The organism is Thiocapsa sp. C2-2m, assembly GCF_041903745.1.
Taxonomy (GTDB): Bacteria; Pseudomonadota; Gammaproteobacteria; order Chromatiales; family Chromatiaceae; genus Thiocapsa; species Thiocapsa roseilacustris.
In genome coordinates, this window is the sequence record NZ_JBBWVD010000019.1 from 57,672 (window position 1) to 115,342 (window position 57,671).

44 protein-coding genes and 1 pseudogene (2 of these 45 cut by a window edge) are annotated in these 57,671 nt (G+C 65.1%); 28 read left to right on the forward strand and 17 right to left on the reverse strand.

Annotated features, from left to right (window positions below; genetic code table 11):
- From AADX97_RS15950 to oadA, 5 genes are all read left to right on the forward strand, one after another.
- Positions 1 to 1,438, forward strand: the 3' portion of a protein-coding gene (locus tag AADX97_RS15950; protein ID WP_374231724.1) for a phosphoketolase. 812 nt of this gene lie to the left of the window's left edge; only the last 1,438 of its 2,250 coding nucleotides appear in the window; its start codon lies beyond the left edge, outside the window; the stop codon is at positions 1,436 to 1,438.
- A 136-nt stretch (positions 1,439 to 1,574) separates the two neighbouring features.
- Complete coding sequence (locus AADX97_RS15955; RefSeq protein WP_374231726.1) at positions 1,575 to 2,918, forward strand: four-carbon acid sugar kinase family protein; 1,344 nt, start codon at positions 1,575 to 1,577, stop codon at positions 2,916 to 2,918.
- Positions 2,919 to 3,075: 157 nt separating this feature from the next.
- The gene (locus tag AADX97_RS15960) at positions 3,076 to 3,552 is read left to right on the forward strand and encodes a DUF29 domain-containing protein (protein ID WP_374231727.1); all 477 of its coding nucleotides are present in this window, start codon (positions 3,076 to 3,078) and stop codon (positions 3,550 to 3,552) included.
- Between the two features lie 329 nt (positions 3,553 to 3,881).
- On the forward strand, positions 3,882 to 5,300 hold the full coding sequence (locus tag AADX97_RS15965) for an acetyl-CoA carboxylase biotin carboxylase subunit (protein ID WP_374231728.1): 1,419 nt from the start codon (positions 3,882 to 3,884) through the stop codon (positions 5,298 to 5,300).
- Positions 5,301 to 5,330: 30 nt separating this feature from the next.
- Positions 5,331 to 7,154 (forward strand): sodium-extruding oxaloacetate decarboxylase subunit alpha, encoded by a 1,824-nt coding sequence (gene oadA / locus AADX97_RS15970; protein WP_374231729.1) that lies wholly within the window; start codon positions 5,331 to 5,333, stop codon positions 7,152 to 7,154.
- Between the two features lie 234 nt (positions 7,155 to 7,388).
- On the opposite strand, the gene AADX97_RS15975 is transcribed toward oadA, so the two are convergent.
- From AADX97_RS15975 to AADX97_RS16000, 6 genes are all read right to left on the reverse strand, one after another.
- Positions 7,389 to 8,729, reverse strand: a complete 1,341-nt coding sequence (locus AADX97_RS15975) for an MFS transporter (RefSeq protein ID WP_374231730.1) — start codon at positions 8,727 to 8,729, stop codon at positions 7,389 to 7,391.
- Positions 8,726 to 9,952 carry a YbfB/YjiJ family MFS transporter gene (locus AADX97_RS15980; RefSeq protein WP_374231731.1) on the reverse strand — a complete coding sequence of 409 codons (1,227 nt, stop codon included), beginning with the start codon at positions 9,950 to 9,952 and terminating at the stop codon, positions 8,726 to 8,728. Before AADX97_RS15980 ends, AADX97_RS15975 begins: the two co-directional genes overlap by 4 nt.
- Positions 9,949 to 10,446, reverse strand: coding sequence for a DUF2919 family protein (locus AADX97_RS15985; protein ID WP_374231732.1), 498 nt, complete (start codon positions 10,444 to 10,446; stop codon positions 9,949 to 9,951). The genes AADX97_RS15980 and AADX97_RS15985 overlap by 4 nt, the downstream gene beginning before the upstream one ends.
- A gap of 73 nt (positions 10,447 to 10,519) precedes the next feature.
- The gene (locus AADX97_RS15990) at positions 10,520 to 10,897 is read right to left on the reverse strand and encodes a hypothetical protein (RefSeq protein ID WP_374231734.1); all 378 of its coding nucleotides are present in this window, start codon (positions 10,895 to 10,897) and stop codon (positions 10,520 to 10,522) included.
- Between the two features lie 24 nt (positions 10,898 to 10,921).
- Positions 10,922 to 11,170: a hypothetical protein gene (locus AADX97_RS15995; protein WP_374231736.1), complete on the reverse strand. Its 249-nt coding sequence runs from the start codon at positions 11,168 to 11,170 to the stop codon at positions 10,922 to 10,924.
- A 358-nt stretch (positions 11,171 to 11,528) separates the two neighbouring features.
- Positions 11,529 to 12,578 (reverse strand): thioredoxin family protein, encoded by a 1,050-nt coding sequence (locus AADX97_RS16000; protein WP_374231737.1) that lies wholly within the window; start codon positions 12,576 to 12,578, stop codon positions 11,529 to 11,531.
- Positions 12,579 to 12,755: 177 nt separating this feature from the next.
- On the opposite strand from AADX97_RS16000, the gene AADX97_RS16005 reads away from it, so the two are divergent.
- Entirely contained in the window at positions 12,756 to 13,352 is a 597-nt protein-coding gene (locus AADX97_RS16005) for a TMEM165/GDT1 family protein (protein ID WP_374231738.1), read from the forward strand.
- On the opposite strand, the gene AADX97_RS16010 is transcribed toward AADX97_RS16005, so the two are convergent.
- Entirely contained in the window at positions 13,353 to 14,045 is a 693-nt protein-coding gene (locus tag AADX97_RS16010) for a hypothetical protein (RefSeq protein ID WP_374231739.1), read from the reverse strand. It lies immediately after the preceding gene.
- Positions 14,046 to 14,196: 151 nt separating this feature from the next.
- On the opposite strand from AADX97_RS16010, the gene AADX97_RS16015 reads away from it, so the two are divergent.
- The 6 genes from AADX97_RS16015 (at position 14,197) to AADX97_RS16040 (ending at position 18,838) form a co-directional block, all read left to right on the forward strand.
- Positions 14,197 to 15,063, forward strand: a complete 867-nt coding sequence (locus AADX97_RS16015) for a metal ABC transporter solute-binding protein, Zn/Mn family (protein WP_374231740.1) — start codon at positions 14,197 to 14,199, stop codon at positions 15,061 to 15,063.
- Complete coding sequence (locus tag AADX97_RS16020; RefSeq protein ID WP_374231741.1) at positions 15,060 to 15,854, forward strand: metal ABC transporter ATP-binding protein; 795 nt, start codon at positions 15,060 to 15,062, stop codon at positions 15,852 to 15,854. Before AADX97_RS16015 ends, AADX97_RS16020 begins: the two co-directional genes overlap by 4 nt.
- Before the next feature lie 4 nt (positions 15,855 to 15,858).
- Entirely contained in the window at positions 15,859 to 16,719 is an 861-nt protein-coding gene (locus tag AADX97_RS16025; RefSeq protein WP_374231742.1) for a metal ABC transporter permease, read from the forward strand.
- Between the two features lie 4 nt (positions 16,720 to 16,723).
- On the forward strand, positions 16,724 to 17,176 hold the full coding sequence (locus AADX97_RS16030; RefSeq protein ID WP_374231743.1) for a transcriptional repressor: 453 nt from the start codon (positions 16,724 to 16,726) through the stop codon (positions 17,174 to 17,176).
- 194 nt (positions 17,177 to 17,370) lie between these two features.
- Entirely contained in the window at positions 17,371 to 17,976 is a 606-nt protein-coding gene (locus AADX97_RS16035; protein ID WP_374231745.1) for a DUF2796 domain-containing protein, read from the forward strand.
- 220 nt (positions 17,977 to 18,196) lie between these two features.
- On the forward strand, positions 18,197 to 18,838 hold the full coding sequence (locus tag AADX97_RS16040) for a DUF599 domain-containing protein (RefSeq protein WP_374231746.1): 642 nt from the start codon (positions 18,197 to 18,199) through the stop codon (positions 18,836 to 18,838).
- 124 nt (positions 18,839 to 18,962) lie between these two features.
- Here AADX97_RS16040 and AADX97_RS16045 read toward each other — a convergent pair whose 3' ends face one another.
- Positions 18,963 to 19,667 (reverse strand): transposase, encoded by a 705-nt coding sequence (locus tag AADX97_RS16045; RefSeq protein WP_374231747.1) that lies wholly within the window; start codon positions 19,665 to 19,667, stop codon positions 18,963 to 18,965.
- Positions 19,668 to 19,790: 123 nt separating this feature from the next.
- On the opposite strand from AADX97_RS16045, the pseudogene AADX97_RS16050 reads away from it, so the two are divergent.
- A pseudogene (locus tag AADX97_RS16050) lies at positions 19,791 to 19,937 on the forward strand (DUF29 family protein); the annotation flags it as partial.
- An 82-nt stretch (positions 19,938 to 20,019) separates the two neighbouring features.
- The gene (locus AADX97_RS16055) at positions 20,020 to 20,796 is read left to right on the forward strand and encodes an ABC transporter ATP-binding protein (RefSeq protein ID WP_374231748.1); all 777 of its coding nucleotides are present in this window, start codon (positions 20,020 to 20,022) and stop codon (positions 20,794 to 20,796) included.
- Between the two features lie 188 nt (positions 20,797 to 20,984).
- On the opposite strand, the gene AADX97_RS16060 is transcribed toward AADX97_RS16055, so the two are convergent.
- Positions 20,985 to 21,419 (reverse strand): FUN14 domain-containing protein, encoded by a 435-nt coding sequence (locus AADX97_RS16060; protein ID WP_374231749.1) that lies wholly within the window; start codon positions 21,417 to 21,419, stop codon positions 20,985 to 20,987.
- 340 nt (positions 21,420 to 21,759) lie between these two features.
- Here AADX97_RS16060 and recC point away from each other — a divergent pair, with 340 nt between their 5' ends.
- The 4 genes from recC to AADX97_RS16080 all read left to right on the forward strand — a co-directional run bounded on the left by recC (position 21,760) and on the right by AADX97_RS16080 (position 33,053).
- The gene (gene recC / locus AADX97_RS16065; protein ID WP_374231783.1) at positions 21,760 to 25,416 is read left to right on the forward strand and encodes an exodeoxyribonuclease V subunit gamma; all 3,657 of its coding nucleotides are present in this window, start codon (positions 21,760 to 21,762) and stop codon (positions 25,414 to 25,416) included.
- Positions 25,413 to 29,330, forward strand: a complete 3,918-nt coding sequence (recB, locus tag AADX97_RS16070) for an exodeoxyribonuclease V subunit beta (protein ID WP_374231750.1) — start codon at positions 25,413 to 25,415, stop codon at positions 29,328 to 29,330. The genes recC and recB overlap by 4 nt, the downstream gene beginning before the upstream one ends.
- A 62-nt stretch (positions 29,331 to 29,392) precedes the next feature.
- A complete protein-coding gene (gene recD / locus AADX97_RS16075; RefSeq protein ID WP_374231751.1) occupies positions 29,393 to 31,474 on the forward strand; it encodes an exodeoxyribonuclease V subunit alpha in 2,082 nt (693 codons plus the stop codon).
- 1,387 nt (positions 31,475 to 32,861) lie between these two features.
- Positions 32,862 to 33,053: a hypothetical protein gene (locus AADX97_RS16080; protein ID WP_374231752.1), complete on the forward strand. Its 192-nt coding sequence runs from the start codon at positions 32,862 to 32,864 to the stop codon at positions 33,051 to 33,053.
- Between the two features lie 53 nt (positions 33,054 to 33,106).
- Here AADX97_RS16080 and AADX97_RS16085 read toward each other — a convergent pair whose 3' ends face one another.
- Positions 33,107 to 36,295 (reverse strand): efflux RND transporter permease subunit, encoded by a 3,189-nt coding sequence (locus AADX97_RS16085; RefSeq protein WP_374231753.1) that lies wholly within the window; start codon positions 36,293 to 36,295, stop codon positions 33,107 to 33,109.
- Positions 36,296 to 36,304: 9 nt separating this feature from the next.
- Positions 36,305 to 38,092, reverse strand: coding sequence for an efflux RND transporter periplasmic adaptor subunit (locus AADX97_RS16090; RefSeq protein ID WP_374231754.1), 1,788 nt, complete (start codon positions 38,090 to 38,092; stop codon positions 36,305 to 36,307).
- Positions 38,093 to 38,684: 592 nt separating this feature from the next.
- On the opposite strand from AADX97_RS16090, the gene AADX97_RS16095 reads away from it, so the two are divergent.
- Positions 38,685 to 38,972: a hypothetical protein gene (locus AADX97_RS16095; protein WP_374231755.1), complete on the forward strand. Its 288-nt coding sequence runs from the start codon at positions 38,685 to 38,687 to the stop codon at positions 38,970 to 38,972.
- 95 nt (positions 38,973 to 39,067) lie between these two features.
- Here AADX97_RS16095 and AADX97_RS16100 read toward each other — a convergent pair whose 3' ends face one another.
- Positions 39,068 to 39,334 (reverse strand): hypothetical protein, encoded by a 267-nt coding sequence (locus AADX97_RS16100; protein WP_374231757.1) that lies wholly within the window; start codon positions 39,332 to 39,334, stop codon positions 39,068 to 39,070.
- Between the two features lie 325 nt (positions 39,335 to 39,659).
- Here AADX97_RS16100 and AADX97_RS16105 point away from each other — a divergent pair, with 325 nt between their 5' ends.
- Positions 39,660 to 39,968 carry a hypothetical protein gene (locus AADX97_RS16105; protein ID WP_374231758.1) on the forward strand — a complete coding sequence of 103 codons (309 nt, stop codon included), beginning with the start codon at positions 39,660 to 39,662 and terminating at the stop codon, positions 39,966 to 39,968.
- A 137-nt stretch (positions 39,969 to 40,105) separates the two neighbouring features.
- Entirely contained in the window at positions 40,106 to 40,540 is a 435-nt protein-coding gene (locus tag AADX97_RS16110) for a hypothetical protein (RefSeq protein WP_374231759.1), read from the forward strand.
- A 254-nt stretch (positions 40,541 to 40,794) separates the two neighbouring features.
- Here the strand turns inward: AADX97_RS16110 and uvrA are convergent, their stop codons facing one another.
- Both uvrA and AADX97_RS16120 read right to left on the reverse strand, forming a co-directional pair.
- Positions 40,795 to 46,458, reverse strand: a complete 5,664-nt coding sequence (gene uvrA / locus AADX97_RS16115) for an excinuclease ABC subunit UvrA (protein ID WP_374231760.1) — start codon at positions 46,456 to 46,458, stop codon at positions 40,795 to 40,797.
- Positions 46,459 to 46,475: 17 nt separating this feature from the next.
- On the reverse strand, positions 46,476 to 47,537 hold the full coding sequence (locus AADX97_RS16120) for a GGDEF domain-containing protein (RefSeq protein WP_374231761.1): 1,062 nt from the start codon (positions 47,535 to 47,537) through the stop codon (positions 46,476 to 46,478).
- Positions 47,538 to 47,876: 339 nt separating this feature from the next.
- On the opposite strand from AADX97_RS16120, the gene AADX97_RS16125 reads away from it, so the two are divergent.
- Positions 47,877 to 48,038 (forward strand): hypothetical protein, encoded by a 162-nt coding sequence (locus tag AADX97_RS16125; protein ID WP_374231762.1) that lies wholly within the window; start codon positions 47,877 to 47,879, stop codon positions 48,036 to 48,038.
- Between the two features lie 191 nt (positions 48,039 to 48,229).
- Here the strand turns inward: AADX97_RS16125 and AADX97_RS16130 are convergent, their stop codons facing one another.
- A complete protein-coding gene (locus AADX97_RS16130) occupies positions 48,230 to 49,840 on the reverse strand; it encodes a helix-turn-helix domain-containing protein (protein WP_374231763.1) in 1,611 nt (536 codons plus the stop codon).
- Between AADX97_RS16130 and AADX97_RS16135 the strand changes: the two genes are divergently transcribed.
- Both AADX97_RS16135 and AADX97_RS16140 read left to right on the forward strand, forming a co-directional pair.
- Positions 49,839 to 50,102 carry a hypothetical protein gene (locus AADX97_RS16135; protein ID WP_374231764.1) on the forward strand — a complete coding sequence of 88 codons (264 nt, stop codon included), beginning with the start codon at positions 49,839 to 49,841 and terminating at the stop codon, positions 50,100 to 50,102. The genes AADX97_RS16130 and AADX97_RS16135 overlap by 2 nt on opposite strands.
- Positions 50,103 to 50,179: 77 nt before the next feature.
- On the forward strand, positions 50,180 to 50,647 hold the full coding sequence (locus AADX97_RS16140) for a PH domain-containing protein (RefSeq protein WP_374231765.1): 468 nt from the start codon (positions 50,180 to 50,182) through the stop codon (positions 50,645 to 50,647).
- 147 nt (positions 50,648 to 50,794) lie between these two features.
- On the opposite strand, the gene AADX97_RS16145 is transcribed toward AADX97_RS16140, so the two are convergent.
- Positions 50,795 to 52,291, reverse strand: coding sequence for a leucyl aminopeptidase (locus tag AADX97_RS16145; RefSeq protein WP_374231766.1), 1,497 nt, complete (start codon positions 52,289 to 52,291; stop codon positions 50,795 to 50,797).
- Between the two features lie 253 nt (positions 52,292 to 52,544).
- On the opposite strand from AADX97_RS16145, the gene lptG reads away from it, so the two are divergent.
- Positions 52,545 to 53,609 (forward strand): LPS export ABC transporter permease LptG, encoded by a 1,065-nt coding sequence (gene lptG, locus AADX97_RS16150; protein WP_374231784.1) that lies wholly within the window; start codon positions 52,545 to 52,547, stop codon positions 53,607 to 53,609.
- A gap of 12 nt (positions 53,610 to 53,621) precedes the next feature.
- Here the strand turns inward: lptG and AADX97_RS16155 are convergent, their stop codons facing one another.
- The gene (locus tag AADX97_RS16155) at positions 53,622 to 54,086 is read right to left on the reverse strand and encodes an RDD family protein (protein ID WP_374231767.1); all 465 of its coding nucleotides are present in this window, start codon (positions 54,084 to 54,086) and stop codon (positions 53,622 to 53,624) included.
- 201 nt (positions 54,087 to 54,287) lie between these two features.
- On the opposite strand from AADX97_RS16155, the gene AADX97_RS16160 reads away from it, so the two are divergent.
- The 3 genes from AADX97_RS16160 to AADX97_RS16170 all read left to right on the forward strand — a co-directional run.
- A complete protein-coding gene (locus AADX97_RS16160; protein WP_374231769.1) occupies positions 54,288 to 56,888 on the forward strand; it encodes an ATP-binding protein in 2,601 nt (866 codons plus the stop codon).
- Positions 56,885 to 57,511 carry a response regulator FixJ gene (gene fixJ / locus AADX97_RS16165; protein WP_374231770.1) on the forward strand — a complete coding sequence of 209 codons (627 nt, stop codon included), beginning with the start codon at positions 56,885 to 56,887 and terminating at the stop codon, positions 57,509 to 57,511. The genes AADX97_RS16160 and fixJ overlap by 4 nt, the downstream gene beginning before the upstream one ends.
- A 127-nt stretch (positions 57,512 to 57,638) precedes the next feature.
- A protein-coding gene (locus AADX97_RS16170; protein WP_374231771.1) for an aldolase catalytic domain-containing protein crosses the window boundary here: on the forward strand, positions 57,639 to 57,671 show its start. Its footprint extends 951 nt past the window's final position; only the first 33 of its 984 coding nucleotides appear in the window; the start codon lies at positions 57,639 to 57,641; the stop codon falls past the right edge of the window.

Below are 57,671 nucleotides of genomic sequence, written 5' to 3' on the forward strand. Positions count from 1 at the left end.
CGGCGACGCCGCCCGTTCGGCCTTCACCCGTGCGGTGCTCGAAGGCATGCAGGAGGCCGAAACCTCCGCGCTCGGCGGCACCATGACCTGCTTCATCGTCAAGCAGCTCAAGGGCGCGGGTGTGCATGCCACGGGCGCCAAGTCGCACAATCTCTATCCGGGCGACAACGCGACCAAGCCGAACATCGCCGCCGCGCTGGAACGCGGCGCGCTGGCCCCGGAGGCCTGGGCCTTGGTGCGGACCAACATGCAGCGCGCCGGCGGCGGCCCGGCCGGCGAGACCGCGGTGACCGAGTCCGAGCGGGTGCCGAGCGACATCGGGACCTTGCCGACCCGCGCCTTTGCGGTGGGCGAGAAGGCCGTGCCGGCGAGCGCCATGGCCGAGATGGTGGCCGAGCTGGGTCGGCGCGATCCGCTGTTCGTGGTGACCAACGCCGACGGCAACGAGGCGTCGAACATGAAGGCGATCAACGAGGCGCTGAAGATCCGCCATCCGACCGAGGACGGGCTCTACAACCAGTCCCCGACCGGTCAGGTCTACGAGCCGCTGAGCGAGGACGCCTGTGCCGGCTTCGCCGCAGGCTTGGCGCTGTTCGGCGGGCGTTCGCTCTGGCTGTCCTACGAGAGCTTCGCCATCAACGGTTGGCCGATCGTGCAGACCGTCGGCCAGGCGATGGCGGAGCTGCGGCGCAAGACCCCCGCCTTGGTGACCATGTTCACGGCCGGGGCATTGGAGCAGGGCCGAAATGGCTGGACCCATCAGCGCCCGGAGATCGAGAACTACATCGGCGGTCAGATGCGCAACGGCAACGTCTACCTGCTCTATCCGGCGGACGCCAACCAGATGCAGGCCGCCTACGGCTGGGCGACCGAGCAGCTCAACAAGTGCATCAGCATCATCGCATCCAAGTCGGCGCTGCCGGTCTATTCGACCCCGGAGCAGGCGCGCGAGGCGATCGAGCAGGGTGCCGTCTGTTTGGCCGATACCGGACATGGCGCGGCCGGGACGGTGGTCTTCGCGGTCACCGGTGACATGGTGGCGCTGCCGGTGTTCGCGGCCAAGGAGACACTGGAGCTGGCAGGGTACCGAGTGCGCATCGTCGCCGTGGTCAACCCGCGTCGGCTCTATCGTCCGAGTGACGTGGCCTGGCGCCACTCGGCCGAGCCGGACGATCGATTCATGTCTGATGCCGACTTCCAGACGCTCTTCGACGGCGATGCCCTGATCGCTGTGAGCGGCGGCGGGACGGTCGCCTTGGAGCCGGTGCTGCTGCGCAGTCGCGCGGCCGCCCGTGATCTGTTCGGATGGCAGCGTGGGGAGACCACGGCCAGCCCGGCCGAGATCATGGCCTTCAACGGCATCACCGCCGAGGCGCTCGACCGGCGCGCCCGCGAGCTGATCGCGGTGGTTCAACCCGCGCTCGACAACGCTGCCTGACGGGAGACCGGAAGCATGTCGGGGCGAATGAATTCGCCCCTACAGCACCTACGGCTCCTTCTGATACGCTCAGTTGGGGTGCTTGTTCCCGGAAATCGCCAAAAATCCCAATACTCGTCGGGCGGAGATGACCCTCATGACCAGCAACCCAAACACCAAGATCATCGTCATCGACGACGACCCGACAGGGTCCCAGACCGTCCACGGCTGTCTGCTGCTGACGCGCTGGGATCCGCAGACCCTGATCGAGGCGTTCGACGATGCCTCGCCGCTCTTCTTCGTGCTGAGCAACACCCGGGGTATGGATGCCGCGGAGGCTGCACGGGTGACGCGCGAGATCTGCGTGAACCTGCGCACGGCGATGGATCGGCTCGCCGGCGGCGGCCGGACGATCCAACCGCTGATCGTCAGCCGTTCGGACTCCACCCTGCGCGGCCATTATCCGGTGGAGACCGATGTGATCGCCGAGGAGCTCGGCCCCTTCGATGCCCACTTCCTGGTGCCGGCCTTCTTCGAGGGCGGGCGGGTCACGCGCGATGGTGTCCACTATCTGATGGTCGACGGGGTGCCGGTGCCGGTCAACGAGACCGAGTTCGCGCGAGACTCGGTGTTCGGGTTCAGCCACGCTTTTCTGCCCGATTATGTGGAGGAGAAGACCGGCGGGCGCATCGCGGCGCAGGCCGTCGAGCGTTTCGGTCTGGAGGATGTCCGCGGCGACGTGGGCCCGCGGCTGCGTGCCTTGACCGGGAACGTCTGCGGCGTGGTGGACGCCGAGCGCCAGGCGGATCTCGACAGCTTTGCCCGTCAAGTCTTGACGGCGGCGGGCGAGGGCAAGCGCTTCCTGTTTCGCAGCGCGGCGAGCCTGCTCACAGCACTCGCTGCACTGCCGCCACAGCCGGTCGCCCCGTCGGCCATGTCGACCTATGTCCGTGACGGGCGGCCGGGCGTGGTCCTGATGGGATCCCATGTCGAGAAGTCGACCCTGCAGCTTCGCCATCTCATCGATCACACGGACGTGCTACCGGTCGAGATCGACTTGGACCGCCTGCTCGCCGAAGAAGATGATCTGCTCAGGGACCTCCTCGGCCGGCTCGAGATCGCCCAACAGGACGGACGCGGCGTCGTGCTCTTCACCAGCCGAGGCGAGCGACGCTTCCCGAGCGCGGCCCAGCGGCTCGCCTTCGGCGAGCGGGTCTCCGGCTTCCTGGTCAAGATCGTGCGCAATCTGCCGCAGGAGATCGGCTTCCTGATCAGCAAGGGCGGCATCACCTCCAACGACACCCTTAGCCAGGGCTTGGCCTTGCGCACCGCGCGCGTTCTCGGACAGATCCGCGCCGGCTGTTCGGTAGTGCGCTGTCCGGAGGATCATCCGCGGTACCCGGATCTGCCGGTGGTGATCTTCCCGGGCAATGTGGGCGGGGATGAGGCGCTGGCGGAGGCGTACCGGATTCTCGCAGACTCTAAACCGCGTCCGGTGTGACCCACGATCTATTCATAGGGATGCGGGCTCGGAGCGACTTCCAGACCTCGGAGTCGACGCGGTTTAGAGGATTTAAACTGGATTTTCGGTGGTTTGACGGGCTGTATCGGTGCCGACCATACTCGTGGGTGTCACCATGATGATTCGGGACCAGGCGATGTCGAGACCGCAACCCTTTGTGCAGGAGGACGCTCGGGCGCCCTATCCGGCCTACGATGACGACCTCGTCGGGTGGGCTGCAGCGAATGCCGCCTTACTTAGAGCAGGCCGTCTCTCGCAGGTGGACGCCTTGCACCTAGCCGAGGAGTTGGATGACTTGGGAAAAAGTGAGCGTCGGTCCCTGACGAGCCATCTGGGCAATCTGATGCTGCACCTTCTGAAATGGCAGTTTCAGCCCGGGTTGCGGGGCCCGAGTTGGCGGCTCTCGGTCAACAATGCGCGCGCGGCGGCTGCCGAGATCCTCGAAGATAGCCTGAGCCTGCACCCGGCCCTGTCGGTGCTCGTCCACAAGGCTTACCCGCTTGCCCGTCGCAACGCGCTCGCCGAAACAGGGCTTCCCGATACAAGGTTTCCGCTTGACTGTCCCTATGCAATTGACCAACTGCTCGACGATAGCTACTGGCCGAGTTCTTAGGTGATTTCCGGAAAAGGACCTACCGGCAGAGCCGGAACCAGGAAAAGTGGTCGAAGGCTCTACTCGTTGTCGTTGTCGTTGTCGTAATCGGATTCCGGACTCTCACGGAGACACGGAGAATCCGAGATCTTTCCTCCGTGTCTCCGTGTCTCCGTGAGAGATCCCAGAAACTGATCGGTGCTCAGCAGCGGCCCAAGCACGTTTGATCCCGTCATAGAAACCCTTGCAGAATCCCCCGCATTCGTTATATTGCTGCACAGCAGCATAGACGCGAGCCGATCTCGCCCTGTTTCCTTGGCCGCTTTGCCGGCCGCTCCAGAGGCAAACCAATGCTTCGAAAGATCCTGATCGCCAATCGCGGCGAGATCGCGGTGCGTGTGATTCGCGCCTGTGCCGAGATGGGTATCCGCTCGGCGGCCATCTACTCGGACGCCGACCGTCATTCGCTCCACGTCAAGAAGGCCGACGAGGCGTACAGCCTCGGCAGCGATCCGCTGGCTGGCTATCTAAATGTCCACAACATCGTGAATCTCGCGCTCGCCACGGGCTGCGATGCGGTCCATCCCGGCTACGGATTTCTGTCCGAGAATCCCGAATTGGCAAGCGCCTGCGTCCGGCGTGGTCTGACCTTCATCGGTCCGACCGCCGAGGTGATCGCCCGGATGGGCGACAAGACCGAGGCGCGCCTCGCGATGCAGAAGGCGGGTGTCCCGGTCACGCCCGGTAGCCCCGGCAATCTAGAAGACCTGGATGCCGCGCTGCGCTGTGCCGAGGAGATCGGCTATCCGGTGATGCTCAAGGCGACCTCGGGCGGCGGCGGGCGCGGGATCCGCCGCTGCGACGATCCCCAAGCGCTGCGCAACAACTACGAGCGCGTCATCTCCGAGGCCACCAAGGCGTTCGGACGGGCCGAGGTCTTCCTGGAGCGCTGCGTGGTTAATCCGCGGCACATCGAGGTGCAGATCCTCGGGGATCATCACGGCAACTGCGTGCATCTCTTCGAGCGCGACTGCTCCATCCAGCGGCGCAACCAGAAGTTAATCGAGATTGCGCCGTCGCCGCAGCTCGACGAGGCACAGCGCCAGTATGTGAACGGACTGGCGGTGCTTGCGGCGCGAGCCGTGGGCTACACCAATGCGGGCACCGTCGAGTTCCTGCTGGACGATGACGGGCGCTTCTACTTCATGGAGATGAACACCCGCATCCAGGTCGAGCACACCATCACCGAGACCATCACCGGTGTGGATCTCGTCGAGGAGCAGATCCGTATCGCGGCGGGTCTGCCGTTGCGCTTCAAGCAGCATGAGATCGGTCGGCGTGGTTACGCCATTCAGTTTCGCGTCAACGCCGAAGACCCGAAGAACAACTTCTTGCCCAGCTTCGGGCGCATCTCGCGCTATTACGCCCCCGGCGGTCCGGGCGTGCGCACCGATGGAGCCATCTACACCGGCTATACCGTCCCGCCGCACTATGATTCGATGCTGGCCAAGGTCATCGTCTGGGCGCTCAATTGGGACGACGTGGTCAACCGCGGGCACCGGGCGCTGCGCGACATGGGGCTCTACGGGGTCCGGACCACCATCCCCTTTTATCAAGAGATCCTGCGCCATCCGGATTTTCGCTCCGGACACTTCAACACCGGTTTCCTGGATGCGCATCCGGAGCTCTTGAACTACTCGACCAAGCGCCGCCGCGAAGACATCGCCGCCGCCCTCGCCGCCGCTGTTGCGGCGCATGCGGGTCTCTAATACCGAACCGAGCCGAGCCGAGATCGACACATGCCCAAGATCAACATCACCGATGTCATTCTGCGCGATGCCCATCAATCTCTGATCGCCACGCGTATGCGCACCGAGGACATGCTGCCGATCTGTCCGAAGTTGGATGCGATCGGCTACTGGTCCCTGGAATGCTGGGGCGGCGCGACCTTCGACGCCTGCGTGCGTTTCCTCAAGGAAGACCCTTGGGAGCGTCTGCGCAAGCTGCGCGAGGCGCTGCCGAAGACCCGCTTGCAGATGCTGCTGCGGGGTCAGAACCTGCTCGGCTACCGGCATTATTCGGACGACGTGGTGCGCGCCTTCGTCAAGCGCTCGGCCGAGAACGGCATGGACGTCTTCCGCATCTTCGATGCATTGAACGATCTGCGGAATCTTAAAACCGCGATCGAGGCGACCAAAGCCGCCGGCAAGCACGCACAGGGCACCATCTGCTATACGGTCAGTCCGGTCCATGACGTGCCCGGTTTCGTGCGCATGGGTAAGGATCTGGCGGCGATGGGGTGCGACTCCATCGCCATCAAAGACATGGCCGGGTTGCTGACGCCCTTTGTCGCCGCCGATCTGGTCAAGGCCCTGAAGGACAGCGTCGATCTGCCGCTGCACCTGCACTCGCACGCCACCTCGGGCCTGGCGGACATGTGCCATCTCAAGGCGATCGAGAATGGCTGCGACACCATCGATACCGCCATCTCATCCATGGCCGGCGGGACCTCCCATCCGCCCACCGAGAGCATGGTTGCCGCGCTTCGGGGGACCCCCTACGACACCGGCCTGGATCTCGAGGCGATCCAGGAGGTCGGCATGTACTTCTATCAGGTGCGCAAGAAATATCACCAGTTCGAGAGCGACTTCACGGGTGTGGACACCCGGGTGCAGGTCAATCAGGTGCCCGGCGGCATGATCTCCAATCTGGCCAACCAGTTGAAGGAGCAGAACGCACTGGATCGGATGAGCGCGGTGCTCGCGGAGATCCCGCGCGTGCGCGAGGATCTGGGATATCCGCCGCTGGTCACGCCGACCTCCCAGATCGTCGGCACCCAAGCGGTGCTCAATGTCCTGACCGAGAAGCGCTACCAGACCATCACCAACGAGGTGAAACTCTATCTTCAGGGCCGTTACGGGCGTGCCCCGGCGAGTGTCAATCCGACCTTGCAACAGCAGGCAATCGGCAGCGAGGAGCTCGTCGAGTGCCGGCCGGCGGACCTGCTCAAGCCGGAGCTCAAACGGCTCGTGGAGGAGATCGGCGAGGTGGCGACCTCGGAGGAAGACACACTCACCTATGCCATGTTCCCGGAGATCGGTCGCGCCTTCCTCGAGCATCGCGCCGCCGGGACCCTGCATCCGGAGCCGCTCGAGCCGCCGCCGAGTGCCGTCGGCGACAAGGCTGCACCGACGGAGTTCAATATCGCCGTCCACGGAGAGACTTATCATGTCAAGGTGACGGGCGCAGGTCACAAGGGACTCGCCGAGCGCCACTTCTATCTGGACATCGACGGCATCCCCGAAGAGGTGCTCGTCGAGACACTGGACGAGGTCGTCCTGACGGGCGGCGCGGAAGGCGCCGTGAAGAAGGCCATCACGGGCAAACGGCCGAAGCCGACCCAACCTGGTCATGTCACCACCTCGATGCCGGGCAACATTGTCGATGTGCTGGTCAAGGAGGGCGATACGGTGACGGCCGGTCAGTCGGTCTTGGTCACCGAGGCGATGAAGATGGAGACCGAGATCCAGGCGCCGATCGGCGGAACCGTAACCGGGATTTTCGTCAGCAAGGGCGACGCGGTGAATCCGGACGAGGTTCTGGTCGAGATCAGCGGCGCTTAAACCGCGTCCATTGGGGCATGCGGTGTCGATACGGGTCGGTCGGGGTGGCAGCGCCCATGAAGGTTGGAGTCGAGGCGGTTTAAGGTGATTTACGGAACGTTGGAGTCTCGTAGGTTGTGCTGACGATAAGAAGCACAATTTCGGCCCGAGCAACGAATCCAATTGTTGTCGATTACGATTACGACAACGACAACGACAACGACAACGAACCTCAGGGTTTCGAGAGCTTGGGGTCTACCAAACCAGCTCCCCGGCATCATGCGCCTCGGCCACCGCGCGTCCGCGACGCTCGTCGACGCGTAACGCGACAACCAGGGCGACGGCGAACAAGAGTACACAGAAGAGGATCGCAGTCTGCAGGCCCACCAGGACTTGAAGGAGTCCGATCGCAAGCAATCCGAACATCCCGGCCAGCTTCATGGACAGGCCCCAGAAGCCGAACAGCTCGCCCGAGCGCGATAGCGGCGAGAAGAGTCCGACCAGTGTTCGCGTAGCGGACTGACAGGCGCCGAGACTCAGGCCCGCCACGCAGCCGACCACCAGGAAGATGTACTGGGCCGGCCAATCGCGTCCCAGGACGTCGCGCGCCAGCTCGCTCAGGAGCGGCGTGAGGTAGATGAGCGCGATCGCCAGTATCCACATGACCAGGGTGATCACATAGGTCCGCAACGCCCCGAGCCGGTCTTGGATGAATCCGAATCCGAGCGCCCCGACGGCCGCGGTGATCTGCACCAGGACAAACATCAGCGTCCGCACCGACTCGTCCCAGCCGATGACCTGCGCGCCGTAGATGAATGCGTAGGCGATGATGATGTAGATACCGCTCATCGAGAAGAAGACCGAGACGAACAGCACGCCCAGATCGCGATGGGTGCGCAGATGGGTCAGCGTCTGGCGGACCCTTGCGATGCCCATTCGCATGAGGCCGGTGCCGGGGGGCAGGGCGCGTGCCCGACCGCGCTCGCGTACCCAGAAAAAGGTCGGAATGGCCGCAATCAGGAAGAAGGCGGCGGCCCAAGGACCGACCCAACGGATTCGCTCGAAGTTCTCGGCGCTGACATCGCCCAAGACCAGCAGCACGAAGACCGCCGAGACCATTCCGCCGACATAGCCCAGCGCCCAACCGAATCCGGAGATCTTGCCGAGATCCTCGGGCGGGCCCAGTCCGGGCAGGAAGCTGGCGATGAAGGCCTCGCCGATCGAGTAGGCGAAGTTCGAGATGATCAGAAGCAGTACCCCGAGCAGCGCATAGCCTGGCGCGACGAAATAGAGCGCCGCCGTCGCGATGACGGTCAGGAGATAGCTCGCAAAGAGGAAGCGTTTCTTACTCGCCGTGTAATCCATGATGGCGCCGGCGACGGGGGAGCAGACCACCACCAGCAGATAGCTCGTGGAAAGCGCCAGGCTCCAGAGCAGATTGCCGAGGCGATAATCCGGCGCATCGCCGACGATAACCCGCGTGAAGAGGTCGCCGAAGACGACCGTGATGATCAGCAGCGTATAGGCCTGGTTGGCGAAGTCGAACATCGCCCAACCGAAGATTTCGCGTTTCGATGCGCGGATGCGTGTCGTCATATCGGCCCTTGATGGGTTGGCGATCGTGCGGTCGGCGGATTCGGCGCGATCCGGGTCATGATCTGCAAACAGATGAACCCGAGCACCATTAATCCTGCCACGACCAGCAGGGATCCGTCGAAGGTTCCGCTGATCTCGGCGACCTCGCCGGCGAGGACGGGGCCGAGGATCTGGGCGATCCCGTAACCGAGGGTCAAGCGCGCCATGATCTGCGCCGGATGCGCGGGATAGCGCACGCCGACCATGGTCAGGACCAAGGAGACGATGCCGATGAATGTGAATCCGAACAGTGCGGCACTCAGGATCGCGGCGACGAGCGATCCGCTGACGACCGGCAGGACGATCCCGATGATCTGCAGACCGTAGGCGACCTGGAGCGTGCGCAGATAATCAAAGCGCCGGGCGATGCGATCCCAGAGGATCGGCGCCGGGATCGCGGCCACGCCGACGAGGAGCCACATCCAATCGCCCAAGCCCTGCAGAAGCGGCTGCTGCTCGGTGATCAACACCGTGAAGGTCGCATTGATGACATAGCCGAATCCGGCGCAGACATAGGCGCCTTGGAGCAGCCACAACCAAGACGCGCCGGGCTCTGGCGCGGCGCCGAGGTGGCGGGGCGTGAGCGGCTGACCGCGATCGGGCGTGGGCAACCCCAGCCACGCGGGTATCAGCAGCACGGCGCCGACCAACGTCAGGGCGAGCCACTGACCTTGCCAGGACCAGACCAGACCCGCGCCCGCGACCACCAGGACGCCGACCAGGATCCCCAATCCGATCCCGCTGAAGTGCACCCCGAGCTCGCTGCGATGATCATGTCGGATCAGCCAGTTGAGGATCAGACCCGAGCCCAGCATCAGCCCGGCGGCACTGCTCAGTCCGGCAAGATAGCGGCTGACGCCCCAGAGGATCGGCGACTCTCCCATCGCCATCATGAGGGTCGTGATCACGGCCAAGAGCAGACCGCCGCGATAGAGCCGGTCCTTGATCCGAAGATCCCGGAGTCGACTCACGATCAGGACCCCGGACAGGTAGCCGAGATAGTTCCAACCGGCCAGCCAGCCAGCGAGTGCCTCGCCCATGCCCGTTTCGCTTTGCAGAACCGGGATCATGGGCGTATAGGCAAAGCGTGCCACGCCCAAGGTCAGAACCAGGGCGCAGATCCCGGATGCCAGAACGCTCCAGTGGCTCGGTTGATGTTCGTATGGATGGTCGGGATGCTTCACGCGTCGTGGCGCCCCGGACAGTCCCGAACGACATCCGCGACGAGGCGCGAGCGCCAAAGATAGAACGGCACCGCGAGACTCAGTAGCAGCGAGGCCAAGAGAGTCTCGTCGATCGCATCGCGCAGCGGCAGGCTCGAGCCTGCCAAGGTCGCGACCAAGAGACCGAGATATATGAGGATCGACAGCGTGAGGATCTCCCGTGCCCGTCGCCAGATCCGGCGCACCCAGCTCGGACAGGGTCGCCGCCGTCGGAATCCCGCTGCCATGACGAGGGCGGCCGGGAGATCGGCGAAGATGAACTCGGGTCGCACGAGATTGCGTAGTATTTCGATCTCTTCCCCGGTCGTCGGCAGAAAGGTGATCCCCAAGAGCAGCAGATGACGCACCAGGAAGACCAGTACGAGCCAGAGCAGGATCGGTGTCTTCAGGAGCAGGTCGTCGTCGTAGCGATGGCTGGCGTAGCGCGGCCGGCGATCGGGATGCGCTAGGCTCATGACGCCCCCGCACCGGGCGACGATCGGGTACCCGACGGGAGGTTACAGGATGCAGGTAAGCAGGCGGATGCGCTCAAGGCGGCGGCGCTTCGTCGAGCTGCGCATAGATGCAGTTCAACGCAGGGGTGTTCGTGCCCGTCGGGAAGAAGCTGTTGATGTCGGTCGCGTAGGTCGTTCGGTCGATGCGGCCGTAATAGAGCTTGCTGGTCTCGTCGAGGAAATAGTCGTTGTCGTCGCCGTTGCTGATGTTGATGACGTAGTTCAGGGGCTGATTGCCGAGATTAAGATGACCGCAAGCGGCGGCGATCTGATTGTAGAAACCCTCCACACCCGGCTTTTCGATCAGGCTATCCGGTGCGACCAGGTTACCGCCGCAACCGAACAGCGCCAGTATGACGACGCCGGTCATCACCAGAGTGGTCCGCACGCGCAAGTGCTCGAGTGTTTGCATGATTCGTTTTCCTCAGGTTGACACTCATCGAATCCAGCTTGGGTCGAACGGATCGGGCTGAAACGCGCGATATTTGGCGACACCGTACGCCAAGTGATGCACGGACTGAAGGAAATTCAGCTCCGCCCAGGCATCGAGGGGCCAACCGGTCCGGTCTCCGCGTTTGTCGAGCATAAGATCGGAGAACATCGCGTCGAATGCGTCCGGGTCGCCCCAAGCGAGTCGAAGGCGTTCGATGACATGTGGAAACCTCTCCTCCAAAACGGAGACCATGGCCGTCGCTCCTCAATGGTGCGCGTCGCTCGCGGAGATCGACTTCGGTGGATTCGATCCAAGGCCCGGGGTTCGCCCGGCGCCTGGTCCTCCCGGGTTCGAGATACGGTGCCCGAATCTTCTGCGTGCGCCCCGGTCGCCGTATTCTCGCGAGCGGTGGCTCCGGCCGTGATGAAGCATTCCGCGAGCCAAATCAAAATTCGCAGCTAACTTTTTGAACTTAAAAGTAATGTCTTGCCTCTGTCGAATGCTGTCGGTGAGTTGCCGAACATGGATCGTGCCGATGTGACCCGAATGGTCAGCGTCGCGCGTCGCGCCCGAGATCCGACTCGGCCATACCTGCGGTGTGCGGAGCGCCTCACTCGTCGGCGATCGACACGTTCTTGCCCGCTGCCGTGAGCTCGGCGGTCTTCACGTCGATATAGTCGAACGGGCTGCCGGGGTAACGCTCGTAGTGGCGGCCGGCGACATACTCCAAGACGCCGCCGAAGTGGTAGCGGTAGAGCAGGCTCTCGATACGGGTGATCTCGCGTCCCCGGTCGAACAGCACGATGCTCGGGGTGTATTGGATACCCATAGACGCAGCGAGTGCTTTTGGTGTGGTTGCGTTGCCCATGGGGTCGATGATGGGTGCCTCCGAGCGGGTGTCGAGGCGCACGAGGGTCAGACCCTTCAGGATCTCCAGGATCTCGGGGTCGGCCAAATGGCCGTCGTGAAGGGCATCGCAGGCCACGCAGGCGACGTCCTCGAACAAGAGCGCGAGTGGGCGATCGGCGACGCTCGCGAGATCGTCGATCTTCTGGATCTGCGGATGCTCTCGGAAGCTGTACACCTCGCTCGGGCGTTTCGCGGCGGCATAGTCGTTTAAGGTCTGTTGCAGGTAGGCGCGTTCATGCACGTAGTCGAGGACGACCTTGAAGTCATCGCGATTGCGATAGCCGCTGACCCGCGCGACAGGGCGGTTGGATGCGTCCAGAAAGACGACGGTCGGGGTGAAGCGCACCTGATAGAGCTCCGCGAGCTCTTTTTCGGACATCGACATCTCCTCGGTCACGGCGACCTCGCGATCGCCCTTCGTGTTCAGGGCGATGACGTCGAAATGTTCCTGGATGAAATCGCGATAGGGCGCCGTCGCGAAATTCTCTTGTACCAGCTTGTAGCAGTAGGGGCAGCCGTTCATTTCCATGACGAGGATGACGTGCTTGCCGGATTCCGCGGCCTCGCTCACGTCCTCGGGGAGGTCGAGAAAACTCTCTTTGAACCAGCTCGGATGGCTAAGTATCTTGGCGCCCGTGACTTCGCCGGTCGGGGCCTGGTCCTGCGCGGCGGCGGGGACTGCGCAGAGGGCCGCAAGCACCGCGCAAAGCGGCAAAAGCCTTGTCGGGGATTTCGGTGTCGTGACGAGCATCGAGAACGTCTCCTGTAGGGTGCGGTCGATAGTGGATCCTAACCGGGAGGGCGGTTGCCGGGAAAGGCTCGGTCACGGCATGATGGCGATTCGTCTCCTGCAACCGCGCCGAGGCGCCTTGCCTCCCATCAGTTAACGCCGGCAAAGTCAACCCAGCACGAAATGGAGGGCATTGCGGTGAGCGATCTTGTCCTGTCCGAGCTCTCCGGGTGGCTGTGGGCCGCAGTCACGACCTTCGGCGTGATCTTTCTTGCCGAGCTTGGCGATAAATCCCAGTTGGTCTGCATGACCTTGGCGGCCCGTCATCGTCGATGGCCCGTCTTGATCGGGGCGGTGACGGCCTTCGTTGTCTTGAACACCCTTGCCGTCGTTTTCGGCGTAGGCCTCGCGCAGTGGATTCCGGAGCGCGTTCTGGCTGGCGTCGTCGCCATCCTGTTCGCGGTCTTCGGGGTGCTCGCGCTGCGCGCCGAAGAGGCCGACGAGGACGCGCCGCAGCGCAGCTGGAGCCACAACAGCATCGTCTTGGCGACCTTCTCGATGATCTTTCTTGCAGAGATGGGCGATAAGACCCAGCTTGCGGTCGCGGGTTTGGCGGTCACCCTGCCGCCCGTCGCGGTTTGGACCGGTGCAACCCTGGCGTTGGCGCTGACCTCCGCGCTCGGCGTCTGGGTCGGATGCCGCCTGTTGCAGGTCATGCCGCTGCATCGCTTGCATCAACTGAGCGGGGTGTTGTTTCTCGTCCTCGCCGGCCTCGCGCTGACACGCGTGTTTTGATCACACCAAAGGACCCACGTAGGTCCCGAGGAGAAGCACCGCCGATGCGGCGACCGTGATCAGCACGTTGTCGTCGATGGGGCCGAGCTCGTAGCGCTCGATCCAGGTCGCCACGATCGCCGAGATCAGGCCCCAGACCGGGATGGCGGGCTCGGCGAGCCCGCCGATGACCCAGCCCATAGGCGCGCAGACAATCAGCATGAAGACATTGCCGATCGGACTCTTGGAGCGGCGGCGCACCAGTAGGTTGCGCGCGATCCCGGTCACCCCGTCGCCGAAGGCCATGTAGAGTGCCGGGAGGATGGCGAGCCAGGGGTTGTCGAGCAGCCACCACAGGAGCGAAACCGACAGGGCCCACATGAGCGCGAACTTGACGTCGTTGCGGTTCTCTTCGGTCTGAAACCAGTAAAACCGCAGACCGGTGGCATGGGCGCCGTACGTCAGCAGTGTCAGTAAGAGCCCGCAGATCAGCGGATACCATGGGCTGGTGAAGACCAGCGGGACCATCAAGGATCCGACGCCGCCGGCCAGCATGTGTACGATCTTGCGGTTGTAGTAGACCGCGCGGATCGGCTCCATGCCCCGGGCGACCATGGCCCGGTAAGGAGTCCGGGTCACGAAGATGACCGCGAGGACGTAGAGGCTGAGGCCGGCGGCCCAGAGCAATTCGTAAAGCTCGGCAACAGAGCTCATGGCAGGCTTCCTTCCGTCGACCGATCATGACGACAGTGTATCCGAGGTCGGTCTGATCACGGGAGGCGCCGATTCTCTAGTCAGGCAGTACGAGACGTTATATTGTACCCAGCGGCTTGACGATGACCGATCCAACGAGGGCAATCCACCGATGCTGCGTCGCCTCTTCTTGATTCTGCTCTTGACCCCCGGCCTCGCGCACGCGAAGGATCCGCGGACGGTCTTCGTCACGGTGGCCCCGCTGGAGACCTTCGTGTCGCGCATCGGGGGTGACCATGTCCGCGTCGACGCCTTGGTGCGGCCCGGCCAAGACCCGCATGCCTACGAGCCGACCGCGCGCCAGATCGCCGCCTTGGCCAATGCCGATCTCTACGTGCGTGTCGGTGTGGGCTTCGAGGATGCCTGGATGCCGCGCCTGTTGGCTGCAAATCCCGGCATGCGTGTGCTCGATGCTCGAGACGGCCTCGAGGTGCGCCGAAAGGATGCGGGGCACGACCACGACGACCATGGTCATGGCCATGATCACGGCGACTTCGACCCCCATGTCTGGACGAGCCCCGCTCGCGTGAAGATCATGGGCGCCCGAATCCGCGATGCGCTGGCCGATCTGGCCCCGGAGTACGCCGCGGACTTCGCCGCCAACGACGCTCGCTTTGCCGCCGACTTGGACGCACTCGATACCGAGATTCGCGCGCGACTCTCGGGTGTGGAGAACCGCCGATTCATGGTGTACCACCCGGCTTGGGGCTACTTCGCCGAGGACTACGATCTGGAGCAGGTCGCGATCGAGCGCGAGGGCAAGGAGCCGGGTGCGCGTGCCTTGACCGGCATGATCGAGCAGGCTCGGCGGGAAGGCATTCGGGTCATCTTCGTGCAGCCTCAGCTCAACCCGGCGTCGGCCGAGCAGGTCGCGCGATCGATCGGCGGACAGGTTGCCGTTATCGACCCCTTGTCGGGCGATTATTTCGAGAATCTTCGGCAGGTTGCCGAGCTCATTGCGGGGGCCGGCGCGCCATGATCCCCGGCAGCGATGAGCTGCAGGCGGCATTGCCCAAGCAACCGGTCATCGCGATCCGGGGTCTCGGCTTCTCCTATGGCGAGTCGCCTGTCCTCGAGGGTGTCGATCTGGAGATCCTCGACGGCGAGTTCGTCGGTCTGGTCGGGCCCAATGCGGGCGGCAAGAGCACGCTCCTGAAACTTGTGCTCGGACTCCTGGAGCCGCAGCAGGGCAGCATTCGGGTTCTCGGACAGGCGCCGCGCCACGCGGTGCGACGCGTCGGCTATGTGCCCCAGTTTCCGACCTTTCCGCGGGACTTCCCGATCTCCGTCGAGCAGGTGGTCCTGACCGGACGGCTCGGCTTCGGGCCGATGCTCGGTTGGTACCGCTCGAACGACCGCACCGCAGCGCGCCAAGCGCTTGCCGAGGTCGAAGCGCTGGATCTGGCGCGTCGGCGCATCGGGACCCTCTCGGGTGGCCAGCTGCAGCGTGTTCTGCTCGCCCGCGCACTGGTCGCCGAGCCGCTGATCCTGATCCTCGACGAGCCTACGGCCAACATCGACCAACGTATGGAAGGCGATATCTTCGACTTGCTCGCGCGACTCAACGCACGCCTGACCATCCTGGTCGTCTCGCACGACATCGCCTTTATTTCGGGCTTTGTCGATCGTGTCGCCTGCCTCAACCGCACCCTCGTCTGCCATACGACCGAACGCGTCGATGGCGACCTGATCCACCAGCTTTACGGCGACAATATCCGACACGTCGCTCACGCCGGATCCGGGCACGAGCTCGCCCATCATAGGCACTGATCCCATGCAGGATTTCATCCAGGCGCTCGGCCAACACGCCTTCCTGCAAACCGCCCTGCTGGCAGGACTCCTCGCCAGCCTCGGCTGCGGCGTGATCGGTACCTTCGTGGTGGTCAAGCGCATTGCCTTCATGGCCGGCGGAATCGCCCACTCGGTCTTGGGCGGTATGGGTGCTGCGCTCTATTTCGGCTTCGACCCCTTGCTCGGCGCGCTCGCCGCCGCCGTGCTCTCGGCCTTGCTGATCGGCGGGGTACGGCTTGCTTGGAACGCGCAGGAGGACACCCTGATCGGCGCGCTCTGGGCGATCGGCATGGCGATCGGGATCCTCTTTATCGCCAAGACGCCCGGCTATACGACCGATCTCATGAGCTTTCTGTTCGGGAACATCCTGCTGGTTCCGCGCCGCGAGCTTTGGTTCATGGCCGGGCTTGATCTGGTTCTGCTGATCACGGTGATGCTCTTCTACCGGCAGTTACTCGCCGTGACCTTCGACGAGGAGTTCGCCCGCCTGCGCGGCGTGCCCGTCGCCTTCTTCTATCTCCTTCTGCTGTGCTTGGTGGCGGTAACCGTGGTCTTGCTGATCCAGGTCGTCGGCCTGATCCTCGTGATCGCGCTGCTGACCCTTCCGGCGGCGATCGCCGGTCATTACGTCCACTCACTCGGCGGTATGATGCTGATCGCGACCCTGCTCGGCGGGGTCTTCACCTCCGCGGGCTTGGCACTCTCCTACGGGCCGGACCTGCCCGCGGGACCGACCATGATCTTGCTGGCCGGGAGCGTTTATGTCGTCTCCGCCGTGCTCAGCCGCTTTCTTGCGCGGCACCGAGTACGGCGACGTGCGCCGGTGATCGAAGCGGGAGGATGAGCGGATGAAGTCGATATCCGAGAACACAGTGCTCGATCGCGCCGACGCCCTCTGTCGGGCACGCGGTGTGAGACTCACCGCCCAGCGGCGCCGAGTCCTCGCGATTCTCTGCGCCTCGCCCCGTCCGTTGGGTGCCTACGAGATCCTCGATGCTATGCGCGAAGGCTCCCGCACACTGGCCCCGCCGACCGTCTATCGCGCGCTCGACTTTCTTCTCGAGCAGGGTCTGGTGCATAAGCTCGAGAGCCTGCATGCCTTCGTCGGCTGCAACCATCCTGAGCATCCGCATTCGAGTCAGTTTCTCATCTGCAACAGCTGTGGCGAGGTCACCGAGCTCGAGGACGAGGCGATCGCACGCAGCCTCGGCTGCGCGGCCAGCGTGAGCGGTTTTCAACCGCAGCGGCGGGTTGTCGAGGTGATCGGGATCTGTGCAGGGTGTGTGCAGAAAGGGCGCTGAGGCGATTTCCGGAAACGGATCTACCGGCAGAGCCGAAAGCAGGACAAGTGGTGGCAGGCTCTACTCGTTGTCGTTGTCGTTGTCGTTGTCGTGTTCGTCCGGAATCCGATTACGACAACGACAACGACAACGACAACGATTGGATTCGGTGGTCAACCTATTTCTGACACGTCACTCATTCTCAAGGAGTCAGTATGAATCAAATTCGCATCGACGCCGTCTCCTTGACGGCAATCATCATGTGTCTCGCCGTTGCGAGTGCCTCGGCCGAGGACACCGAACAGCGTCGGCAGGGCGCCCATGTCCACGGGATAGCCCACATGACGCTTGCCGCCGATGGCGACAAGGTTCTGATCGAGCTGACGAGCCCCGCGGCGAGTCTGATCGGTTTCGAGCGCGCACCGCGAACCGACGAGGAGCGCGCGACACTCGCGTTGGCCAAGGAGAATCTCATGGCCGGCGATGCCATGATCCGCCTCAACACTGAGGCCGGTTGTCGGCTGGAAACCGCGGAGATCGATGCCGAGCTCGCCGATGCCGGGCAAGGCAGCGGGGCGAAACACGCGCACACGCACGATCACGATCACGACGCCGATCAGGGCGAGGACGGGCACGCGGACTTTGTCGTGCGCTACAGCTTCGCCTGTGATCGACCCGACGCACTGGGCTCGGCCGCGCTCGGCCTCTTCTCCGGTTTCCCGGCCCTCGAGCGCGTCCTGTTTCAGTACGTGACCGCGGAGGGGCAGGGTGGGGCGGAGCTCACCCCGCGTGCGCCCGTCGTGACCTTCGTGCCGCTCTAAACCGCGCCCGGTGTTGGGCCGGACGGTTTCAGGGCTGCGAACGCTGCGCGACAAACGCTGTTGGAGTTGGCGCAGTTTAGGTGAAAAATAGTTTTTCATCATGGGGTTAAGCTTTTTCTTGCTGCGTCGGCTCCTGGGTTTCGGCGTTGTTTCGTCTGTCCTTACGGGCAAAAGGAAAGACCCGTCCCCGACTCCGCGACCCACATAACAGGTATCGTCAATGCCCTTACTCTGGGAGCTCGTCATCGCCAGCGCAGCGCTCGCGCTTCTGCTCGGCTATCACCTGTGGTACGCGCTGGAGCTGAAGCGGCGGCCGCTCGCCACCTCCCTCGGCCGCAACAACCGCATCCGCCGGCTCTGGCTGGAGCACGTCATCGCACGCGGTGCAGACATCCTCGCGGTTCAGACGCTGCGCAACTGGACCATGGCCGCGACTTTTCTCGCCTCCACGGCTATCGTGCTCGCGCTGGGACTCATGAGCGTCGCGCTCACGTCGGACGCGCTCACGCAGCTCAAGTACGGACTCGACCCGCTCGCGAGCCAGCATGAGCACCTGACGACACTCAAGGCGCTGGCCATCGTGCTGCTGTTGCTCGGGGTGTTCATCTGCTTCACGCTGTCCCTGCGCTACTACAACCACGCCGGTTTCCTGATCAACGCCCCGCTGGACCAGGACGCGGACGTGACCATCGACACCGCCTTCCACGCCGTCAGCCGCGGCGCCGGTGCTTACAACCTGGGCATGCGCGGCTGGTACCTGGCGCTGCCGCTGATCCTGTGGCTGCTGGGGCCGCTATGGCTGCTCGGGAGCGCCGTGGTCATGACCGCGATCGTCCATCGGCTCGATCACGAGCCCGGCTAGCGAGGCGAAGCCACCGGCCGACAAGGGCAAGGAGCGCCGTCTTGCGCAACCCGCTCGTTGTCGCAAGGAAACCGAAGGGCGAGGGCCGAGGAGGGCTCCTCTGTGAATTCCGGGGACAGTTTACCTAATCCCGTTCCAGCAGCTCAAAGAGGTCCCGGGTGTGAGGGTCTCGTCGCGGTGGCTTAGGCCCTAGCTTTTGTCGCTTGAGATGGCGCCCGAGGCGTTGCTCCAGAGCTTCGACAAAGGAATCCGGACCGAGCGGGCGGCCGGTGCCGGTGTGTGCGCGCAGCACGTCGGCGATGTCCGGGGCGTCGGGCTCGCCGATGAAGCGAGTCCAATCGGATACCAGCTCCAACAGCGGACGCACGCTGACGAGCTTATCGTCCGCTCCGGCCAGATGGGCCAGGGCGCTCGACCACGGCCAGTCCTCCGTGCGTGCACAGAGCCGCGCACGGACGGGATTAAGCTCCACAGACCTGGCAGCGGCGATGAGATGCCGCTCATCCATCACGAACGAGTGAAAACGCTCCTGCCAAAGGTGCCCTCGCCAGCCTTCCCGGAAATTGATCATGCGCGTGTAGCGACGATGCGCCTCGCCCAGCGCGTCACGCAAACCGAGCTCATCGCCCGGCACCAGGATCAGGTGCACATGATTCGGCATGAGGCAGTAGACCAGAACCTGCGCGCCACACGCCCGACAGGACGTCGACAGCAATCGCCGATACTCGGCGTAGTCCTCATCCCCAAAAAAAGTTCGCTGGCGCCGATTACCGCGCTGGGTCACATGATGTGGAAGCCCTGGGGCAAGCGCCCTTGGAAATCTCGCCATCGGTCGGTCGATCCCTCGTCACACAAACCCAATTCGTGTTCTAACTGATCCGAAGCAGCTCGTCTAGGGAATTAAGTCAACTGTCCCCGGAACTCCCAACTCCGCCCCCGGAACTCCGCCGAGGCCATCACCACAACCTATCCGGATGCGGTCGACCTGGCCAGCAAGCAAACGCGCCGGCCCCCGGAGACCTTCCCGGCGCACTGTCCCTACCAGGCGACGTCGCTGCTCGATGACGATTACTATCCTGGTTCATGGGAGCAGACCTAGCAAATGAGCGAGCCCGGTCGAGGGTATCCTTGACCCGGACCTCTAAGGATCGCTCTGTGAAGTTGACATGAGGAGTTGGCATATGAGTCTCTCGGTGGGATCGGCGGACAGTTCGGGGAACCTCCGGGGGGAACCGAGGGGGAACGCTGCGATCATCGAGATCCGGGATCTGACCTTTCGGTGGAGACCTGGTACGCCAACCATCCTGGCCCTAGATCACCTCGAAATACTCCGCGGCGAGCGTGTCTTCATCGAGGGACCGAGCGGCAGCGGTAAGACCACCTTGTTGAGTCTTCTGGCCGGCGTGGTCAAGGCCGAGCAGGGGAGTCTGCGCATCCTCGGGCAGCCGCTCGAGCGCCTGGGCGGCGTCAAGCGCGACCATTTCAGGGCCGATCACGTCGGCTATGTCTTTCAGATGTTCAATCTGATTCCTTACCTGTCGCTGGTCGAAAACGTGACCTTGCCCTGCCGCTTCTCGCGACTGCGTCGGGCGCGCGTGCTTGAGCGCGTCGGCTGCAGCGGCCGCTCCGCGCGGTGTCTGGAGCAGGAGGCGCTGCGCTTGCTCGATCATCTCGATATGGCCGAGCCCGCACGCTCGAAGCGGTCCGTCACCGAGCTCTCGGTCGGACAGCAGCAGCGCGTCGCCGCAGCGCGCGCGCTCATGGGCTCTCCCGAGATCCTGATCGCCGACGAGCCGACCTCCGCGCTCGATTCGGATCGCCGCGAAGCCTTTATTCGACTGCTGTTTCGGGAATGTGCCGAGACGCGGATGACCTTGATCTTCGTCAGTCACGATTCGGCGCTCGAGCCTTTGTTCGATCGCACCGTGCGTCTCGCCGAGGTCAATCGCGCCCTTTAAACCGCGCCCGGTGCGGTCTGCGATGTTATTGGATGGGATCGGCCGCCGCCGACCTGACGACCGCTGAAGCCGGCGCGGTTTAAGAGATTAAAAAATAAATCATTTTAAACCGCGTCCCCCCGCTAAGGGCCGTGGATGCACCAAACCTCGGACTCACTCGGAAATGTGCATCTTGCTCTGGACTCGGTTTAAAGCCTGAAGCCCATCACCAAGCCGGCCATGAAGGATGCCGCGCTCGTCAGGTTGCCGCCGATGAAGTCGAAGAAGGCGCCTGCATGGACCCCGAGCCAGTCGACCCAGCCGTTGTAGTGGATCTCGAGGCCGGACCAGTTCACGTCCAGAATGCCGGCGTACTGCAAGGCAAAGACCCCGAGCAGGATGAGACCGACGACCAGCAGTACCAGCTTGAAGGCCATCTTCAGCGCAAACCCGAGCGCCAGCCCGACCATGAAGGAGAACCCGAGCTTCAGGAAGAAGGTTTCGTTGAAGAGTCCAGCGGCGTCCGCCGGCGCATTCCCGGTGGCATCGTCCGAGGCCATGGACGCAAGCAGGTCGCTGCCGAGTCTTTCGAGCGAATGCGTCGCCCTTTCGAATAGCGAGGTGTCTTGTGCGAGATGATCCATCGGGTCTGTCGGCAAGGGTGCGGAAGAAGGTCGGATCGCGTCGGCGAGGCGCTAGTGTATACCGAGCACCCGGGATTTTTCGCCGCGTTACACGCCCCCCTGCACGCCGGGATGATTTTGTACATCCTCGCCGTAGGGGCCGCTAAGTGACGTGTCGGAGATAGTTGGAGCATCGTATTGAACCGTTGTCGTTGTCGTTGTCGTAATCGACAACGACAAGGACGACCGTGGCAAAGGGATTTCGAGTTGTTCGACTTATTCTCGAACCGACCGGCCGCCACGCGGGAATCGGGTGCGCTCAGGTTATCCTTCGCGCACAATGAGCACCGCTCACCGCTGCATGGAGCTCGACGTGACCACAAGCGCCCTGACGCCAGGCCTGATGCTTGTCCACGGCAACCGCCCGGAAGATCTGCGCGATCTTCTGGTGGAATGGATGGCGCGCTATCCGTTGGCACCTCTCGAAAACGAGATCATTCTTGCGCAGAGCAACGGTATTGCGCAGTGGCTGAAGCTCGCGCTCGCCGCCGATGCCGCTCCGGACTCGGGTGAGTTTGCCGCCGGCGAGCGGGGCGTCGGGATCGCCGCGGCGCTTGAGATCTCTCTGCCGGCGCGCTTTCTCTGGCGGGTCTACCGGGCGGTCCTTGGTAGCGATGCGGTCCCGGAGGTCTCGCCCTTCGACAAGTCGCGCTTGGTCTGGCGGTTGATGCGGCTCCTGCCCGAGCTGTTGGCTCGGCCTGCATACCTGTCGCTGCGGCGCTTCCTGCAGACGGATGCGGACCTGCGCAAACGCTTCCAGCTCGCCGAGCGTCTGGCCGATCTCTACGACCAGTATCAGGTCTACCGCGCCGACTGGCTGGCCGCCTGGGGCAACGGCGAAGACGTGCTGATCGAGGCGCGTGGCGGTCGCCTTCCCTTGCCGGAGGAGCAGCGTTGGCAGTCGGGACTCTGGCGTGCGCTGCTGGCGGATGTCGAGACGGACGTCGAGGGCAGAGGACAGGAGGCCGGCATCGGTCGCGCGGACGTCCACGAGGCATTCCTGCGCCGTGTGTCCGACTGGCCCGACGATACGCACCCGCGCGGTCTACCCCGTCGGGTGATGGTCTTCGGGATCTCCAGTCTGCCGCGTCAGTCGCTGGAGGTGCTGGCCGGGATGGCGCGCTGGAGCCAGGTCCTCATGTGCGTCCACAACCCTTGCGAACATTACTGGGCCGACATCGTCGCCGACAAGGATCTGTTGCGCGCTGAGCGCAGCCGCCAGCAACGCCGCGACGGCATGCCGACGGACCTGTCCGAGGAGCGGATGCACCTGCACGCCCACCCGCTGCTCGCGGCCTGGGGCAAGCAAGGCCGCGACTTCATCGGCCTGCTCGACGAGCACGACGACGCGACGGCTCGGGCGGGCTATCTCGGGCGTTTCAATGCCATCGGCCAGCGGATCGATCTGTTCGACGCCTCGCGAGAGGCTCGCTCTCTGCTCGAACAGCTCCAGGACGACATCCGCGATCTCCGCCCGCTCGCCGAGACCCGCACACATTGGCCGGAGGTGCCTTCCAGGGGCGATGACTCGATCCGCTTCCATATTGCACACAGTCCGCAGCGCGAGGTCGAGATCCTGCATGACGTCCTGCTCGCGGCCTTCAATGCCGATGCGAGCCTGACCCCGCGCGACATCATCGTCATGGTGCCGGATATCGACACCTATGCGCCGCATATCCAGGCGGTGTTCGGTCTGGTCGACCGTGAGGATCCGCGCTACATCCCCTACAGCGTCGCGGATCAGGGCCGACGTGCGACCGAGCCCTTGATCCAGGCCCTTGCGAAGCTGCTGGAGCTGCCCCGATCGCGTCTCGCGGTCAGCGATGTGCTCGATCTGCTCGAAGCCCCGGCCCTGCGCCGGCGCTTCGGCATCGCCGAGACGGACCTCCCGCGGCTCCACCGCTGGATCCGCGGGGCCAACATCCGTTGGGGCCTGCATGCCGAGCAGCGCGCGAGCCTCGATCTACCGATACAGCCCGACGCGCAGGCCCAACACACCTGGCTGTTCGGTTTGCGCCGGATGCTGCTCGGCTATGCGGTCGGCGCCGCCGGCGAGGAGGGTGCCTGGCAGGGGATCGAGTCGTTCGACGAGATCGGCGGTCTGGACGCGGCCCTGCTCGGTCCGCTCGTGCACCTGATCGAGCGTCTTGATTCCACCTGGCGGACCCTGCGCGAGCCCGCGACCGTCGCCGACTGGTGCAGGCGTTTGCGCGCTCTGATGGCGGATTTCTTCGACGCCGCCGACAACGGCGAGGCCTTCACCCTCATGCAGCTCGACACCGCCCTGCAAGGATGGCAGGACGCCTGCGACGAGGCTGCGCTTGCTGAGAAGCTGCCCCTGTCGGTCGTCGGCGAGTACTGGCTCTCGCAGCTGGACGACGGCGGCCTGTCGCAACGCTTCTTCGCCGGCGCTGTGACCTTCGCGACCCTGATGCCGATGCGGGCCATCCCCTTTCGCCGGGTCTGCCTGCTCGGCATGAACGACGGCGATTACCCGCGCACCAGGATCCCGATGGACTTCGACCTCATGGGTCGCGACTACCGACCCGGCGACCGCTCGCGGCGCGAGGACGACCGCTATCTCTTTCTCGAAGCCCTGCTTTCGGCACGGGACCATCTGCACATCTCCTGGGTTGGACGCAGCATTACCGACAACGGCGTGCGACCGCCCTCGGTGCTGGTCGCCCAATTGCGCGACCACCTCGCCGCCGGTTGGCGGATGGCGCCCGATAAGGCGCTGGCGGAGGAGAGCGGCTCGATCGATCCAGATCAGGCCCTCTTGAATGCACTCACGGTGGAGCATCCGCTGCAGCCCTTCAGCCCCGATTACTTCCCGCCGGAGCCCCACTCGGAGCGGCCGCCGAGCGTCGCCCCGCTCTTCACCTATGCCCGGGAGTGGCGTCCGCTCGATGCGGTGCTACCCCCTCGCCCGGATGCCGCGCCGCAACCGCCGACGACCGTATTGCCGCCGCTGTCCCGCGACGAGCCGCTCGGTCTGCGTGATCTTGTCGACCTTCTCAAGTCGCCGGTGAAGGCATTTTTCCGCCAGCGGCTCGGCGTCCTTTTCGAGACCGACGATCCGACGAGCGAGGATCAAGAGCCCTTCACACTCGAGGGGCTCGGCAGGTGGCAGCTGCAAGACGAGCTGATCCGGGTCCAAGCGCAGGCGCTGTCAGAGGGTGAGCCGATCGCCGCGGCGCGCGCGAGCCGTCTCGATCGAATCCGCCGGCGCGGCGATCTTGCGCCGGGTGGCTTCGGCGAGGCCCTTGCCGCGGACCTGGTCGAACCGATGGATACGCTTTTCGCGAACTATCAAGACGCGCTCTTCCGCTGGCCGCACCCTAGCGACGACGAAGAAGAGATCCGGTTTCAAACCGATCTTCCGACGCCCGTGCCCGAGCTGGCGGATTGGATCGGCGGCATCCGCACCGACGCCGAGGGCCTTCGAGGACGTGTGCTCATCGAGGCGAGCGACCTGGTCAAGAACGGTCAGTACCGCGGCGAGAAGCTCATCCGTCACTGGGTCGCGCATCTGGCCCTGCATCTAACGGGCGGCCCCCTCACCACACTGGTCCTCAGCAAGGCCGGCAATGTCGAGCTCAAGCCACTGCCGGTCGAGCATGCGAAGGCGCACCTGACCGCGCTGCTGGTGGCCTGGCAGGTCGGCATGTGCCGTCCGCTCCCGCTGGCTGCGAAGACCGCGCTCGAGTGGCTCAAGGTCGGCGATGCGCCGAAGGCGCGCACGACCTACGAGGGCGGCTATATGCAAACCGGCGAGGTCGAAACCGACGCCTATCTCGCACGCGCCTACCCGGACTTCGACGCACTTTGCGCGAGCGGTGAGTTCGCAACGCTGGCCGAGAGCCTGCTGCGTCCGCTCTATACCGCGATGCATGCCGGCGACAAGAAGAAGCCGGACCGGCCCGCCGCAGCGCAAGCGACCGGAGCCGCCGCATGAGTCCCGAGAATAGCCGACCCGCAGTGACCCAGATTTCCGATCAGGCGGATATCGCAGCGGTCTCTCGTCGGGCTGAAGCCCGACCCACAGGCTCCGATTCGCTCGATCCGCTGCGCTTTCCGCTTTGGGGCAGCCGACTGATCGAGGCCAGTGCCGGCACCGGCAAGACCTTCACCATTGCGACACTCTATGTCCGCTTAGTGCTCGGCCATGGCGTGCCGAACGACGCCCCCCAAGCTGCACCGGACACCGCACCGCGCGCCTTCACCCCGCCCGAGATCCTGGTCGTCACTTTCACCGATGCCGCCACGCGCGAGCTGCGCGACCGCATCCGCGCGCGTCTGGCTGAGGCGGCGACTGTCTTTCGCGCCGAGCCGGACGGGATCGCCGCACGCCCTCCGGGCGAGGATCCGCTACACGACCTGCGCGCCGAATACCCGCCCGAGCACTGGCCGGCCTGCGCGCGCAAGCTGCAGCTGGCCGCCGAATGGATGGACGAGGCCGCCGTCTCGACCATCCACGGCTGGTGCAATCGGATGCTGCGCGAGCACGCCTTCGACAGCGACAGCCATTTCACCCAGACCCTGGAGACCGATCAGAGCGAGCTGCTCGCCGAGGTGGTGCGGGACTATTGGCGGACCTTCATGATCCCGCTCGACGCCGAGTCGGTCGCCGAGGTGCGTCAATGGTGGTCCGGTCCCGAGGCGCTGCAGGGGGCCATCCGGGCACTCGTCGAGCATGCCGATCGGCTCGACCCCGCGGCGGAGCCGGCCGTCACGCTCAAGGCTGTCCGCACGGAGAAGGCGGACCGTCTCGCCGCGCTCAAGGCCCCTTGGGCGACCTGGGCGGACGAGCTTGAGGCGCTTCTGGATGACGCCGTCGACAGCAAGCGCGCCAAGCTGCAGAAACGTTTCTACAGCAACTGGTTGAAGGCGCTACGGGACTGGGCTGCCGACCCCGCCGCCGAGTCGCTCGACCTGGCGAAAGGCTGGGAGCGTCTCACGCCCGCGGGTCTTGCCGCTGTCTGGAAAGGTGATCCCCCCGCCCATCCCGCCCTACAGGCGATCGCCCACCTCAAAGCCGAGCTGGCCGATTTGCCCACGCCAGGCTCCGCACTCTTGCGTCACGCGGCCCGCTGGGTCGCCGATCGCTTCGCCGCAGAGCAGACCCGCCGCGCCCAGATGGGCTTCAACGACCTGCTGACCCGGCTCGACGCCGCCCTGCAAGGCGACAACAGCGAGCGTCTGGCCGAGATCATCCGCCGCCAGTTCCCCGTCGCCCTGATCGACGAGTTCCAGGACACCGACCCGGTGCAGTACCGCATCTTCGATGCCGTCTACCGGGTCGCCGCGAACCACCCCGCGACCGCGCTCATCCTCATCGGCGACCCGAAGCAGGCGATCTATGCCTTCCGCGGTGCGGACATCTACACCTATCTCGCCGCCCGCCGAGCCTGCGCCGGGCGTCTCTACACCCTGAAGCGAAACTACCGCTCCACGCCCGACATGGTCGCCGCGACCAATCGCTGCTTCGAGGCGGCCGAGAACCGAGCGAGCGGTGCAGGCGCATTCCTCTTCCGCAGCGACAACGACAACGATACGAATACCGGAACCGGGACCGACAATCCGGTGCCCTTCATCGCGGCGGACGCGAAGGGGCGCAAGGACGCGCTGCAGATCGACGGCCAATCGCTGCCGGCGCTTACCGCCTGTTGGCTGCCGCCGAACGTACCGGGCAAGCCGCTGAGCAAGGACGCCTATCGCAGCCGGATCGCTGATGTCTGTGCCGCGGAGATGGTGCGTCTGCTCAATCTCGGGCAGACCGGGCACGCGGCCTTTGTCGGCGAGGGCGCATCCAAGCCGCTGCGCCCGGCGCATCTGGCCGTGTTGGTCAACACCGGCAAGGAGGCGGCGATCATCCGCCGCGCCCTGGCGCAACGCGGTGTGCGTAGCGTCTATCTCTCCGACCGGGACTCGGTCTACCAAAGCCCGCAGGCCGGCGAGCTGCAACACTGGCTGGCCGCCTGCGCCGAGCCCGACGACGCGCGGCTGCTGCGGGCTGCGCTGGCCACCGCCACACTCGGTCTAAGCTGGTCCGAGCTCGATCGTCTGAACCACGACGAGCTCGCCTGGGAGTCGCGCGTGCTGCAGTTCCGCGCCTATCGCGACACCTGGCGCCGCCAAGGCGTGCTGCCCATGCTGCGTCGTCTGCTCAACGACTTCGACGTCCCCGCGCGGTTGCTTGCATCGGAGCCGGGGTTCGACGGGGAGCGCACTCTCACCGACCTGCTCCATCTCGCCGAGCTGCTGCAACAGGCCAGCGTCCAGCTCGACGGCGAGCATGCGCTGATCCGCCATCTCGCCGAGCAGTGCCGGGATGCAGACCGCGGTGCGGGCGGCGATGCCCGCCAGATCCGTCTTGAGAGCGATGCCGATCTGGTGCAGGTGGTGACGGTCCATAAATCCAAGGGACTCGAGTACCCGTTGGTGTTCCTGCCGTTCGCTGCGGATCATCGGCAGATCGCGAAAGCCGACCTGCCGCTCAAATGGCACGATGCGCAGGGCCGGCTGCAGCTCGGGCTCTGCGCCGATGAGGAAATCCTGGAGCGGGCCGACCGCGAGCGTCTGGGCGAGGATCTGCGCAAGCTCTATGTCGCACTGACCCGCGCCCGGCATGCGACTTGGGTCGGTCTCGCACCGCTGGCCGGACTGGAAGGCGGCGCCTTCGGGTATCTGCTGGGCGGCGACGCCGTTCTGGCCCCGGATGGTCTGGCACAGGCGCTCAAGGATCTGCGCGGCGACTGTGCGTCCATCGCGGTGGTCGAGGCGCCCCAGCCTTCGCCCGATGCATTACGGGACCGGTTCGTCCCGGCCGCTCCGCCGCGCCGTCTCGGGCCCGCGCGCACATCGATCCCTGTCGTGCGCGAACCCTGGTGGATCGCCAGCTATTCGGCCCTGCGCACCGTCGCCGGCGACGACCCTGCGCGGTCCGTGACACCCGCCGAGACGCCGGTCCATCCCTCGGCCCGGGCGCCCGCCGATACCCCGACCGAGGATCGGTTCCGGGAGATGCAGGCCGCGCAAACAGCCACGCCGACCACAGATCTGTCTCCCTCGACGTCAAGCCAGGACGCAAGCGATCGGCTACCCGCCGCCGGATCCATCCACGCCTTCCCGCGCGGGCCGGAGGCGGGCACCTTCCTCCACGATCTCCTCGAATGGGCCGCCGATCCGGGATTCGCCGAGGCCGCCGCCGATCCGGTGCGACTGCGCGACACCGTCGCCCGACGCTGTCAGGTGCGCGGCTGGTCCCAATGGATCGATCCGCTCACGGCCTGGCTGGAGTCCTTCCTGACGACGCCCTTGCCCGTCCCCGCGATGGGAGCGCTTCCGGCCACCACCTTCAGCCTTGTCGACCTGACCGGCGCCGTGCCCGAGATGGAGTTCTGGCTCGCTGCCCACCATGCCGACACGCGCGAGGTCGACCGGCTGGTCTGCACCTACACCCTCGACCGTGCGCCCCGCCCGAAGCTCCAAACCAATATTCTCAACGGCATGCTCAAGGGCTTCATGGACCTGGTCTTCGAGCACGAGGGCCGCTACTACGTGGCCGACTACAAATCCAACTGGCTCGGCCCGGACGCTGCCGCCTACACCCCGGAGGCCATGCGCGCCGAGATCCTGCACGCGCGCTACGAGCTTCAATACGTCCTCTATCTCTTCGCACTGCATCGGCTGCTCAAGGCGCGCTTGCCGGACTACGACTACGACCGCCATGTCGGCGGCGCCGTCTATCTTTTCCTGCGCGGCATCGAGGCGCCGAGCCGGGGCATCCATGCCGAGCGTCCGCCGCGTGAGCTGATCGAGGCGTTGGATCGCTGCTTTGCGCGAAAGTCGAACGAGGGAGGCTCATGAGCAGGATTCGGACGATGCAAGCCGCGCAGGGTCATGGCGCTCAAGATGCCCGAGGGCAATCCATGGAAACGCTTCTCGCCGGCTGGGCCGAGCGCGCCTGGCTGCGCGCGCTCGATGTCGCCTTCGCCGATTTCCTCCGCCGAGAGGTACCGGATGCGCCCCCTTTGCTGATCCTCGCCGCGGCGCTGGCGAGTCATCAACTCGGTCGCGGCCACGCCTGTCTCGATCTGGAGGCCACGCTAAAGGATCCAACCTTCGCCCTGTCCTTGCCCCCCGAGGGTACCGACACCGCGGAGACGGACACCCCGCCGCACCCCGCCGAGGTGCTGGAAGGTCTGACCCTGCGCGACTGGCAGGCGGCGCTCGCCCATCCCGAACTGGTCGGCCAGGGCGTCGGCGACACGCCGCTGGTCCTGGTCGGTCCGCGACTCTATCTGCGCCGTTACTGGCGCTACGAGCAGGCCGTGCGCGCCGGTATCGACGCCCGCTCGGCACGTTCCGAGGCCCTGCAGGACGCACTGCCGATCGAGGCCATGCGCCCGGTACTCGAGCGTCTCTTCCCGCCCGCCCGGACTCCCGGCCAAACGGCCGACTGGCAGAAGCTCGCCTGCGCGCTCGCCGCCCGCAGCGCCTTCAGCATCATCACCGGCGGTCCCGGTACGGGGAAGACCACGACCGTCGTCCGACTCCTCGCCTTGCTGCAAGCCCTGGCGCTTGTCGAGCCGCCTGCGGATCAGCCGGCGCGCACACTGCGCCCCCTGCGCATCCGTCTCGCGGCACCCACCGGCAAGGCCGCAGCCCGTCTGAACGAATCCATCGCCGCCGCGGTCGCCAGCTTGCCGCTCGACGACCTTGCACAGGGCGAGGCCGTGCGCGCAGCTATCCCCGTCACCGTGAGCACGCTCCACCGCCTGCTCGGCAGTCGCCCCGACACCCGCCGCCTGCGTCACCATGCCGGCAACCCGCTGGCGCTCGATGTGCTGGTCATCGACGAGGCATCCATGGTCGATCTGGAGATGATGGCCGCCGTCCTCGATGCCCTGCCGGTGAACGCGCGCCTTATTCTGCTCGGCGACAAGGACCAGCTCGCCTCGGTCGAGGCCGGTGCCGTGCTCGGCGAGCTGTGCGGTCGCGCCCGTGAAGGCCACTACACCCCGAGTACCCGGGAGTGGCTCGAGAACGCGACCGGCGAGCACATCCCCTCAGATCTCGTCGATCCTGCCGGCACGGCGCTCGATCAGTCCGTCGTCATGCTTCGCCACAGCCACCGTTTTTCGGCCGACAGCGGCATCGGCCGGCTCGCCGAGGCGGTCAATGCCGGCGACCCGGTCAAGGTCCGCGACATCTGGACGCGCGGCTACGCCGACCTCGCCCTGGTCGCGCTTAACGGCACCGAGGATGCGGCCTTTCGGTCACTGGTCATCGAGGGCGCGGCGAGCTCGCCGCTCGATCCGCGGCACGGAGCCGAAGGGCGGCGAGCGCAGACCGACGCTCGGCCGCCGCGACACGGCTACCGCCATTACCTCGACACCCTGCAAAAAGGCCAACCCGCTCGAGACGCCGATGCGTCGGCCTACGACGCCTGGGCACGCGATGTTCTGCAGGCTCACGGCGCGTTCCAATGTCTCTGCGCCCTGCGCCGCGGACCCTGGGGCGTCGAGGGGCTCAACCAGCGCATTGCCGATCTGCTGCACGACGCGGATCTCATCCCCGCCAGCAGCGGTTGGTATCTCGGGCGACCCGTCCTGATCACCCGCAACGACTACGGCCTAGGGCTCATGAACGGCGACATCGGCATCACCTTGGTCCGCCCCGCACCCGACGATCGGGACCGGACGCTCCGCGTCGCTTTCCCCGCCGGCGATGCCCAAGACGGCATCAAATGGATCCTCCCCAGCCGCCTCCAGGCGGTCGAAACCGTCTATGCGCTAACCGTCCACAAATCCCAAGGCTCGGAGTTCAGCCACGCCGCACTCGTTCTGACCGAGAGCCTCAGCCCGATCCTCACGCGCGAGCTGCTCTACACCGGCATCACCCGCGCACGCGCCCACCTGACCTTGGTGCAGCCGGGCGGCGATCAGGTGCTGGAACAAGCGGTGCAGCGGCGGGTGTTGCGGGCGAGCGGGCTTTTGGGTGAAGGGTGAAGAGTCTCGTGACATCCGCTCCGCGGTGTCACGCATGCCCCTGGCGCTCCGCGCCACGTCCCACGATGGCCGAAATCGTGAGCAAGCCCGATTCACACGGCAGACTTGTCGTCGTCCGACGCGTGGTTGTTTGCCACCTCGATTCGGGACCATCATCCTGGGATCATGGTTCTACGAGGAGGATCTGGTCCGGTTCAGTCCCGAGATTCAGCAGCTCAGCGTCCCGATCGAGCCATGAGGGTCAGGGAAGCTCGTAAGCACCCGATTGGTCGTCGAGTCCCACGCGGTCGAATAGGTCAGGTCCACGCTCGGACTGCACCGGGCCGCGGCAGCGTAGTTATGCCCCGGCCCTTGCCCATGGCGTTGGATACGCTGTTGTAGGCGTGACGGTGACAAGGATGAAGGTTGAACCTAGATCCGGCAGTTTAACTGCCCTTGGAGTGCGTCTCGCTCGGTGCCCTGCAAGGCGCAACGAGGCGGCGTCGTGCTGCCGCCGGGATCACCGCCTTCGCGCCTGGCGGTCAAATCGATCCGAGTGATCCGCACACGAGTGGGCGTAAACTCACGAGCCTCGGAGGAGTTCGTCGACCGCGCTCTGGGGAAGATACAGGCCGTTCCCCACGAACGTGAAAATAGATGATTGGCGTCTTCCTTCGTCAGAAGTCTTTTTTGAACAACGACTTGCAGGCACCCGATCTGGCCGGAGACACGGATTCACCGTTCCCTGCAGGTCTTGCGGACAGCGGCGTCCGACGGCATGGCGCGAGGCGTCGCAGCTTCTGCTGTGCGCAGTGTCGGCGGCGCCTGACGCCGCGCTCGGTACGGTTCCCGGGCCGGCGGGTCTATCTGGGCGTGATCGTCGTGGTGGCCTCGGTGCGCCATACCGGGCATCGCCCCCAAGCGGACGCCTTGGCCGCGACGCTGGCGGTCCCGATCCGCACCCTGCGGCGCTGGCAGACGTGGTGGCGGGAGCAGTTGGGGCAGACCCCGCTGTGGTGCGGCGCGCAGGGGGCTTTGTGCCGCCGGTGGATCTGCAGCAGGCGCCGGGGAGTCTGCTCGTGCGCTTCCTCGGCGATGCCGCGGCCGCCCTGGTGGCGTTGCTGCGCTTTTTGAGCCCCTTGACACGGTCTTCACCCCGCCCGCCACCACCTCCCCGCGGCGGGCCACCCTGCCAGGCTGACCGACTCTGAGTATCCCATGACACACCCGCAACCACCGACCCTGCAACGGATCAACCTGCCGCCGCTGCCCGACGCCGCCGCCCTCGCCCTCATGGACGTTCTCAACGAGATCCTCGTCCAGGTCGAAGGCCACGACATCCACCAACTGCGTCGCGATCCAGACGCGCACGGCGCACACCGTCACCAATCATCTGCACTTCTGCCTGATGGCGACCACGCTGACCTGGATCTATGCCGATCGCTTGCAACAGACGCCCGTGCGTCGACATCAGGTCCGCGGTCGCTCCGCATTCGCCTTCTCCGATGTGCGCAGACTGCTCGCCGAGGCGGCGCTGCATCCGGATCGTCCGGCAAGGTCAGCGCAGACGATTCTGAGAATTCCATGTGAAATGATGTGAGCGACAACAGTCTGCCTCGGTTTCAGGCTGGCCCCGCTTTCCGGTGACCTTGCCTACCGCGCATCGACAAACCGCCGCGCAGGCGCCTGCCCCCAGCGCAGGAACATGACCGGGGTCAGCAGGGTGTCGAGCAGGGTCGAGGAGATGAGTCCGCCGAAGATGACGACGGCGACCGGGTAGAGGATCTCCTTGCCGGGTGCCTCGGGGCTGAGCAGCAGGGGCAGCAGCGCGAGGATAGTGGTCAGCGCCGTCATCAGCACCGGGGTCAATCGGTCCAGGCTTCCCTCGATGACGGTGGCGGGGCCGAAGGGGCGGCCCTCGAGCATCATCAGATCCAGATAGCGGTCGATCTTGAGGATGCCGTTGCGGGTGGCGATGCCGGCGAGGGTGACGAAGCCGACGAGGCTCGCGACCGAGAGTGTCTGACCCGCGAGCTGCAGTGCGATGACGCTGCCGACCAGCGCGAGCGGCACGTTGGCCAGGATCATCAGGGACAGGGCGGTCGAGCGATAGCGGCTGTACAGCACCAGGAAGATCAGCGTGAGCGAGACCAGCGACAGCAGACCGATCAAGCGGGTGGCTTGCTCCTGGGCCTGAAACTGGCCCTCCAGACTCAGGAAATAGCCCTCGGGCAGCGGCAGCTCGGCCATCACCCGGCGCACCTCGGGGATGAGGTTGGCGAGGTTGGTGCCGTCGCTGTTGGCGGAGACGACGATGCGACGCCGGCCGTTGTCGCGACTGACTTGGTTCGGTCCGTCGGTCTCCTCCACATCGGCGACGAGGCGCAGCGGTACGCGGCCGCCGGGGGTCTCGATCAAGAGTGCGCGCAGGCCTTCGGGCGTGCGGTCGGCGTCGGCGACACGCAGCACGACGCCGACGCGGCGGTTGTCCTCGATGATTTGGGCGACCTCCTTGCCCCCGACCAGGGTGGCGAGCGCATCGTTGACCGCGGCCGGGGTGATGCCGTAGGCCGCGGCGCGGGCATAGTCCACCCGGACCTGTGCCTGGGGGATGCGCACCTGCCGCTCGATCTGCAGGTCCACCAATCCAGGGGTGTCGGCAAGCCCCTGGCGCAGGGCCTTGGCGAGCGCGCGCAGGGTGTCCAGATCATCGCCGAAGACCTTGATCGCGATCTGGGCACGGATGCCCGACAGCAGATGATCCAGCCGGTGGGCGATGGGCTGGCCCAGGCTGACCGATGCCGGCAGCGGGGCGAGGCGGGCGCGGATATCGGCGAGGATCTCTTCGCGTCCGCGCTCGCCGCTCGCCCCGGTGGCGGGGACGAGGTCGACATCGATCTCGGAGTAATGCACGCCCTCGGCGTGCTCGTCCAGCTCGGCGCGACCTGTGCGCCGTCCGGTCTTGACCACCTCCGGCACCTGTCGGATCAGCGCCTCGGCCAAGGTGCCGACCCGATTGGACTCGGCCAGCGAGCTGCCCGGGTTGAGCAGGACATTGATCGTCAGGGTGCCCTCGTTGAAGGCCGGCAGAAAGGTCCGGGGGAAAAAAGGCACCGAGGCGACGGCAATCGCGACCGCCAACGCGGCGGTTCCAAACAGCAGCCGGGAATGCCGGAACGACCACCTGAGCAGACGCCGATCCGCCGCCTTGAGCCCGCGCACCAGCGCCCCGTCGCCGCGATCCATCAGCCGTGCGCGCGGCAGCAGCCAGGAGCAGAGCACCGGGGTTAGTGTGATGGAGACCAGCGTGCTGGCGAGGATCGCGACGATGTAAGCGATGCCTAAGGGCACGAACAGCCGGCCCTCGATGCCGGGCAGGGCGAACAGCGGGACGAAGACCAGGACGATGATCAGGGTCGAGTAGAGGATCGCCGAGCGGACCTCGATGGTGGCATCGGCGACGACCTTGAGCATGGCGAGGGTGTCCGTGCCCGTGTGGGCGCGCTGGCCGTCATTCGCCGTCTTCGCCCGCCATTCCCGCAGGCGCCGCAGCACGTTCTCGACCCCGACCACGGCGTCGTCCACCAGCTCGCCGATGGCGATGGCCAGCCCGCCCAGTGTCATGGTGTTGACCGAGAGCCCCATCCAATGGAAGACCAGCGCGGTGACCAGCAGCGACACCGGCAGTGCGGTCAGCGAGATGAAGGTGGTGCGCAGGTTGAGCAGGAACAGCAGCAACACCACCGAGACGATGATCGCGGCATCCCGCAGCGCCTCCTGCACGTTGCCGACGGATGCTGCAATGAAGTCGGCCTGACGGAACAAGACCTCGTGATCCAGTGTCCCGGCGGGCAAGGTCTCCCAGAGCGTTTCCAGGGCGCGCTCCACCTCGCGCGTCAGGGTCAGGGTGTCGGCCTGCGGCTGCTTCTGGACCGAAAGAATCACCGCAGGGCGCCCGTCGAAGCTCGCATCCCCGCGCTTGACCCGCGCACCCCAGCGGACCTCGGCCACCTGGCGCAGCAGCACAGGCGCGCCCTCGCGATGGGCGACGACGAGGTTGCGCAGATCATCGAGCCGCGTGGTGCGGGCGATGTTGCGGATCAGGTATTCCTGCGCCTGGCGTTCCAGAAAGCCGCCGCTGGTGTTGCGGGCGAAGCCCTGCACCGCGGTCTCGAGCTCGGCGAGCCTGATGTCCAGATCCCCGAGCATCCGCACGTCCGGGACCACCTGCGCCTGGCGCACTTCGCCACCGATCGGAATGACCTGGGACACGCCTGGGATCGTCAACAGGCGCGGGCGCAACACCCAATCAGCAAACTCCCGCACCGCCATCGGCGACGTCGCGTCGGCCCCACTGTCGTTGCCGTCGTTGCCGTCGTTGCTGTCTTTGCTTTCGGCCTCCGGCGCAAAGACCGCGACCAGCATGATCTCGCCCATGATCGAGGTCACCGGGCCCATGTGCGGGGTTACCCCCGGTGGCAGTTCCCCGCCGACCGTGGTGAGCCGCTCGGCGATCTGCTGGCGGTTGCGGTAGAGGTCGCTGCCCCAGTCGAACTCGACATAGACGATCGACAGCCCGATGCCCGACACCGAGCGCACCCGGGTCACACCGGGCAGGCCCTTGACCGCGGCCTCGATCGGAAAGGTCACCAGTTGCTCGACCTCTTCCGGCGCCATGCCTTCGGCCTCGGTCATCAGGGTGACCGTCGGCTTGTCCAGCGCCGGGAAGACGTCGATCGGCAGGCCGAGCGCCTGATAGCTGCCGTAACCGATCAGCACCAGGGCGGCGGCCAGGACAAGCAGCCGTTGCCGAAGACTGGTTTGGATGATCTGTCTGAACACGGGCGGGCCTCAGCGCACCTGACCGAGCAGCGCGGCGCCGTCGGAGACCACCCGGTCCCCTGCCGAGAGCCCGGCGCTCACCACGCTGTCGCCGGCGCCGAGCGCCCGGACCTGCACGCGCTGAGAGCGGAAGTGCTCCGGCTGGACATGCACCCAGACCAGCTCGGCGCCGTCCGGGTCGCGCTGGACCGCAGCGCTCGGGATGCGCAGGCCCCTGCTGCCGTGGAACATGGTGGCGACCACCGTCAGGGGTTGGCGCACGACGAGCTGGTCGGGTGGCCGTGGGCTGCCGGGCGTTTCGTCCGGCGGGTCGGGTTCGATCCGAAATTGAATCGGCAGGGCGTGGCCGCGCAACTCGTAGCCGCTGCCGAGCGGAGTCAGGCGCAGGATCCGGCCTTCGGCGGTCGTGGCGCTGGCCGAAGTGAAGTGGGTCGCATGATCGGTGTCGTAGAGCAGGGCCTCGACCAGCAGACGTTGCGGGTCGACGACCGTGAACAGGGTCTCGCCGCCGGCCACGATCTGCCCTGGCGAGGCGTTGCGCAAGGCCAGCACGCCGCCGACCGCGGCGGTCAGCGGCACCCGCGCGCTGAAGCTGTCGGCGATGGCCTGACGACGGGCGGTCAGACTCGCGTGCTCGGTCTCGGTCTCCTCCAGCTCCTGGCGCGGGGCGTTGTCGCCGAGCTGGCGCAGGCGGATCAGGTTGCGGGCCAGGTTCTCGATGCGCCCGTCGAGCTCGGCCACCTCGGCCTGCAGATCGGTGCGGTCCACTGCGTCCAGGATCGGGACGAGATAGGCCAGCACCTGGCCCTCTCGGATCGGCGCTCCGAGCAGCGGCAGACCCTCTTCCGGCAGCTCGATGCGGCCCCGCAGCGGCGCCTGCACCAGCGCACTGGCGTTCGGGTCCGGGATTACGTGCCCGGACAGGGTGAAGGTGTCCGGCCACTCGCCGGGCTCGGCGCGTGCGGTGCGGATGCCGAGCAGCCGTTGGGTCGGCTTCGGCACGAACAGGGTCCCGTCCGGCAGGCGGGCGGCGGCTTGCCCGGCGGCGGATGCGGCCGAAGGGGTCGGATCGCTGGCCGGGTCCGGGGCGCCATGGTCGTGCCCCTCGTGGGCGTGGACGGGTCCGACGGTGTCCAGCGCCAGCAGCGTCGTTGTCAGGAGCGCCAGCGGCACCATCGCTGTCGTGTTCGAGGAGGTTGAACCCTTCGTCGGGGTCTTCGGGCCTGATTGCTTGTTTGTTACGCCGCGGTCACGGTGGTCGCGCCACAACAGCAGGGCCAGACTGCAGAGAGCCAGCAGCACGACCGCCCCTTGCAGCAGCGGAACGGACGCGTACCAGGCCGGCGATCCAGCGTCCGTCTGGGCAGCGATGCCTGGATCGTCCGACACCACCAGGGTTCCCAACAGCAGATCGGCCAGCGTCGGCGACTCGATCGCGAAGATCAGGTCATGTCGGCCCGGCTCGGCCAGCGGACCCGGATCGAGCCTGTAGACGCCGTCGCCCTCGTGAGCCGCGTTGCCCTGCCAGGCCCCGCTCTCGACCTGCAGGACGGCGTCCTCGATCGGGCGGTTGGTCGCAAACTCATCCAGATAGACCGTCAGTGTTCCGTCTTCGAGTACGGCAACCAGCTCCAGATCCGCCGACTCGGCGGTGACCCGCGGCGCCAGGGTCGCGGTCACCGGGGCCGGCAACGGCGGACCGTGGTCATGGCCTTCGTGGGCCGAGAGATCGTTCGTGCCAAGGCCGACCAGCACGGTCGCGAGCAGGATCGGGAAGTAGGCCAGGGTTCTCTGCATGTCGTTGTCTCGATGGGCTCCCGAGTCGATGCTGACGAGCGAATCATGGCCGTCATCCCGACAAAAGGCACGCCTCGTGTCGGAATCCTGCGGAGCAAAGACGATCGCATCCCTCCGAAGAGGTTACCCGCAAGGATGGCGTGTGCTCGACCAGGGCGATAGCGACTCCCCCTCCTCTCGCGGAAGGGGCCGGAGGGAGGGGCAAAAAGGTGACTACCGACCCGGCGCCATCCGCCGGGTTGCCTTCGAGAGGCGGCCGGCGGGGCAAATCAGAAGAAGACAGTGTGGCTGACGTCTCCCGTCAGGACGCTGACGGCAAGATGACAAGGTTGTCATTCAATCGCCCGATCCATGCCATGTATTCATTTTTGTTTTCGACCGAAAATTCCTCGCTGCACGCTCTTTCCGTTCAGGTCTCGTTCAGGCTGTCTTGCGCATTCTGGATCCAACGACGGGATACAGCCGATCTTGTCGCCATTAATCCCTGACATGAGGGCAGGGCCGATTCGCCGGGAGAGGAAGCAGGACTTCAACTATCCCCGAGTCCACTCGATCCATCCAATACGCTGAATCAAACTAAGAGGGTAATCCGATGACCGACGCGACGTCCAAGCTCTTCCCCATCGCTCTTGCAGTCATCCTCGTCACGCTCGGCGGGGCCGCCTCGGCACAGACGAATTTCAATACCACTATCCAGGAAGGTTATATCAATACAAACGATACCTATCAGCGTGGCGGTTACAACGACAACGCGACCTACCAGGAAGGACGGGACAACGCAAATCGCGCCAAGCAGCGTGGGAACGAGAATTGGAATCAGACTGGTCAGTTCGGAAAGAACAATTACAACGAGACCAGTCAAGGTCCCATGGATGATTAGGGATCTGTTCAGTACGATCACTAACCTATAGGGCCGTCCAGCCGACACCCCGATGGGGTGTCGGGGGTGAAGTCCATCTACGCAACGAATGGTTATTAAGTATGAAAATCTCGATATTCTTGTTTGGTATCTTTCTGTTTATATTCGTATCTTTGGCGCAAGCCGATGGGAATCGCGACCGGACGCAGGGTCCCTGTTACAGTGTCAACATCCAGAACGATCAGGTCAATCAATCGGATGTTCAACAGGACTGCGATATGAACTTCAGCCGGACGGTGCAGGCGGGAACGGACAATCGGGCGTCGACGGTTCAGATCGGCGATGTGAACAACAACAAGGTTCGGCAGTATCAGTATGAGCATCCGAGGTACCGGATGTCCGGGGTGCGCGATTAGCCTTGGAGTCGGTCTTTGCTTCAGGTGTTCTGCGGCTTGGTGCAGGAGCACCAAGCATTGCATTAATTCGCGGGGGGTGCTTGCTGATGTTTTCGGCCGCGGGATTACGTGGCGCAGAGCGCCACGGGGCATGCGTGACACCCTGGGGAGCGGTGTCACGAGTCCCTGAAGGTTTGGGTGACCGATCCATTGAGCGTTGTCCTGCGAAGCGGTGTGAGGAGCAGCGTGTTTGCTTGGTCGTGCTTCTTCTTCAGGTCGAGCTTCTTTCGTTTAGCGGAGCAAGGTCAAGAACATGTCGAGCGCCATCTTCAAGCCATTTCCTTTAATTGCCTTTGGGCTGTCGGCTTTTCTGTGCGGTCCGGTCTTGTCGCAGGACACGACCAATACAACGTTTCAGGTGGGTAAGGTTAACATCAATCACACCCGTCAATGCGGGGATACCAACGACAATGCCACCTATCAAGAGGGCAAGGTCAATATCAATATGACTAGGCAGGGCTGCAACGACCGAAGGAGCGGGAATGGGCAAGGGAGCGGGGGCAAAGTCGATGGCGCACGCTTGGGTCACGGGCGCGCGACGCTGGCCGCGCAGGAGCGGTAGCGCGTGGGGCGCGACGGTCTGAAATCATGGCGACCCATGCAGCGCGCCGGATCGCAGGCGCTCGGGACGAACGACCGAGGTCGGGACTTCGGAACGGCGCCTGTCCCTTCTGGTTGACCAGCCCACGGGAGAAACCGATGAAGATCAAACGAATCAGTGCGAGAGCCGTGGGTCCGGGGTTGCTCGGCTTGGCTGTTCTGTCGATGAGCGTCGTGACGGGGTGCGCCGTTGCGCAGACCCACACGTCCGGCGGGTCGACGGCGGTGATCCAACAGAGCGGCGGCAGCCGTCCGGTCGAGTCGCAGGTGACCCGTGACCGAGACGGGCAGACCATCGTCACGCAGGACGGCCGCAACACGGACATCACCATTCAGCGAAACAGTGCGGGTGAGGTTTCCGGCACCGATGTCACCCACGGAATTCCGCAGGCGGAACGATTCCATCCGCCACCGAGCCGGGACGGCATCTGGTCTCCGTTTCCCGGAACCCGGGGAGATGTCGATGAGGCGCGAGGGACGTCTGGGCTGACGCAGGATGGCTTCAAGGCGCTGATGCTGGAGCGGATGCGCTGAATGGCGTTGTGGGTAGGATGGGTAGAGCGCAGCGAAACCCATTATTTCCGCGCCGCCGCTCGGATTGGGCGTCTGAGCGGTGAGGATGGGTTTCGCTGTCGCTCTACCCATCCTACATTTTTTGGTTGTTTTTAATCGTTCCTCAGCCGTCGGCGCATGTTGTGCTGTCTATCGACAGCACAACCTACTGATTTCGTTCTCTTACTCAATCGCCTTGTTCCCGGAAACCGCATTCAGAGGCTCCAAACGGCCGATTAGCTCCGCAGTGCTTGGGCGGTCGGAAGGTCGCCGGCCTGTGCAACCTTCTCCGGAGTGCCTTCGGCGACGACCCGGCCGCCCGCGTCGCCCGCCTCCGGCCCCAGATCGATGATCCAGTCGGCCTCGGACATGAGGTCGAGGTTGTGCTCGATGACCAGGACCGAGTGACCGGCGTCGACCAGACGGTGCAGCACACTGAGCAGGCGCTCGACATCGGCCATGTGCAGGCCGACGGTCGGCTCGTCGAGGACATAGAGGGTCGGGCGGGCGTGGCGTTGGGTCTTGATCGAATCGGGCGCGGGTCCCGGTCCTGGGGCAGGCGTCGATCGCGCCTTGGTCAGCTCGGTGACCAGCTTGATGCGCTGGGCCTCGCCGCCGGAGAGCGTGGGGCTGGGCTGACCGAGCTGCAGATAACCGAGTCCGACGTCCCGGAGCAGGGCGAGCGGGTGGTGGATGGCGCGGTGTGCGTGAAAGACACCCACCGCCTCGCCGACACTCAGGCGCAGGACTTCACCGATATCGAGTCCCTGATAGCGGACCTCGCGGGTCTCGCGATCGAAACGGCTGCCGCCGCAGACCTCGCAGGTCATGCGCACATCCGGCAGGAAGCTCATCTCCAGCTTCTGCACCCCCTGTCCTTCGCAGGCGCTGCAGCGCCCTCCGCTGGTGTTGAAGGAGAAGCGCGCCGGTCCCCAGCCGAGGATGCGGGCCTCCGAGGTGGCGGCGAAGAGTCGGCGGATCGGGTCCCAGAAACCGACATAGGTGGCGGGGCAGGAGCGCGGTGTCTTGCCGATCGGCGTCTGGTCGACCTCCAGGACGCGCGCGAGTCGCTGCCATCCGCTCAGACGCTTGCAGCCGATTAGGGCACCCTTGTCGGGGCGCGCCGCTGCCTCGCCCTCCTGCGCGAGCAGGTTGCGCAGGCTCTTGACCAGGACCTCGCGCACCAGGGTCGATTTGCCCGAGCCCGAAACGCCGGTGATGCAGACCAGTCGGGCGAGCGGGATGCGGACCTCGATATCCTGAAGGTTGTGCCGGCGGGCACCCGAGATCAGGAGCCAGTCGTCGCCCTTGGCCGTCGCGCGGACAGGCCGCGTGCGTCCCCGCGCGCGGGCGAGACAGCGCCCGGTAACGGAGGCCGGATCCTGCATCAGCTCGAGCGCGGTGCCGCGGGCGATGATCTCGCCGCCGCGCGTACCGGCGCCCGGTCCAAGGTCGATGACCTCGTCGGCGCGGCGGATGGTCTCCTCGTCGTGCTCGACCACCAGGATGGTGTTGCCCTTGGCCCGGAGCCGGTCGAGCCCGTTCAGAAGCAAGCGGTTGTCGCGCGGATGCAGGCCGATGGTGGGCTCGTCGAGGATGTAGCAGACGCCGCGCAGGTTCGATCCGAGCTGCGCGGCGAGCCGGATGCGCTGGGCTTCGCCGCCGGAGAGTGTGGGTGCGGCCCGATCCAGGGTCAGATAGCCGAGGCCGACCTCGGCGAGAAAGGCGAGCCGCTCGCGGACCTCGGCGAGCAGGTCATGTGCGATGGCGGTTTCGCGGTGGTCGAGTTGTAGACCGGCGACGAAGGCCCCGGCCTGCTCGACGGTCAGGGCCGAGAGGTCGGCGATCGAGCGTTCGCGAAAGCGCATCGCGAGCGCCTGCGGGTTGAGGCGTGCACCGTGACAGCTCGGGCAGGGCTGTGACTCGACCGCGTCGGCCTCCTGCCATTGATCCTCTTCGCCCGACTGCTCCCCGTCGAAGCCGCGCAGCGCAAGGCCGGTGCCGAAGCAGTCCCCGCACCAGCCCTGTTTCGAGTTGAAGCTGAAGAGCCGCGGGTCCGGCTCGGGCAGGGCGATCCCGCAGCTCGGGCAGGCGCGTCGGGTCGAGTAGGGCGTCTCGGCGCCCCATGTCCCGTCGACGACATCCACGACGCGGATCGCGCCCTTGCCGAGATCCAGGGCATGATCCAGGAGTGCGCGCAGCGCGCTTTCCTGCTCGGGCCGGATCGCGATCTCCCCGACCGGCAGATCGATGCTGTGCTCGCGATAGCGGTCGAGCCGCGGCCAGTCGCGGGTCTCGATCGGCTCGCCGTCGACCCGCAGGACAAACCAGCCGTGGCGCACGGCCCAGTCGGCCAGCTCCTTGTAGATGCCCTTGCGGGCGATCACCAAGGGGGCCATGAGTGCGACGGCTTTGTCCACGTGATCGTGCTGGATCCGATCCAAAATGGCGTCCCGGCTCATCGGCTCGATGGGCACGGCGCAGGTCGGGCAGGTCTGGATCCCGAGCCGGACGTAAAGCAGACGCAGATAGTGGTGGATCTCGGTCAGGGTGCCGACCGTGCTCTTGGCCCCGCCGCGACTGGTGCGCTGCTCGATGGCGACGGTGGGCGGGATGCCGAGCACGGCATCGACATCCGGCCGTGCGGCGGGCTGGACGAACTGGCGGGCGTAGGCGTTCAAGGATTCCAGGAAGCGACGCTGGCCCTCGGCAAAGAGGATGTCGAAGGCGAGCGTGCTCTTGCCGCTGCCCGAGACGCCGGTGATGACGGTGAAGCTGTCGCGCGCGATCGTGAGGGACAGATCCTTGAGGTTGTGCTCGCGGGCGTGGATGATCTGGATCCCCGCCGGGATCGGTGCGGTAGGCGTGGAATCTGTTGCCACGGAAGCACAGGGAAGGCACGGAAAAGGGCTGTCCTCCACCGACCCGGCCAGAATCGACGACTCTCCCGAAAACGCTTCTTCGTTCCGTGTCTTTCCGTGTGCTTCCGTGGCAAAAATGCTCTTGGTATTCAGGCCGTGCAGATGCTCGGCCAAGGCCCGCCCCGTGTGGCTCGTTGGATGGGCGGCGATCTGCTCGGGCGTGCCGCAGCAGACCAACTCGCCGCCCGCCTCGCCGCCCTCGGGCCCAAGGTCGATCAGCCAATCCGCGGCGCCGATCAGGTCGAGATTGTGCTCGATGACGAGGAGCGAATGGCCCTTGTCGAGCAGGCGCCGGAAGGCGTTCAGCAGGACCGCGACATCGGCGAAGTGCAGCCCGGTCGTCGGCTCGTCGAGCAGGAAGAGCAGGCCGCCGTCGCGTGCCTTGCCCCGGCCCGATTTGGCGAGATGGCCGGCGAGCTTGAGCCGCTGGGCCTCGCCGCCCGAGAGTGTCGGCACCGGCTGGCCGAGTCGCAGATAGCCGAGCCCGACCGCGATCAAGGGCTCCAGTGCGCGTTTCAGATCGGCGTCATTGGCGAAGCAGTCGAGTGCCTCGGTCGCGGTCATCTCCAGCACGTCGGCGATCGAGCGTCCGGGCTCGCCGGGCCGGCCGTCGATCTCGACCTCCAGCACCGGCCCGCGATAACGCCGGCCGTTGCAGTCCGGACAGCGCAGATAGACATCGGCGAGGAACTGCATCTCCAGATGCTCGTAGCCGTTGCCGCCGCAGGTCGGACAGCGTCCGGTGCCGCTGTTGAAGCTGAAGGTGCCGGCGGTGTAGCCGCGCTCCTTGGCGAGCGGCAGGGCGGCGAAGCGTTTGCGCAGCACGTCGAGCGCACCGACATAGCTCGCCGGGTTCGAGCGCGAGGTCCGCCCGATGCTCGATTGATCGAGCAGCACGACGTCGGCGATCAGGTTGTCCCCGTCGATCCCGGCGTGCTCCCCCGGCGGCTCGTCGGGATGGCCCTTGCGCTGGCAGAGTGCGTTGTAGAGCACCTCCTGCACCAGGGTCGACTTGCCGGACCCCGAGACGCCGGTGATCACGACCAGACGGTGCAGCGGGATCGCGACATCGATCCCCTTGAGGTTGTGGGCGCGTGCGTCGCGGATGCGGATCCGGGGGCCGTCGGGTGCCGGCGGATTGGGCGGATGGCCGTCGGCGATCTGTCGCCGGCCCGCCAGATAGTCGCCGGTGAGCGATCCGGGCGTGCGGACCAGCTCAGCCGGTGGCCCCTCGAAGAGGATGCGTCCGCCTTGCTCGCCCGGTCCGGGGCCGATGTCGATGATCCGATCGGCGGCCCACATCACCTGCTGGTCGTGCTCCACGACCACCAGCGAGTTGCCCTGGTCGCGCAGGCGTCGCAGGATGGCGACAACCCGGTCCATGTCGCGCGGATGCAGGCCGATACTGGGTTCGTCCAGCACGAAGAGCGCGTTGACCAAGGTGCTGCCGAGCGCCGTGGTCAGATTGATGCGCTGCACCTCGCCGCCCGAGAGGGTGCGCGACTGGCGGTCCAGGGTGAGATAGCCGAGCCCGACCTCGCAGAGATAGCGCAGGCGCGAGCGGATGCCCTCGATCAGCAGATCCAGCGCCGGGTCCAGCGCCAGCGCGTCGCAGAAGTCGCGGCAGGCGCTCAAGGGCAGACGCATCAGGTCATGGACGCAGAGACCGGGGAGGGCTTGCCAGGTCGCCTCGTCCATGCCGATGCGCCCGTGTCGGAAGCGGCGCTCCGGCGGCAGGGCGCGATCCGCGAGCGCCTTGTCCCCGACCCGCCAATCCAGCGCCTCGTCGGTGAGTCTGGCCCCGTCGCAGGCGGTGCAGACATCGTAGGCGCGGTAGCGCGAGAGCAGGACGCGCACATGCATCTTGTAGCTGCGCCCTTCGAGCCAGGCGAAGAAGCGGCGCAACCCGTACCAGACCCCGGCCTCCCACTCGCCGTCGCCCTCGATGATCCAGGCGCGGTCGGCATCCGTGAGGTTGCGCCAGGGCAGGTCGGTCGGGATGCCGCGGCGGTGCGCAAAACCCATCAGATCTTCCTGGATCTCCGAGTAGCTGTCGGACTGGATGGGTTTGATCGCGCCTTCGAGCAGTGATTTCGATGGATCCGGCACGACCAGTGACCAGTCGATCCCGATGGTGCGCCCAAAACCCCGACAGGTCGGACAGGCACCGACAGGGGAGTTGAAGGAGAAGCGGCTCGGCGTCGGATCCGCATAGGCGATGTCGCAGTCGGCGCAATGCAGATCGGCCGAGAAGCGCCAGGGCGGGCCGGGCTGCCGATCGGCGTCGAGCGGATAGACCCGGATGCGCCCGTGACCGCGGGCCAGCGCCGTCTCCAGGGCCTCGATCGCGCGGCCGCGGTGCTCGGCGGTCAGACGCAACCGATCTTGAATCACTTCGACGGCGGTCGCGTCCTCCGACAGGATCCGCACATAGCCCTGTTGGGCGAGCAGTGTCTTGACGGCCTCGACGTCCAGTGATGCCGGAACCGGCACGCCGAAGGCGATCGAGACGTTCCGGTCGACCGCCTCCGGCAAGGCGACCAGGTGTTCCCAGATCCCCTCGGGCGTGTCGCGCCGAACCTCCCGCCCACAGCCCCGGCAGAAGAGTCTGGCCGTGCGCGCGAAGAGAAGCTTCAGATGGTCGTTCAGCTCCGTCATGGTGCCGACGGTGGAGCGCGAGGTCCGCACCGGATTGGTCTGGTCGATGGCGATCGCGGGCGGGATGCCCTCGATGCGGTCGGCCGCCGGTCGGTCCATCCGATCGAGGAACTGACGCGCGTAGGGCGAGAAGGTCTCGACGTAGCGACGCTGTCCCTCGGCATAGAGTGTGTCGAAGGCGAGCGATGACTTGCCGGAGCCCGAGACGCCGGTCACGACGATTAGCTCGCTGAGCGGCAGATCGAGATCAATGTCCTTGAGGTTGTTCTGGCGCACGCCGCGCAGACGGATCCGATCTCCTTGCCGACTTGGATCTCTCATGAGCGTGCCGACTCGGCCTAATTGCCGGAGATCTCGCTGAAGGCGAAGACACGGTTGCGTCCGGCGCGCTTGCTGGCATAGAGCGCCTCGTCAGCGCGGACCATGAGGTCGTCGACCTCGGTGGCCATGCTCGGATAGGTCGCATAGCCGATGCTGACCGTCGTGGTCACCGCGTCCCTCCCGGTGTCGATCAGGGTGCTGGCGACCATCGTGCGAATCCGCTCGCCGGCCTCCCGCGCCGCTTGCTCCGTCGTATCGGGCATCAGCAGGATGAACTCGTCGCCGCCGTAGCGTGCGACTAAGTCCGCGCTGCGGATGCTTCGGCGGATCCCGTCGGCCACGGCACGGATGACCTGGTTGCCGACGCCGTGCCCGTAGCGGTCGTTGACCTCCTTGAGGTTGTCCGCGTCGACCATCATGAGACCGAACGGGCGGTCACGCATCACGGCTGACTCTTTGTGCCGGTCGAGTGCCACCGAGAAGGCACGCATGTTCGGCAGTCCGGTGAGCTCGTCGGTCTCCGAGAGGCGTTGCACGAAGAGACGCGAAAAGCTCATGTCGGAGGCGATCAGGGAGGTGACATACGCGACCAAGGCGACTGGCGCAAACAGCAGCATCAGACCGCTGAAGGTCGAATAGGTGAAGAGATCTGTCCCCGCGACGGTGTATCCGGCGAAGAGATAGAAGCTGGCGATGAGGGCCACCTCGAGGAGCGTGATCAGCTTGCCGAGCGTGAGGGCGCTGAAGACGATGACCAGGAGGAAAAGGCTGATCAGCGGGCTGTCGACCTTGCCCGTGTGCCAGACCACGAAGGCGGTGAAGGCCAGCATGGCCCAAGTCTCGATCGTAAGCTTCCAGCGCGCCGGCAGGGTGAAAAGGTTCAGGTAACGAAAGCCCAAGATGAAGACGGCGAAGATCGTGATCGCGGCAACGATCCCCAGGGTCTGCTCGACGGGCTCGTCCGGGAGCACCAGATAGACCAGCACGAGCACCAGCAACAGCCATTCGATTTCCGCCAGGGTTCGATTGAACCCCCGCAGCTCGATGGGGTCAGGCAAGGCGGCATCCCTCTTCTTCATGTCTGAAGGCCCCGGCGACGGCACGTTTGGCTCGTGATGGTTGCGATGGTTGCGCGGTCTCTATTCTAAGCCGATCCGGACCGGGCCTTCTCGAATGTGCGGCACATTGCGTTCGACCGGTCTCGACTGCTCGGGTCCGAGCGCGCATGTTCGGCGCGGCCGGAGGGGAGCGCGCTGATTTCCCTGAAAACTCGATTGTCATTCCGCGTCGCGGCACGCTTGCCCGAGACTTGTGCTTGGCTCGGCTGCCCCTAGATTACCAGCGTCGGGTGAAGCGAGCCGATCGCTCGCCGAACCCATCGTCCCGACCCAACCCAAATCGATCGAGGATCTATGCCGATGTCCATGCGACTCTCCGCTCTCGCCACCGCTGCTCTCCTGGGTGCCATGCTGGTTGCCGGCTCCTTCATGACCGCCCATGCGGGTGAAGGCTGTACCAAGGACAAGAACAAGGACAGCGGAACCGCAACCGCCTTCCCGACCGTCATCCAGCAGCTCTAGACTGCGTCCGGTGCAATGAAAGCCGGTCGAGGTGCGATGACTCCCTCGCCTCGATCGGCGACGTCGCCGAGACGCAGTCTCGAAATTTTTATCTTCAAAGTTATTGAACCGCGTCGCTCCAACCGCTTAAAGTGAGTCCGACCACGACACAAGCTCCACCCCGCGCATATCCTGCCAAAACACGGTTCAAGCTAGAACCGACTCCGGATGTACTTGAGTGCCCGACTGATCGACAGCTCAATGTTTGAGGGACCGTTACGGATGACGAACAACTCGCGATTCTTATCGTCGTGCAAAAAGGTCGGCGTGTCCGCACGCTCGCACTCGACCGCTCCTACGCGACGACCCTGCAGATCGTAGAGATCGAAGCGCACGAACCGCGCATACTCGGCCCCGATATGGTGGTTCAGCAGGTTCTTGAAGTGCAGTCTGCATTTGTCTTCGTTCTCGAACTTGTCGGCCCCCAAGCCCAGCACGGTTCCGTCGTCCGACACGCCGAGCAACAGGATCCCGCCTTCCGAATTCAGAAAGGCTGCGACGGCCTTGAGCCAAGCCATCTCGATCTCACGTCCCGTCACCTTACTGTGCAGGTTCATGCGCATGGTGGACTTAAACTCCAGATGCGTACCTTCTCCCGAGGCGATCAGCTCGCGCAGATCATCCTCGGCGCAACGCCGGTCGATGCTGAGCTTGGGCATTTCGCGCAGTTGGCGGTGATATTTGCGCACCACGAGCGTCGTCATGACGAGGCTCGCGACCAGGATGCCGAGCACGGTGAGGGCGACGATATGCCACCGGCTCCGGAGGATCGCGAGGGTCTCGGAGACAGGCAGCACCACGCCCGCCCAACCGCCCGAGAGGTCGTCGGTCAGTGGTCTGAAGCCGCCCCACCACTGAACCCCCGAGCTGGTGAAACGGATCAGGCCCTGTGACGGTCGATCCGCCAGGTTCCAGGCCGACACGGCATCGAATGCCAGGGGGCCGCCGGGTGTCAGATGGGCCGAGAAGAACCCGCTGGACTGCTCCGGATCCGGTGATCTCGCGTTGTCCTCGGGAACATAGACGCCGCCGGCGCCGCTGAAGAGAAAACCGCGTCCTTCGGCAGCGACGGCGTGTCGCTCGATGCTCTCCACGATCGTCTGGATGGTGACGTCCAGCGCGGTCACCCGAAGCTGCCCTGACTGCATCCAACCCAAGGATGCCGTGAGTCCGGGGACCTGGGTCGATTCAAAAACATAGGGTCGCGTCCAGAGCAGGGTGCCGGGTCGGTCGGCCGCCGCGCTGAACCAGGGGCGCGTGAGCGGGTTGTGCTCGCTCGCCTCGTCGCGCGACTCCTGCGGACGCAGCTCGGCGTCCCAGCGGGTGATTCGAACCGGCTGTCCCGTTCCGGAGTCGCGCACGCGACTGAGCCAGCCGTCGCCGTCGCGGCGCAGAAAGTACTCGGCGCCGTCGCCCATGGCATCGATCGCGCCTGCGATCTGGCCCATGTGCGCGAGGATCGGGGTCAGGCGTTGATTCAAGGCCCCCTCGTCGGCCGGGGTCAGACCAGCGGCGGCGAGACCGTCGCGAATGATCAGGAGCTGCTGCTCGACCGGCACCAAGAGACCGCGAACCTCGTCGCGAACCAATGCGGTTGCGGCCTCGATGCGGCTTTCGGCCAGATCCTCCTTAATGAGGTTGATCAGGAGGATATTGATGGCGACCAATAGGCCGACGGTCAGGAGCACCAGCAGCACGAGGTCGCGCAGGAGCCGCGAGCGGACTGGACCCGAGGAGGTCCGCAACAAGGAAAATGGCGTCATGGGCAGGCTTAGAAGCGGCTCAAAATTAAGTAAAGCAACTCGACGAGAGAAGGTCTTTGCCACGGTTATCGTTGTCGTTGTCGTAATCGAGAACAACAACGACAACGACAACGACAACGACTACGACGATTCGGTGCTCGACCTATTTCCGACACGTGACGTCTTTTCCCGAGAGGTGGTAAGGCGTTTGGAATCCGGCGACATGCAATCACGCGAAATATCCCTGTCCTGTGGTTATAGTAACCCCGGCCGCACGGGGTGATCTCGTCCTCAGGTCGTGCGGAACACGGCGACGCGACATGTCGACCGATCCTCCAGGCAAAGAGACAGGAGATGCCGATGTCCGAGATTCACTACGACGCTCATCCCTCGATGTTGCGAATTCGTCCTTTTTCGACCCCATTGATGATCATCCTGTTGTTGGCGGGGATCCTGTTCGCCGTGATGGGTCCTGCATTGATCCCGGTTCCACTGCCCGAGCCGCTCGATGAGCAGATCGTCAAGATCTCGGGGCTCGTCGTCGCCGGACTCGCCGTGCTGCAACTGTGCGTCTGGTGGTTGGCCACCCGCTCCGACCATCTCGTCATCCGCGACGACGAGCTGGTCTGGACCCACGGTCTCCTCAGCAAGAGCTACACCGAGATCAAGCTCTCCTCGGTCCGCACGGTGCGACTCCATCAAAGCCTCCTGCAACGCATCCTGAACGCCGGCGACATCAAGATCTACACCTCCGGCGACGATCCTGAGCTCATCGTCCGCGGCCTGCCGAACCCGAATCGACTGCGCGAGCTCATTAAGCGCAACTGAACCGCGTTCGGGGCTCATGTGCGGTTTGGGGCCGGTTTCAGGCGGTGAGGTCACCAGCGACGTCGTCCCTGACGCGGTTCAGAATAAAAAATGAAAATTCTGAACGCCGTCTCCCGTGCCGGTGGTCGATCCACTAACCACTAACCACTAACCACTAACGCGCCGGAGCAGGACCTGGGTCAGCAAGGCGACCGGTCGTCCGGTCGCGCCCTTCTCCTTGCCGCTCAGCCAGGCGGTGCCGGCAATGTCCAGGTGTGCCCAGCGGTAGGCCTTGGTGTAGCGGGCGAGGAAGCAGGCGGCGGTGACGGCGCCTGCTTCGCGACCGCCGACGTTGGCCATGTCTGCGAAGTTGGTGTCGAGCTGCTGCTGATAGTCGTCCCACAAGGGCATCCGCCAGGCGCGATCGGCGGCGGCTTGGCCGGCCGCGATGATCTCTTCGGCGAGATGATCGTCGGCGGTGAAGAGGCCGGATGCGTGCTTGCCCAGGGCGATGACGCAGGCGCCGGTCAGGGTGGCCAGATCGATCACCAGCTCCGGGTCGAAGCGCTCGCTGTAGGTGAGGGCATCGCAGAGGATGAGTCGGCCTTCGGCGTCCGTGTTGAGGATCTCGATGGTCTGGCCGGACATGCTGGTCACGATGTCGCCGGGTTTGTTGGCATCGCCGTCGGGCATGTTCTCGGACGAGGGCACGACGCCGACCAGGTTGATCGGCAAGCCCAGCTCGCAAACCGCAAGCATGGTCCCGAAGACACCCGCGCCGCCGCACATGTCGTATTTCATCTCGTCCATGTCGGGGGCCGGTTTGATGGAGATGCCGCCGGTGTCGAAGGTGAGGCCCTTGCCGACCAGCGCGATCGGCTTGGCGTCGGCCTCCCCGCCGCGGTAGTGCATGACGATGAGCTTGGCCGGCTGGCGACTCCCGCGCGAGACTGATAGAAGGGCGCCCATCTTCAGCTCCTCCATGTCGGCCTCTTCGAGGATCTCGGTCTCCAGCCGCTCGTAGCGCTCGCCGAGCTCCAGGGCCTTCTCGGCGAGATAGGTCGGTGTGCAGATGTTGCCGGGGAGGTTCCCAAGCTCCTTGGACAGGGCCATGCCGGCCGCGATGGCGCTGCCGTGTCGGATCGCCTGCTCGGCGCTCTGCGCAACGGCCTTCTCGGAGAGCCAGACGTCGAGCCGCTTCAGCGGTGTCTTGGGTGCCTGTTTGTCGTCTTTTTTGGTCAGGGTGTAGCGGTAGGTCTTATCCTCGGCGGTGATGACGAGGTCGCGCACGGCCGCATAGAGGTCGAGCCCGTCCGGACCGAGCTCGGGCAAGGTGCAGAGCGCGGCACCCGCATGGGTCTGCTGGAGTGCCGCCACGGCGCCGACCAAGGCCTTGCGATAGTTGTCGCGCCCGAATTCCTTGTGTTTGCCGCATCCGACCACGAGGACCCGCTCGCTTGCCAGACCGGGCAGGTCGTACAGCATGAGGGTGCCACCGACGCGACCGTCCATGTCGCCCTTTTTCAACAGCTCGGACAGGCGCCCGCCGGTGGCGAGATCGAGCGTGGCGGAGGGTCCGGCGAGCTTGCGCCCCTCGAAGATCCCGATCAGGATACAGGGCGTCTTGAGTTGAGCGATCTCGCCGGTCTTGATTCTGAATTCCATCGTCGGACTCCTGTTGGAGGGCCTGGGTGAGAGCGGGTTCGTGCCGGTCGGGCGCGGCGCGGCGCGCTGCCGATGGTCAACCGCCTACGGATCTGGTGCTTTTGATGTCGAATGACGAGTCTACCGGAAGAAACTGTTCGGTCGAAGCCCGCACGCTCGAGGCGCTCGGGCGTGATGCGTCCTCTGCGCATCGCCGAGGCGATTTCCTCGCGTGGGCAAGCGCCGCCCGGGTCGCGGGTTCGGGTCGGACCTCATGATCATCCTCGAACGCTATCTCGCGGGCGCGGTCATCGGGGGCACGCTGCTCACGCTTGCGGTCCTGTTGCCGCTCCTCGGCTTTTTTATCCTCGCCGACGAGATCGACGCCGTCGGGGTCGATGGTTACGGCTTGGCGGATGCGTTGGTGTTCGTCGCGTTGAGCCTGCCGCGCTATGCCTATCAGGTCTTCCCTATCGCGACCCTCATCGGCGCCTTGATCGGCCTCGGGGCCTTGGCGAGCCGCTCGGAGCTGGTGGCGATGCGGGCCGCCGGCTTCTCGGTGGCGCGGATCATTCGGGCCGGTCTGCTCGGCGGTCTGCTGCTGGCGGTGCTTGCGGTGGTCGTCGGGGAGGTCGTCGCGCCGGTTGCGGAGCAGCGTGGCCTCGAGCTGCGTCGCCAAGCGCTCTCGGGCGACGTCACCCAGCAGACGCCTTACGGTTTTTGGGCGATCGACGGTCGTGCCTATGTCAACATCCGCGAGATCGCCTCGCCGACGCGTCTGCGCGACATCTTTATCTACCAGGTGGACGCGGATGCAGGCTCCCTGGTCGCAACCCACGCGGCCGGTGCGCGCTACAGCGAGGCCGGTTGGGTGCTGGAAGACATCGCGCGCAGCCGCGTGACCGCGGCCGGGGTCGAAGTGGAGCGCACGGAGCGGGCCGCATGGAGCTCGATGCTGGATCCGGGGCTGCTCAAGGTGGTGGTCGTGGATCCGCAGGTGCTCCCGGTTTGGGGACTCTACAAGTACATCCGCTTCATGACGCTCAACAAGCAGGATGCCGGACCCTACGAGGTGGTCTTCTGGGGCAAGGTGCTGCACCCGATCCTGACGCTTTCGATGATCTTCGTGGCGATTCCGATCATCCTCGGATCGGCACGCACCACGGGACTAGGTCCGCGCATCTTCATCGGCGTCTTGGTCGGTATCCTCTATTATCTGGTTAGCCGGACCTTTGCATTCGTCGCGCTGCTGTTCGGGTTGAACCCGCTGGTCGCGGCGATCATGCCGCCGCTGTTGTTCATCACCGGGGCCTTGTTCATGCTGCGTCGGGTGGGCTAGTGGAGCAGTGCATCAGGGGGTCTTCCCGGATCGCAGCAGCATGACCAGCCGAGTCTGCGATTGGCGGTCGTGCCAGGCCAGACCGTCACGATCGATCAGGCTCCACCAGAGGCCGAGTCCGGCCGGCAAGAGGCTCAACGCGGCCCAGCCGAAGCGCTTGAGTGCATCGCCTGTGTTCAGGTTCTCGCCGTCGTCGCGGATGACGCGAAACCGCCATGCGCGCATACCCAGGGTCTGACCGCCGTGGGTCCAGAAATAGACGTAGAAGGCGCAGATGACGATCGCCAAGTAGACCTGCATCAGGGCCAGATGAACCGGATGCTCGTTCGGCGAGGCGCCCGTGAGGCTGGTGTAGGGGATCACGACCAGCAGGACGGCGAACATCAGAACGCCGAGCAAGAGTACGCTGTCATAGAGCAGGGCCCCGATACGGCGCAGCAGCGAAGGGGTCTTGGCAAGGCTGATATCGAGGTCCATGGTGTCCTTAAACCGCGCCCGGCGCGGTATGCGATGTTTTTGGATGGGATCGGCCCCGGCAGACTTGACGAGCGATGGAGCCGGCGCGGTTTATGATGCGTTGATTCGTTCTTCACTTAAACCGCGTCAGTCAGGCGCCTGTTCTTATCCGCGAGGGCGGCCCCTGCTTAACGTCGGTTTTGATACTCCGGACGCGGTTTAATGCGGTTCTCCGTAAAATCCATCCTGTTCGTCCTGTTGCGGCGCGTACCCATGCCCGTGATCGCGATCCTGGTCGGCCTTGCCGTGGGACTTGCGGTGTGGGGGCTTCTGGATCAGGTACAGAGCCGTCAGGTCGACAAGATCTTCGAGCAGGAGCTCCAGGCGCAGCTCGATCAGCGTGCACGCGAGAGCCTGATTCGCTTCGACCGTTATCTCTCCAATTATGGGGCGACCACGCGCCTGCTCGCCAACCATCGGCGCCTTTCCGAATATCTCGAGCCGCTGTTCTGGTTCGAGGACGACACTGCCGTTCCTGTCGTCTATAAGGAGTTTCGTCCGCATTGGCTCCCGGATTTCTTCGAGCGCGAGGCACTCAGTGCTCCGAGTCATGTGCTGCTGACCGACCCGCAGGGTCGGGTTCGAGAGGTCTTTCAATCCGGCAACGATCCGTTGCCCGAGGAGATCTCCGCCCGGATCCCGACGCGCTTGCTCAATGTGCGTGACGTGCGCTCGGTCATCGAGCGATTCGACGATAAACTCTACTTGCTCGGCAGCGATGCTGTCGAGGATGCCGGCGGTTATGCGATGGGACATCTGGTGGTTCTGGTGCCCGTGGACGACGCCTTTCTGGCCTCGTCCCAGCGCGGCGTCTATGTCGGGCGCGCCGCGGTGGCCTTGGTGGACGGGGCCGACCAGCGAATCGTCGCGAGCGTCGACTCCGAGATGCTGACACCCGGAAGTCTGCTCTCGGACTGGTCCGGGAGCTACCTGGTCACCTCCCAGTCCATGGCGGAGTACGAGGGTTCGGACTCGAACGTCTTGTTTGCGACCTTTGTCCCGCATGCCGCGGTCGAGAAGATGTCGCGGCATGTCCGCATCTTCGAGCGCCGGCAGCGCGGGATCGCCGCCGCGGTCTACATACTGGTGTTCACCGCGGTCATCTATCTGGTGTCGTCGCGGCTGAACGCGGTGCTGAAACGCATGACGCGCTTCTCGCAGCGTGCGCTCGGTATTCCGGAGCCCGGGTTTCATCGTGGCGGCAATCAATTGCTATTGCTCGAAGAATGGATCCAGCATTTCACGCAACTGGTGCTCAAGGCGCGCGAAGAGATGAGCATCAAGCATCAGGCGGAGATGCGCGAGAGCGAGGCGCTCAAGGCGGCCGTCATGGAGGCGTCGCTGGATGCGATCGTGACGCTCGATCACGGCGGTCGGATCATCGAGCTCAATCCGTCGGCGGAGCGCATGTTGGGGCTCGATCGCGGCGAGGCCGCGGGGACCGTCTTTGCCGAACGTTTTCTGCCCGAGATCGCACGCCCCGCCTTTCAGCGGCTCCTCGACCGCTCGCGCCACCTGCACCGCGAGCCGCAGGGTCGCGGCGAGCTGGTGGCGCTGCGCTCGGATGGCTCGGAGATCCCGGTGGAGATCTCGATCGTGCCGATCGACCTGGAGTCCGAGCGCTTCTACACGCTCTACATCCACGATATTACGGCGCGCAAGCAGGCCGAGCGCGAGATCAAGAGCCTTGCGCGGTTCGCCAGCGAGAGTCCGAACCCAATCCTGCGGGTGACGGGCGACGGCCTGATCGTGTATGCCAATCGAGCCAGTCGCCCCTTGCTGCAGGCTTGGGGTGCGGACCCGGGAGAGTGTCTGCCGGAGGATTGGCGCGATGAGATCGCCGTGGCGCTCGACAGTGGCGAGCCCCAAGAGCGGGAGCAGGAGATCGCGGGCCAAGTCTATTCGCTGCTGTTCGCACCCATCCGGGATCTCGGCTATCTCAACATCTATGCCCGCGACATCACCGCGGTGCGCCGCGCCGAGCAGGAGGCTCGCCAACATCAGGCCGAGCTGGTGCATGTGTGCCGACTCAGCACCATGGGCGAGATGGCCACCGGCATGGCGCATGAGCTCAACCAGCCGCTCTCCGCGATCGTCAACTATGCCAACGGTTGCAGTCGCCGCCTGCAGAACGCCTCGTCGAAGACCGAGGACTTGGTCGGCGCCATGGGTCAGATCACGGTGCAGGCGCAACGTGCAAGCGAGATTATTCGTCGCCTGCGCGCACTGGTCGGCAAGCAGCCGCCAATCCGCACCGATGCCGATCTCAATCATCTGGTGCGAGAGGTATGCTCCTTCGTCGAGTTCGAAACCACGCGGATGGCGCTGCAGATCGAGCTGGATCCCGGCGCGCATCCGATTCCCGTCAATGTCGACCTGGTACAGATCGAGCAGGTGCTGTTGAACCTGGTTCGGAACGCGATCGATGCTCTGCAGGAGTCGCCCGAGGAGCGTCGCCGTCTCTGTATCCGGACCCTGGTGGCGGGGGATCAGGCCATTGTGGAGGTCGAGGATACCGGCCCCGGCATTACTGCAGAACGCATCCTGCACCTCTTCCATCCCTTCTTTACGACCAAGGAGGGCGGCATGGGCATGGGTTTGGCGATCAGCCAGACCATCGTGGAGAATCACGACGGCCGCATCTGGGCCGAATCCGAGCCCGGAACGGGCTCGACCTTTTACGTCTCGCTGCCGCTCGCGCAGGCCGACACGCCCGACGCGGCGGACGCTGGTAAATCCGAGCTCCTGGAGAGCCTGACATGACCACCGACGCAACCGTCTTCGTCGTCGACGACGACCAAGCCATGCGAAACTCGCTGCAGTGGCTGATCGAATCCACCGGCATGTCGGTCCAGACCTACGAGTCGGCCGACGTCTTTCTCGCGAGCTACTATCCGGGGCGTGCGGGCTGTCTTCTGCTCGATGTTCGGATGCCCGGGATGAGCGGTTTGGAGCTGCAGAGTCACCTCGCGCGCGAGGGTTATCGTCTGCCTGTCATCCTGATCACCGGACACGGCGATGTTTCGATGGCGGTCAAGGCGATGAAGGCGGGGGCGGTCGACTTCATCGAAAAGCCGTTTCACGACGAAGACCTGCTGCGCAGCATTCGGCGCGCGCTCGACTACGACCAGAGACACCGTGCCGACCAGGCGGCACGGGCCGATATCGCGACGAGGCTCGCCGAGCTGACGCCGCGCGAGCATGAGGTCATGGCGATGGTCACCGACGGCAAGTCGAACAAGGACATTGCCGCCGCGCTCGGCGTGAGCGCCAAGACGGTCGAGGCCCACCGCGCCCGTGTCATGGAGAAAATGCGGGCTGACTCGCTTGCCGAGTTGGTGCGGATGGCCCTGATTGCCTCGGCGGAGGGCCCGGCGACACGCTGAATGCCGCGTTGGGCCGGGAGTGAGTCAGGGGTCGGGGCCGGCTTTGAGCCCGTCGAAGCCGGGTTTGCTCAGAAGTCGTCGGGGCCTCAAAATGGTGGATCTTCAATGATTCGCCGGAGCATGTTTGATGTCCGAAAAGGCCCCCTGGATTACCTTCCGA

Coding starts and splice junctions, on each gene's coding strand:
- AADX97_RS15995 (WP_374231736.1), bottom strand. CDS start 11,170: ATGGTCTCCGTTTTGGAGGAGAGGTTTCCACATGTCATCGAACGCCTT.
- AADX97_RS16045 (WP_374231747.1), bottom strand. CDS start 19,667: ATGGCGAGATTTCCAAGGGCGCTTGCCCCAGGGCTTCCACATCATGTG.
- AADX97_RS16125 (WP_374231762.1), top strand. CDS start 47,877: ATGTCCATGCGACTCTCCGCTCTCGCCACCGCTGCTCTCCTGGGTGCC.
- AADX97_RS16105 (WP_374231758.1), top strand. CDS start 39,660: ATGTCGAGCGCCATCTTCAAGCCATTTCCTTTAATTGCCTTTGGGCTG.
- AADX97_RS15960 (WP_374231727.1), top strand. CDS start 3,076: ATGTCGAGACCGCAACCCTTTGTGCAGGAGGACGCTCGGGCGCCCTAT.
- AADX97_RS15955 (WP_374231726.1), top strand. CDS start 1,575: ATGACCAGCAACCCAAACACCAAGATCATCGTCATCGACGACGACCCG.
- AADX97_RS16120 (WP_374231761.1), bottom strand. CDS start 47,537: ATGAAGAAGAGGGATGCCGCCTTGCCTGACCCCATCGAGCTGCGGGGG.
- fixJ (WP_374231770.1), top strand. CDS start 56,885: ATGACCACCGACGCAACCGTCTTCGTCGTCGACGACGACCAAGCCATG.
- uvrA (WP_374231760.1), bottom strand. CDS start 46,458: ATGAGAGATCCAAGTCGGCAAGGAGATCGGATCCGTCTGCGCGGCGTG.
- AADX97_RS15990 (WP_374231734.1), bottom strand. CDS start 10,897: ATGCAAACACTCGAGCACTTGCGCGTGCGGACCACTCTGGTGATGACC.
- oadA (WP_374231729.1), top strand. CDS start 5,331: ATGCCCAAGATCAACATCACCGATGTCATTCTGCGCGATGCCCATCAA.
- AADX97_RS15975 (WP_374231730.1), bottom strand. CDS start 8,729: ATGACGACACGCATCCGCGCATCGAAACGCGAAATCTTCGGTTGGGCG.
- AADX97_RS16035 (WP_374231745.1), top strand. CDS start 17,371: ATGAATCAAATTCGCATCGACGCCGTCTCCTTGACGGCAATCATCATG.
- AADX97_RS16055 (WP_374231748.1), top strand. CDS start 20,020: ATGAGTCTCTCGGTGGGATCGGCGGACAGTTCGGGGAACCTCCGGGGG.
- AADX97_RS15965 (WP_374231728.1), top strand. CDS start 3,882: ATGCTTCGAAAGATCCTGATCGCCAATCGCGGCGAGATCGCGGTGCGT.
- recD (WP_374231751.1), top strand. CDS start 29,393: ATGGAAACGCTTCTCGCCGGCTGGGCCGAGCGCGCCTGGCTGCGCGCG.
- AADX97_RS16135 (WP_374231764.1), top strand. CDS start 49,839: ATGGGCAGGCTTAGAAGCGGCTCAAAATTAAGTAAAGCAACTCGACGA.
- AADX97_RS16095 (WP_374231755.1), top strand. CDS start 38,685: ATGACCGACGCGACGTCCAAGCTCTTCCCCATCGCTCTTGCAGTCATC.
- AADX97_RS16145 (WP_374231766.1), bottom strand. CDS start 52,291: ATGGAATTCAGAATCAAGACCGGCGAGATCGCTCAACTCAAGACGCCC.
- AADX97_RS16160 (WP_374231769.1), top strand. CDS start 54,288: ATGCGGTTCTCCGTAAAATCCATCCTGTTCGTCCTGTTGCGGCGCGTA.
- AADX97_RS15985 (WP_374231732.1), bottom strand. CDS start 10,446: ATGAGCCTAGCGCATCCCGATCGCCGGCCGCGCTACGCCAGCCATCGC.
- AADX97_RS16140 (WP_374231765.1), top strand. CDS start 50,180: ATGTCCGAGATTCACTACGACGCTCATCCCTCGATGTTGCGAATTCGT.
- AADX97_RS16155 (WP_374231767.1), bottom strand. CDS start 54,086: ATGGACCTCGATATCAGCCTTGCCAAGACCCCTTCGCTGCTGCGCCGT.
- AADX97_RS16130 (WP_374231763.1), bottom strand. CDS start 49,840: ATGACGCCATTTTCCTTGTTGCGGACCTCCTCGGGTCCAGTCCGCTCG.
- lptG (WP_374231784.1), top strand. CDS start 52,545: ATGATCATCCTCGAACGCTATCTCGCGGGCGCGGTCATCGGGGGCACG.
- AADX97_RS16000 (WP_374231737.1), bottom strand. CDS start 12,578: ATGCTCGTCACGACACCGAAATCCCCGACAAGGCTTTTGCCGCTTTGC.
- AADX97_RS16060 (WP_374231749.1), bottom strand. CDS start 21,419: ATGGATCATCTCGCACAAGACACCTCGCTATTCGAAAGGGCGACGCAT.
- AADX97_RS16110 (WP_374231759.1), top strand. CDS start 40,106: ATGAAGATCAAACGAATCAGTGCGAGAGCCGTGGGTCCGGGGTTGCTC.
- AADX97_RS16040 (WP_374231746.1), top strand. CDS start 18,197: ATGCCCTTACTCTGGGAGCTCGTCATCGCCAGCGCAGCGCTCGCGCTT.
- AADX97_RS16090 (WP_374231754.1), bottom strand. CDS start 38,092: ATGCAGAGAACCCTGGCCTACTTCCCGATCCTGCTCGCGACCGTGCTG.
- AADX97_RS16020 (WP_374231741.1), top strand. CDS start 15,060: ATGATCCCCGGCAGCGATGAGCTGCAGGCGGCATTGCCCAAGCAACCG.
- AADX97_RS16100 (WP_374231757.1), bottom strand. CDS start 39,334: ATGCTCATACTGATACTGCCGAACCTTGTTGTTGTTCACATCGCCGAT.
- recB (WP_374231750.1), top strand. CDS start 25,413: ATGAGTCCCGAGAATAGCCGACCCGCAGTGACCCAGATTTCCGATCAG.
- AADX97_RS16025 (WP_374231742.1), top strand. CDS start 15,859: ATGCAGGATTTCATCCAGGCGCTCGGCCAACACGCCTTCCTGCAAACC.
- AADX97_RS16015 (WP_374231740.1), top strand. CDS start 14,197: ATGCTGCGTCGCCTCTTCTTGATTCTGCTCTTGACCCCCGGCCTCGCG.
- AADX97_RS16030 (WP_374231743.1), top strand. CDS start 16,724: ATGAAGTCGATATCCGAGAACACAGTGCTCGATCGCGCCGACGCCCTC.
- AADX97_RS16080 (WP_374231752.1), top strand. CDS start 32,862: ATGGCGACCACGCTGACCTGGATCTATGCCGATCGCTTGCAACAGACG.
- recC (WP_374231783.1), top strand. CDS start 21,760: ATGGAGCTCGACGTGACCACAAGCGCCCTGACGCCAGGCCTGATGCTT.
- AADX97_RS16010 (WP_374231739.1), bottom strand. CDS start 14,045: ATGAGCTCTGTTGCCGAGCTTTACGAATTGCTCTGGGCCGCCGGCCTC.